The 43,977-nt window shown below is 68.2% G+C and carries 29 protein-coding genes and 2 pseudogenes; 17 read left to right on the forward strand and 14 right to left on the reverse strand.

From position 1 onward, the window contains the following. Positions 1 to 100 precede the first annotated feature (100 nt). Complete coding sequence (locus ACIBVN_RS54895; RefSeq protein WP_397149916.1) at positions 101 to 916, reverse strand: IS5 family transposase; 816 nt, start codon at positions 914 to 916, stop codon at positions 101 to 103. A gap of 147 nt (positions 917 to 1,063) precedes the next feature. Between ACIBVN_RS54895 and ACIBVN_RS54900 the strand changes: the two genes are divergently transcribed. Then, positions 1,064 to 1,849 carry a hypothetical protein gene (locus ACIBVN_RS54900; RefSeq protein WP_397149918.1) on the forward strand — a complete coding sequence of 262 codons (786 nt, stop codon included), beginning with the start codon at positions 1,064 to 1,066 and terminating at the stop codon, positions 1,847 to 1,849. 263 nt (positions 1,850 to 2,112) lie between these two features. Here ACIBVN_RS54900 and ACIBVN_RS54905 read toward each other — a convergent pair whose 3' ends face one another. Beyond that, positions 2,113 to 2,703 (reverse strand): RICIN domain-containing protein, encoded by a 591-nt coding sequence (locus ACIBVN_RS54905; protein ID WP_397149920.1) that lies wholly within the window; start codon positions 2,701 to 2,703, stop codon positions 2,113 to 2,115. Between the two features lie 101 nt (positions 2,704 to 2,804). On the opposite strand from ACIBVN_RS54905, the gene ACIBVN_RS54910 reads away from it, so the two are divergent. The 3 genes from ACIBVN_RS54910 to ACIBVN_RS54920 all read left to right on the forward strand — a co-directional run bounded on the left by ACIBVN_RS54910 (position 2,805) and on the right by ACIBVN_RS54920 (position 4,676). Continuing rightward, positions 2,805 to 3,077 carry a hypothetical protein gene (locus ACIBVN_RS54910; RefSeq protein ID WP_397149922.1) on the forward strand — a complete coding sequence of 91 codons (273 nt, stop codon included), beginning with the start codon at positions 2,805 to 2,807 and terminating at the stop codon, positions 3,075 to 3,077. Between the two features lie 222 nt (positions 3,078 to 3,299). Further along, positions 3,300 to 3,518 carry a hypothetical protein gene (locus ACIBVN_RS54915; RefSeq protein ID WP_397149924.1) on the forward strand — a complete coding sequence of 73 codons (219 nt, stop codon included), beginning with the start codon at positions 3,300 to 3,302 and terminating at the stop codon, positions 3,516 to 3,518. A 366-nt stretch (positions 3,519 to 3,884) separates the two neighbouring features. Beyond that, entirely contained in the window at positions 3,885 to 4,676 is a 792-nt protein-coding gene (locus ACIBVN_RS54920) for an NYN domain-containing protein (protein WP_397149926.1), read from the forward strand. Positions 4,677 to 5,178: 502 nt separating this feature from the next. On the opposite strand, the gene ACIBVN_RS54925 is transcribed toward ACIBVN_RS54920, so the two are convergent. The 3 genes from ACIBVN_RS54925 to ACIBVN_RS54935 form a co-directional block, all read right to left on the reverse strand. Beyond that, a complete protein-coding gene (locus ACIBVN_RS54925; protein ID WP_397149928.1) occupies positions 5,179 to 6,000 on the reverse strand; it encodes a phosphotransferase family protein in 822 nt (273 codons plus the stop codon). A 220-nt stretch (positions 6,001 to 6,220) separates the two neighbouring features. After that, positions 6,221 to 6,346: a hypothetical protein gene (locus ACIBVN_RS54930; RefSeq protein WP_397149929.1), complete on the reverse strand. Its 126-nt coding sequence runs from the start codon at positions 6,344 to 6,346 to the stop codon at positions 6,221 to 6,223. Between the two features lie 344 nt (positions 6,347 to 6,690). After that, the gene (locus ACIBVN_RS54935) at positions 6,691 to 7,722 is read right to left on the reverse strand and encodes a helix-turn-helix domain-containing protein (RefSeq protein ID WP_397149931.1); all 1,032 of its coding nucleotides are present in this window, start codon (positions 7,720 to 7,722) and stop codon (positions 6,691 to 6,693) included. A gap of 144 nt (positions 7,723 to 7,866) precedes the next feature. Here ACIBVN_RS54935 and ACIBVN_RS54940 point away from each other — a divergent pair, with 144 nt between their 5' ends. Next, a complete protein-coding gene (locus ACIBVN_RS54940) occupies positions 7,867 to 8,448 on the forward strand; it encodes a hypothetical protein (protein WP_397149970.1) in 582 nt (193 codons plus the stop codon). A gap of 191 nt (positions 8,449 to 8,639) precedes the next feature. On the opposite strand, the pseudogene ACIBVN_RS54945 reads toward ACIBVN_RS54940, so the two are convergent. After that, positions 8,640 to 8,846 (reverse strand): annotated as a pseudogene (locus tag ACIBVN_RS54945) (DNA-directed RNA polymerase subunit alpha C-terminal domain-containing protein); the annotation flags it as partial. A gap of 340 nt (positions 8,847 to 9,186) precedes the next feature. On the opposite strand from ACIBVN_RS54945, the gene ACIBVN_RS54950 reads away from it, so the two are divergent. The 5 genes and pseudogenes from ACIBVN_RS54950 (at position 9,187) to ACIBVN_RS54970 (ending at position 15,114) form a co-directional block, all read left to right on the forward strand. Next, a complete protein-coding gene (locus tag ACIBVN_RS54950; RefSeq protein WP_397149933.1) occupies positions 9,187 to 9,636 on the forward strand; it encodes a hypothetical protein in 450 nt (149 codons plus the stop codon). Between the two features lie 284 nt (positions 9,637 to 9,920). Then, a complete protein-coding gene (locus ACIBVN_RS54955; protein WP_397149935.1) occupies positions 9,921 to 10,331 on the forward strand; it encodes a hypothetical protein in 411 nt (136 codons plus the stop codon). A 592-nt stretch (positions 10,332 to 10,923) separates the two neighbouring features. Continuing rightward, complete coding sequence (locus ACIBVN_RS54960; RefSeq protein ID WP_397149937.1) at positions 10,924 to 13,515, forward strand: DEAD/DEAH box helicase; 2,592 nt, start codon at positions 10,924 to 10,926, stop codon at positions 13,513 to 13,515. Positions 13,516 to 13,786: 271 nt separating this feature from the next. After that, positions 13,787 to 14,467, forward strand: a pseudogene (locus ACIBVN_RS54965) (DUF4158 domain-containing protein). An 11-nt stretch (positions 14,468 to 14,478) separates the two neighbouring features. Then, on the forward strand, positions 14,479 to 15,114 hold the full coding sequence (locus tag ACIBVN_RS54970; RefSeq protein ID WP_397149939.1) for a hypothetical protein: 636 nt from the start codon (positions 14,479 to 14,481) through the stop codon (positions 15,112 to 15,114). 155 nt (positions 15,115 to 15,269) lie between these two features. On the opposite strand, the gene ACIBVN_RS54975 is transcribed toward ACIBVN_RS54970, so the two are convergent. From ACIBVN_RS54975 to ACIBVN_RS54985, 3 genes are read right to left on the reverse strand one after another with little or no spacing between them, the layout of a single operon-like run. Then, entirely contained in the window at positions 15,270 to 19,280 is a 4,011-nt protein-coding gene (locus ACIBVN_RS54975) for an amino acid adenylation domain-containing protein (protein WP_397149941.1), read from the reverse strand. Further along, positions 19,277 to 20,491 (reverse strand): cytochrome P450, encoded by a 1,215-nt coding sequence (locus ACIBVN_RS54980; protein WP_397149943.1) that lies wholly within the window; start codon positions 20,489 to 20,491, stop codon positions 19,277 to 19,279. The genes ACIBVN_RS54975 and ACIBVN_RS54980 overlap by 4 nt, the downstream gene beginning before the upstream one ends. Continuing rightward, on the reverse strand, positions 20,488 to 22,278 hold the full coding sequence (locus tag ACIBVN_RS54985) for a non-ribosomal peptide synthetase (protein WP_397149945.1): 1,791 nt from the start codon (positions 22,276 to 22,278) through the stop codon (positions 20,488 to 20,490). The genes ACIBVN_RS54980 and ACIBVN_RS54985 overlap by 4 nt, the downstream gene beginning before the upstream one ends. 258 nt (positions 22,279 to 22,536) lie before the next feature. On the opposite strand from ACIBVN_RS54985, the gene ACIBVN_RS54990 reads away from it, so the two are divergent. The 5 genes from ACIBVN_RS54990 (at position 22,537) to ACIBVN_RS55010 (ending at position 36,459) form a co-directional block, all read left to right on the forward strand. Continuing rightward, a complete protein-coding gene (locus tag ACIBVN_RS54990) occupies positions 22,537 to 23,772 on the forward strand; it encodes an MFS transporter (RefSeq protein WP_397149947.1) in 1,236 nt (411 codons plus the stop codon). Continuing rightward, positions 23,769 to 30,191, forward strand: coding sequence for an amino acid adenylation domain-containing protein (locus tag ACIBVN_RS54995; protein ID WP_397149949.1), 6,423 nt, complete (start codon positions 23,769 to 23,771; stop codon positions 30,189 to 30,191). The genes ACIBVN_RS54990 and ACIBVN_RS54995 overlap by 4 nt, the downstream gene beginning before the upstream one ends. Beyond that, complete coding sequence (locus tag ACIBVN_RS55000; protein WP_397149951.1) at positions 30,184 to 34,518, forward strand: type I polyketide synthase; 4,335 nt, start codon at positions 30,184 to 30,186, stop codon at positions 34,516 to 34,518. Before ACIBVN_RS54995 ends, ACIBVN_RS55000 begins: the two co-directional genes overlap by 8 nt. Before the next feature lie 81 nt (positions 34,519 to 34,599). Next, complete coding sequence (locus tag ACIBVN_RS55005; RefSeq protein WP_397149953.1) at positions 34,600 to 35,727, forward strand: acetyl-CoA carboxylase biotin carboxylase subunit family protein; 1,128 nt, start codon at positions 34,600 to 34,602, stop codon at positions 35,725 to 35,727. Positions 35,728 to 35,925: 198 nt separating this feature from the next. After that, positions 35,926 to 36,459 carry a recombinase family protein gene (locus tag ACIBVN_RS55010; protein ID WP_397149955.1) on the forward strand — a complete coding sequence of 178 codons (534 nt, stop codon included), beginning with the start codon at positions 35,926 to 35,928 and terminating at the stop codon, positions 36,457 to 36,459. Positions 36,460 to 36,770: 311 nt separating this feature from the next. On the opposite strand, the gene ACIBVN_RS55015 is transcribed toward ACIBVN_RS55010, so the two are convergent. From ACIBVN_RS55015 to ACIBVN_RS55025, 3 genes are all read right to left on the reverse strand, one after another. Further along, a protein-coding gene (locus ACIBVN_RS55015; protein ID WP_397149957.1) for an IS5 family transposase occupies positions 36,771 to 37,584 on the reverse strand; the annotation gives its coding sequence in 2 pieces (ribosomal slippage) (positions 36,771 to 37,149 and positions 37,148 to 37,584; 816 coding nt in all). A gap of 132 nt (positions 37,585 to 37,716) precedes the next feature. After that, positions 37,717 to 38,361, reverse strand: a complete 645-nt coding sequence (locus tag ACIBVN_RS55020) for a DEAD/DEAH box helicase (RefSeq protein WP_397149959.1) — start codon at positions 38,359 to 38,361, stop codon at positions 37,717 to 37,719. 75 nt (positions 38,362 to 38,436) lie between these two features. Next, entirely contained in the window at positions 38,437 to 40,227 is a 1,791-nt protein-coding gene (locus ACIBVN_RS55025; RefSeq protein WP_397149961.1) for an IS481 family transposase, read from the reverse strand. A 321-nt stretch (positions 40,228 to 40,548) separates the two neighbouring features. Between ACIBVN_RS55025 and ACIBVN_RS55030 the strand changes: the two genes are divergently transcribed. Continuing rightward, complete coding sequence (locus ACIBVN_RS55030) at positions 40,549 to 40,902, forward strand: hypothetical protein (protein WP_397149963.1); 354 nt, start codon at positions 40,549 to 40,551, stop codon at positions 40,900 to 40,902. 1,269 nt (positions 40,903 to 42,171) lie between these two features. Here the strand turns inward: ACIBVN_RS55030 and ACIBVN_RS55035 are convergent. Continuing rightward, entirely contained in the window at positions 42,172 to 42,417 is a 246-nt protein-coding gene (locus tag ACIBVN_RS55035) for a hypothetical protein (RefSeq protein ID WP_397149965.1), read from the reverse strand. A gap of 345 nt (positions 42,418 to 42,762) precedes the next feature. Here ACIBVN_RS55035 and ACIBVN_RS55040 point away from each other — a divergent pair, with 345 nt between their 5' ends. After that, complete coding sequence (locus tag ACIBVN_RS55040) at positions 42,763 to 43,062, forward strand: DUF4193 domain-containing protein (protein ID WP_397149968.1); 300 nt, start codon at positions 42,763 to 42,765, stop codon at positions 43,060 to 43,062. A gap of 203 nt (positions 43,063 to 43,265) precedes the next feature. Here ACIBVN_RS55040 and ACIBVN_RS55045 read toward each other — a convergent pair whose 3' ends face one another. Then, positions 43,266 to 43,922 carry a CAP domain-containing protein gene (locus tag ACIBVN_RS55045; RefSeq protein WP_397149966.1) on the reverse strand — a complete coding sequence of 219 codons (657 nt, stop codon included), beginning with the start codon at positions 43,920 to 43,922 and terminating at the stop codon, positions 43,266 to 43,268. Positions 43,923 to 43,977: the final 55 nt, after the last annotated feature.

Genomic DNA, 43,977 nt, shown 5'->3' on the forward strand with positions numbered 1-43,977 from the left:
CCGCCAGCATCGTCACCGTCTCTGCCGCCACGCCCATACCACAGCAACGATCGACATCTCCGGAAGCTACGGGTTATTCCTCTGCAGGCCCTTAGAGGTCCTAACGCAATGAGATGAGTCGGCGCCAGCAGATGAGCGCGCAGGCCAGACTGAGGAACGCCTCGTGGATGTCGGCGCGGACTTCCCAGCGGATGCGCAGGCGTCGGAAGGCGTGCAGCAGGGCGAAGGTCTGCTCCACGACGTAGCGGTGTTTGCCCAGGCCAGAACCATGTACGGTGCCACGACGGGCGATCAGTGGCCGGATCTGCAGCTCGCGGACCGAGCGCCGGTACTTGTCGTGATCGTATCCCCGGTCAGCCAGCACGACGTCGGGACGCTGGCGGGGACGGCCGCGCTTGCCGCGAACCTTCGGGATGGTCTGCAGGAGCGGGATGAGCTGGGTGACGTCGTTGCGGTTGGCGCCGGTGAGGATGACGGCGAGGGGGATGCCGGTGGCGTCGGTGATCAGGTGGTGTTTACTGCCGGCCCGTCCGCGATCGACCGGGGAGGGGCCGGTCTGCGCCCCCCTTTTTAACGCTCTGATCTGCGATGAGTCCACCGCAGCCCGGGAGAAGTCCAGCGTGTCGGCAGCTCGTAGACGATCGAGTAGCACCTCGTGCAGGCGTTGCCATACCCCGGCCTTGTTCCACTCGGCCAGGCGCCGCCAGCAGGTCATGCCCGAGCCGTAGCCCAGCTCTTGCGGCAGGTGCTCCCAGGCGATGCCGGTATGCAGCACGAACAGGATGCCCTGCAAGGCCAGCCGGTCATCGAGCCGCTTGCGTCCTGGATGCCGGAAGCGCCGCTGGCGCTGGGGCAACAGCGGTTCGATCACCGCCCACAGCTCGTCGCTGACCTCCCACGGCTTGCCTCGTGCCACCCTGCACCCCTCTCGCCATCGCTACAGCGAGAGATCAAAGCACAACAAAGATCATTCTGTTAGGAGCTCTTAACGGCGACCGCCCAGCCCGCGGCCGCTGAAGCACCGGCCACAATTGCTTACGCGCAGCGGACGCAGACCTGGGAAGTGGTGCTGACCAGGGGGAAGGTGGTGGAGGTGCCGGAGGCGCTCGCCGTGGCGCCCAAGGACGCGGTCAACGATGGGGAGCGCGCGCCGTTCCTGATCAGCGGGGACGGGCGGCACATCTTCTACTACCGGAAGAAGGACGGCCTGTTCGTGGAGCGGACCGTGCACGGCAAGGAGCGGGTGGTCGCCAAGATCACGGCGTACGCCATCGGTGAGGAGTGGCCGATCGTGTCCTATGACGGCAGCTATGTGGTCACCGGCACCTCGGGACCGGGCCTGGGCGTCCTCGTGGACCTGCGCAAGCGCAAGGCGATGGGGCCGCCGGAGAAGACAGACGCATGGGGCCTGGCCAGGTTCAGCCCGGACAGCAAGCGGCTGCTGCTGGGCGGGGAGCAGAAGGTCGTGTTCGACCGGGCGCTGCGGTCTCGCCTGCGGCTGAAGACGCGGCTGGCGCCGAGCGCGCTGGCGGGGGACTACACCACCTCGGCCGTCCTGGTCGGTAAGGGTGGCAAGTACCGCAAGGTGCTCCTGCTGAACCTGCGCACTGGCCGCGCGGGTGCCGTGGTGAGTGTGAAACTGCCGCGCGGGCAGTACATCGACGACATCGACTTCGACCGGTCCGGACGGCTGGTCGTGCGATCGAAGACCGCGACGGGGGTGGCGGTCTACCAGGTCTTGCGGAAGACGGGCGCGGTGAAGCTGCTGAAGAAGATCGAGCGGCCGGACGCGGCGGTTTGGGTGCTCCCAGACGACTCCGCCTACGAGTCGTGGACGGAGAAGATGTGAGCGACCCGGGCCCTTGAGCTCGTGGGAACTGGGCGTGCCCGCCATCGCGAGGCCGGCGTCCCACAGGGCGCCGGCCGCCTCGGCTTGCAGGACCCGGGAGATCACCGTGCCGAAGCGGCGGAACCAGCACAAGGACACGCTCGACCCGTGCCGGCTCGGGCTGGTGTCGTTCGAGTACATCCCGCCCGCACCACGGCTACGGAGACTGGCTCAATAAATTCCCCTCTCCCCTCCCACCTGTGGAAGGTGAGTCGGGGCCAGGCTTACGAGGGCGCGATCCTGCGCACCCACTGCTGGTAACTCACGTCCGCACAGAGGTTCTGGACGGCCACTGGGCGTTCTTCGGCCGGGTCGTAGCGGGGGGTCAGGCACTTGCCGGTGTGACGGGGCATGATCTCGTAGTAGCCGCTGAAGAGGGGGCTGAACCGCCACTGCTGGTTCGTGCCAGTGCCGCAGGTCCGCTGCGTTACGCGTACATTGTTGGCGGTGGACGACGACGGCACGGTGAGGCACTTGCCGCTGTGCCGGGCGATGATCCGGTAGTAGCCGTTACCCAGGTCGCGCATTTGCCAGTGCTGGTGGTGGTCCGCGGAGGTGCCGCAGCTCTCGAGCACCGTCCCCACCCCGTCGGCGGTGGACGCCGAGGGCACGGCCAGACACCGGCGCTCCCGGTCCAGTAGCTGCTCGTAGGCTTGCCTGGAGCTGGCGCTGCGCACCGCGCCGGTCGCGGCGTCGATGGCTTGCACTTCGTTGGTGGTGGCGACGACGGCGGGGGTGTTCAGCGCCGAGCTCAGTACGGCCGTGCCGAACAATATGGCCGCAGTCCGGAACGCGTGGGCGGTGTTGAGAGGCATGGGTTCCCCGCAAACGGTCGAACACTTTCAGTAGTGAGAGTGCTTCGCTAAGTAATCGCCGGTGAGTGTGGCGCCATTACTACCGGCGGGGTGACACCCCCGTGCCTCCCCACTCCGAGGGGGATGACGGCTCGGGCTTCTTCTTCTACCGCGGGCCATCGAGGGCGGCGCGGTACTTCGCCCGTCTTGGAAAGTGGCAGCTCGCAGCCGTGCTCATATCCCTCACGTTTCTGGTCGGGGAGTTTTCAGCGCTCCTGGCGCTGGCACACCGCTGGTTCTACCCGAGCACCTTCTACCTCACCGCCGGCAGCATTGCGATGATGGGTATCTACGCCGTGATCGCGCCGATCATCCGCTGGTACGGCACTCCCTGACATCAGAACTTCGATGACTACTCTCCTGCGCCCCCCGCGGATTCCGGGGGCCGCTCGCACTCAACCAATTACAGGAGCCGATCACGTCTAGGGCCGCAGCGGCAGGGGTCGAGACGCTCTGACGGCCAGCCAGACCTAAAGGGAGAGGCCTGGCGCTTCCTCCAAGAAAAGCCAGGTCCCTCTTCCCACCCCTGAATGCTAACGGCCGTCGATCATCGCCGCGTGAGGGACTCGGCGGCGGTGTACTGGTGGCTCCGGGCGGTGCCAGCGAGCGTGGTGGCCACCGAGGTGGCGCAGCGGCGAGCGCGGGCTCCCTCCGGTCGATCGCACCTCCGGGTCGCCGGTGGCGAGCTCGGCCTGCCCCTGGTCCAGCTCGGCGATCAGCGCCAGGAGTTGCTCGACGCCCCGCCTAAGCGACGGCGCAGCCAGTCCACGTCTTGACGCGTCTGCTGCATGCGGCCGCGGGCATGGTGTCCAGCCTGGCGGCGCGGATCTGGTCCCGCTCTTGCCCATGCAGGTGTGCGGCCGTCCTCGGTGCTCGCGATCGGGGGCCCAGGCCGCCCCGCACTGGCGTCGGGGCGGCCGGACCAACACGAAAGAAAGCCCAGCCGCACGCTGGACCGTCGCACGATCGGGCCCTACCCCCGCGACGGACGCAAACACCCCGCCAGACATCAACGACACTCCATTGCCGGCGAGGCCGCCTCTCTGCGACGTGCCGCCGATTATCGTCCGGTCAGCGGCAGGGCTCGGCCTCGATGCGGGGCGGCATCATCATCCTAAAGCGAGGGGGTGACAATCGGTGTGATGTGGGACGGCGGCTGGTGGGCGCATGTCAGCGGGTACTTGCTGCATGATCACCCCTGGCGGGCACGGATCTCCTTTGAGGGTCTGCACGACGTTCTGCGGCAGGCCCTCGGCGATCCACAGGCACGCGTGGACGCCCATTGCGTACGAGCCCGCCCGTCCACGCCAGCGGCCAGTTTCGAGCACGTCCTGCAGCAGGCCGGGATCACACGACATGATGTGCCACTGACCGGCCCCTCAGAGAAGGGCGCTGATGTGCTCTACACCATTGTCGCCTTGGAAAATGCCCTGACCAGGCCATGGAAGACAGTGGTGCTGCTGACCGGAGACAAAGATTTCGTCCCGCTCGTCGCCCGCCTGGTCGAGCTGGACAGGCACGTCATCGTTCCGCGGATGCAGCCGCCGGTGGCCACCGCTGCCGCGCTCGTCGCAGCGGCCTCGAGCGCGCCGTCGCTGGAGGAACTCCTCGCCGTCGGGTTGCGCGACGACTACCAGGGCGCGCGGCCGTTCGTCGGCCCCATCGCGGGCGTGCCCACCCCCGGTGGTGGCGAGCTGCGCGGCACAATCACCCGCTGGGATCCCGGCGCAACGTCAGGGTCCATCACCGACACTGTGGGACAGTCCTGGTTCGTTTTCACGCGACAGCCTGCCCGGGGGACGAACGTCGCTGCCGAAAGGCACACTCGTGCGGTTCAGCGGCCGCCCAAAGCCCAAGCCGGGAAAACGGTACCCAGAGGCGTTCTCCGTGATGATCGTGGAGTAGCCGCTAGCCTTGCCACCGTGCACGGCTGAAACCAGTCGCTTTTCCCCTGGCCCCTCTTCGTCGGCGTCGTCGGGGGCGCCGCCCGGATACCGCGGCGCTGCAGCGCTAACTCCTGCCGCTGGTCAGGGGTGCGTGCCAGGTCCCCGAAAAGGTCACCGGTGGTGGGAGGGCGACGACGTATGGCACGGGCGAGTCGACCGGGAGATTAGTTACCACCCTTCCGTCGACGCCCCGGCACACTATGATCAAGGAATTAGGTTCGGCTGGCTGTCGTTGTATGCGATGAGGCCAATAGTCGGCTAGAGGCAGCGATAGCGTTGGACTCGCTGCTCCGCGCGGCTCGAGATCGCCCGCCAGTTGTCCCTGACTGCCGCCGCCCGGCGCGGTCCCGCTTGGCGGCTCGTAGGGGTTGATCTCGGCGTAGTCGTCGCTGTCCTGGTCAGGTCGAAGCCCTCCATCCAGTCATGGCTGTTGGGCCAGTTGACGAGTGGACCGGCGCGTAGACAAGCAGTACGGTCAGCCTGCCGGGTGTCAGTTGAGTAGGTGCAGAACCCGTTCGGCCTGGCGTTCCAAGGTGCCTACCGGGTTGTGAGGGGTCGCTGGCCCGTTGGGGCCGAGTTGGAGAAACCAACCCAGCGCGACCAAGCGGCGAAAGCCCAGCACCCGCTCGGCCTCCCCCGGGTCTAGGTCGATGCGGTCCAGGAGTTGCTGGGCGTCCAGGCCGCCGTCGACGCGGGAGATGTGCTCGATAACTTCGCCAAGTTCAAAGGCGCGATCATTGCGGCCGGAGTCTTCCCAGTCGATAAGCCATATGCGCCGCTCGTGCTCGTCCCACAGATAATTCGCGTGGTTCCCGTCCGCCAGCCCGAGAACGGGCGGATGAGGGTTCGTGGTGAGCTTGTCGGGGTCGGTGGAGGCCAGCCAGGCGGCTCCCTCTTGGTAAGCCTGCCGCACAAGCGGGTCGTCGCCGAGGTCGGGTTGCCTGTCGGCCCAGGCGCGGTATTTGTCCACGGCTGTGACGGGTCCCCAGGGGGCGGGGTCGATCTGTTCCACTACCCGAGTCGGAACCTGGTACAGCCGGTTCAGGGCATTGGCCATCGCGTTGACCTGGTCATCGGTGGCGTGCTGGCCGCGCAGGACGCGGCCGGGCAGCCTGTTCATCGTGATCACGGGTGGGTGAGCGTCGAACGCGGCTTCCACTGGCGTGGGCGCGACACCAGGTGCATGTTCAGCCAGGAGCGTGAGCGCCGCCCATTCCCGGCGAGGCTCGCCCCTGTCCCACGACCTGTAGCGCTTGATCACAATATCGTGGCCGAGTTCGAGATTGTGCGTGCTGAATCGGTCAGCCGTCATGCGCTCACGTCGCCCTTCCTGTCCCAGACTTTCCCGCATGGGGATCTTGTCTGTTACCTCTGTCTATTTTGACAGGGAGGGATCCGAGGGGCCCATGAGACTACCGCAGTCGAACTGGGCGGATCTGGCCCGTCAGCGACGGAGATCCAATCCGCGCTGTTCTTGCGCAGCCGGACCGGCTTGACACGCAGGCCGTCGGGCCCCTCTAGGTACCGGCCCATCAATCCGCCGCGCTGGCCTCGATCATCTGCGTCAGCCGGTCGACGGACTCCTCCACCGCCCGCGTGACCTCGGCCAACGCCTCGATGGGCTCTTCCGGCGTGTCGAACCCGTCCTTCAGCGCCAATGCCGCCCCGAGAACCGGCAGGTATTGGCCATCGATTCTGGCACGCCGCTCGTCGATGCCCTGACATTACGTCGTGTCCCAAACGGCGCAAGGGGGCCAGCCTCGCCACAAGGTGCCCTCTGAGCCGACGGAGTGTCCCGGGCCGACAGGCAGTCGCGTGGGCAGCGCTGCTGGGTGCCACTCTCACGATGGCGCTGCGGCCGGTTCTCTCGTTAGTGGCGGCGTGGCGGTCAGATCTATGCGTTCGGGTGGGCCCACAGCCCAGGAGGCGGCCACACGCGCGCAGCGGCGGCCGGGGAAGCCTTCCGCTGCGACGTCGGCCGAAGTCCGCCGGACACCGTTCATCACAGTTGGGGTAGGCAACGGGTCTGGCCTGTAGCGACGACGTTCTGGCCGACCATGTCGAGACGCGCGCGGGCTTGCACACAGCCCACGCCGGTGAGAAGCAAATTGCCATAGGTCTGGTCGATGTAGCCCATCTTCCAGGAGTTCGCGGTGTTGTTGGCGGGTCGTAGACCTTCGACGGTGAGGACACCGACCGTGGTGTCGTCGGGATTGGGGTTGAGACCTGGTGTGGGATCGAACCGCGGCCAGGCCCCGGCGCACCGAGGTGAGTAGGCGAGGCTGATCACGCCGACCTTGGTTCCAGCGGGCAAACGCTTGCCGCGCAACCGTGCATCTTTCTGCAGGAGAACCGGCGCGGAATCCAAGGTGATCTTGTCGGTTCCGCAGCCTGCGATTTTCGGGTCAGTGCCATCCAGAACTCGCACCAGTGACGGTGTGGGGGAGGGAGTAACCGCCCCAGTGGCCTGCCCTCCCGCCGATCGGGACAATCCCTGAGCAAGGACGAACCCCCCGGCGCCGGCTAACACGACGACTAACAGCCACAGCCAGCGCTCCCGCCAGTGACGGCGGTAAGTGACATCAGCAGTCAGCGGCGGCATCAACGCGAAGCCACCGGCAAGGCGCCAGCCCTCCGCGCCTCCCGAGGCGACGACCTCGCTGTCGGCGCCGGCCGGCACCTGCCCCGCCAGGACGGGCAGCACGATTTTCACCGGGACCAAGGCCCCTCCGGCCCCCCTGTGGTTGTCCGACTGTGAGGTGTGCGATGCGACCTCTGCGAGCGCTTGAAGCCAACGCTCGCGCCAATACGGCCAGTCCCCACCGCAGGCCTTCACGAAGTTGCGCAGCACATGTTCGGAGGGCAGTTGGTGACCGGCTACCGCGGCGGCCAACGCGCTCTTGGAGACCTCGCATCGTCGCGCCATTTTCCAGAAAGGCAGCTCCCCGGCCTGGGCCCGTAGGGCGCGCAGGTCACAGGCGAACCGCTCGACAGGGGTGCCGGTGGGATTGAGTGCCCGCATCCGCCGTCCCACGCTACGGCCTCCTCCTCTGGTTGACGATCCTTGTCGACTTGCCTGGACAACACGCTGCCAGAAATTGTCCAGATCGCTCTCGCGTGGACAAATGCACCCTTATGAAGATCTCGCACGTTCTCCGCGAACGAAAGGGATCACAAGGTGAAAAACCTGATCATGGCCAGGCGCCGCCCCATGCTGTTACGCAGCCGAGCTCTCCGGCTGATGCTCGGCATCACGCTCGGGTTCGTCAGCATGCCGGTACTCGCCTCCGCCGCCAGCGCTTCGTCGGCCTTTGCCGACGGCTGCCGCACACTCGAGATCACGCTCAACGGGTCCAAGCACACCAGTCGCTGCCTCGACAGCAACGACAGCGTCGCTCCCTTGACGTGGTCCACCCGATGCACCGGCAACGAGTCCGACATCCCCTACCTCGCGCTGTTCTGGAATGGACCGCTCGACGTGGACAAAAAGATCTTCCCCGGCGGTCCTACCGTGTGCATCCGCGGCAGGGGCTGGATTGATCTCAACGCCACGATGGGCGACGGTCTCAACTGGAACGACAAAGCCAGCGCATGGTGGGCAGGCTGCTCGTCGGGTCACTTCGATGAGCACGCGGGCTTGTTCCCGGGCCGGCAGCAGTACTTCAACGCCGGTAATAAACACTGGGGCAACTTCGACGGGAAATCTGGGCGCTTGCCCAACGACTCCCTCTCAGTCGTCACTCTCGACTCGGACTGCTGAGGGACCGCAGTAGGAAGAGGCCCAACAACGGCCCGACTGGGGCGGGACGATGTGTGACCAGTTGGTCCGGGTCGACATCGCCCCGCCCCGGCGATTTGTCCGCTCTGCTTCAAGTTCGGTGGGGACTCGGTATCAGCATGGCCACCCTCGCCCAACCGGCGTCGCCGGCCTTGCGGCTCGATCGCCGCCACCGACGCCTTAGCCAGCCCCGGCGCCTTCACCAGGTCCTCGGGCTGGCGCCGCAGGAGCTCGGCCACCGTGCCAACACCGGTCTCCTTCAGCGCGCCGACCACCCGGGTGGCCAAGCCGAGCGCGGCCGGGCTGTCCTCGGGTACGCCAGCGTCGTGACCGCGCAGCTTGGCGACGAACGGCAGCGGCTCGAACCAGGGCACCCTCATCGACGACGCTCAGGGGCAGGTCGTTCTGCTGGCGCCAGCCGCGGACCTTCCACTCCACTTGGTTCTCCGACAATCCCAGCAGTGCGGCCAGGCCGGAGATGGTGCGCCAGCCGTGCCAGTGCTCCTCCGTGGACTCCCACTCCAGGCCGCGCAGCCGCGCATAGAACTCATCGAACGGCACGCCGCGGCTCTCGGCGAACTCGGCCAGCGTCATCCAGTACCCTCAGCTTCCATCGGACCGTGTGGGTTGTGGTGAGGACATCCGCGTCGGTGGGATGTTCGGTGGCGGGGTTCGGCTGGGGTTAGTCGTACGGGCGAAGCCCGTTCCTATTTTCTAGAGGTGTTGGCGGGGAGCGGACGGCATTGCCGTCCGCTCCCCGCCCGGGCGCTTGGACGTCGCCCCCTGGATGTCCACCATGCCCTGCGGCGCAGCCTGCTCGAATCGCTGCTGCTGCGCCTTGCCAACGCCCCCGGCATCACCTCCACGGGTGCGGCGACGGCCGGCACGGGCCGTGGTGATACCTACGGTCGGTTCGTGGACACCCTGGAGCTGCACTTCCGCGAACTGCACCGGGCGGCGGACTACGCCGAGCTGCTGGGCTGCTCGGTCCGCACCCTCAGCCGCGCCGCTCGGGACGCCACGGGCAAAGGGGTGCGTGACCTGATCGACGAGCGGCGCCTCCTTGAAGCCCGGCGCCTGCTGGGAAGCGCCCGGTGGGACGCCCGGAGTGTGGCCGCCCACCAAAATCTACTTAGTAAAGGCGCTCCGTTTAGGTTGTTCGCTCATTGATCGTCAGGTGACTCCCTCACATGGTTTGAAAGGCACGGGCTTCGCCCGTACGTCTTCAAAAATCAGGGCTGGCCTCGGCTCTGGTCCAGCGAATGGCGGCGGGATTAGCTCACCCTGTTCCACTCTCCGCGCACTTGGAGAATGGGCGCAGGGCCGGCGGAAAGGGGTAGTGAAGAGCTGGTTCTCCAGTTGGAGGAGGGATCATGGCCGTTACCCAGGCACGTGGGCGCGCCTCCGCTATATCGAGGGGGAACGGGACCAAGTGGCTCACGTTGGATCTGCCGATGCTCAGCATCGAGGTCCGCCCGCCCGAGATGCGGATGCCGCACCTGGAAGTCGTTCCGAAGCCGCGCGTCCCGATGCCGCACATCGGCAGGCAGGTGCTCGGCCGCTACGCCGACGTGGCCCGGAGGTTTGTGCCGCCGCCCGAGCGCATCGCCTACTACGGGGCGCTGGGCGCGCTGGCGGTCTTCGGGGTCCTTGAGTTGCCTGTCGCGGCCGCCATTGGCGCCGGCGCGATGGTCGCGCAGCGGCAGCGCCGTGGGGAGGAGCCCGAGCCGAGCGGGCCGGGCCAGACGCAGGTCCGTGAGCGACCGGCTGCGCGGCCCGCGCCGGCCAAACCGGCCACGACCACCGCTCGGGGCAGGGCGGCGGCCGGTGGGCGCAGGACCACGACGAAGCGCACGAGCAAGTAATCCTCGACGCCGGGGCTCGAAGGTCATGGTGGTGCCTGCCTGCGGAGGGGGTTCCTTGGCTACAGCTGGCCGTAGGCGCAGCCCAGGCGCCGCTGGGCCGACATCGTGGTGTCGTGGCGGGCGTGTGAGAGCTGGGAGCGCGGACGTCCGGCCTTCCTGGTCATCGTGCACAGACGCCCGCGCCATTACGGGCTCGGCCCTCCCCCTAGAAACGATGATTATCTTGGGTTATTAGCCTATGCCGCAGGTCAGAGCGCTATGATCTTGTCAGGCACGTAAGGCACGTTGGCTGGCGTTCCAAGTCCCGCCACCAGCCCCTGGCCAGCCTCGGCCGCTACGTGCGCCTCGGCGAGGAGACCTCAGCCCGCATCACCGCCGAGCACGACCCCACCGCACGCCGCTGACGGACACCTGTCCGGTTCTAAGATCCTTTGCTGGCCGATGCCGACGGCATCGAGGCGATTCGGCTGCCCGGGATAGCCACTTCGCCACCTTGGACAGACGCCCAAATGGCCAACAACTGAGCTGCTCGACCGGCCGTGCGAACGCTAGGATCTGTGGGGTTCGCGGTGCACTCCTGAGGGCGGTTGTGGTGGCGTTCAAGCGAGTCGGGGTGGAGAAGGCGTCTTATGAGACACCAGAGGCGCTCTACCGTGATCTTCCGCGGACCCCGGAAGCCGTCCCGGGCCTCCTGACTCACCAGGGCGACCTGCTGCGCTGGTATGCCGAGCCCAAGCATCTCGGGGCGCAGGACATCGCCTTGGAGCTACCGACCGGAACGGGCAAGACCATCCCAGCACTGGTGATCAGTGAGTGGTGGCGGCAGACGAAGGGCGTACGTGTCGCCTACGCCTGCCCGACCGACCAGCTAGCCCGCCAAGTCGCCGCGACCGCAGCCCGGGAAGGAGTCCCGGCGGTGGTCCTCACTGGCGACCACAGGAAGTGGCTGCTGGCCGATCAGATCCGCTATGACGCGGGCGAGGCGGTCGCCATCACCACCTACAGCACCATCTTCAACAGCTCGCCCAAGCTTGACCCGCACCCGGACCTACTGGTCTTCGACGACGCCCACAACGGCGAGCAGTACGTGGCCGAGCAGTACTGTGTGAAGGTCAGCCGGACCGGTGACGAATTCTCTGACACCGAGCTGTTCGACGAACTCCTCGACATCCTGGCGCCCGGACTGAACGAGCTGTCGCTGCGGCGGCTGCGGAAGGCCGATGCCGAGGCTGGCGCCCGCGAGAGCGTCGAGCTGGTGATCCTGGCCCAGCACGATGGGATGGCCGAGCGGCTCGCCGCCGTTCTGTCCGGCTTGAGGCGGCCCTGGATGTTCCGCTACGCGATGATCAGCAAGGTGCTGGCGTCCTGCCTCGTCTACCTCACTCACTCCAGCATCCAGATCCGGCCGCTTGTCCCTCCCACTCAGGAAAACCGGGCCTTCACCGACGCCCGCCAGCGCATCTACCTGTCGGCGACGCTCGGCGACGCCGGTGACCTGGAGCGGTCCTTCGGCCGTTCCGGAATCGTGCGCATCGCGCTGCCCGAGCCCCGCTCTGGCCAGCGGTTCCTGGTGTTTCCCGATCTCGTCTCTCAAGACGATGCCGACGCCCTGACCGAGGAGATCACCCGGCGGGCGGGCAAGGCCCTGGTCCTGGCTCCAGACGCGGCGACTGCGCTGGCCACAGCAGATGCCATTGCCCAGCCCGGCTGGCCCGTGCTCACCAAGGATGATGTGAAGAACGGCATGGAGGCGTTCTCCGCGCTGACCCGTGGGGTGTGCGCGCTGGCCAGCCGCTACGACGGCCTCGATCTGCCGCACGAGGCGTGCAGGCTCGTCGTCATCGAGAGTGTCCCCGACCGCGACAACCTCCAAGAGCGGTTCCTGTCCGTTCAGGTCCGCGCCGGCGCCGCCCTCAACGAGCGTGTCCGTACCCGCGTGGTTCAGGGGCTGGGCCGCTGCACCCGCGCCGCGAACGACTGGGCGCTCGTCATCGTCCGCGGCCAGGAGCTGACCCGCTACCTACTCCGCCCGGAGATCCAGTCGGCCCTGTCACCCGACCTGCAGGCCGAGATCCGGTTCGGGATGGAAAACAGCAGGCAGACCACTACCGGCGACGTCCTGGAGAACGTCCAGGCGTTCCTCGACCAGGAGACCTCCCCGGTCTGGCGCGAGCAGGCCGTGCCGACCCTCAATACGCTCCGCGCCTCCTTCCAGCGCACACCCCCGGCCGGGAGCGAGGCCCTGGCCGCCTCCGCGGCCGCCGAGATCGAGGCGTGCGCCCTGGCTGGGCACAGCAAATGGTCCGAGGCCAGCTCGCAGGCCAACCGGGTCGCGAACCTGCTGTCCCAGGGCGGCGACGCCACCGTAGGCTACCGGGCGTTCTGGATCCTGCTCGCCGGGATGTGGGCCTACCGGGCTGCGGCCGAAGGTAACCAGTCCCTGCTGGCCACCGCCCACCAGTTGGTGTTCAACGCTGACCGCACCGCACCGGGCGCCTGGGTTCGGGCCCTGCCGTCTCTGCCCGACGCACCCCCGACCGACATGCCGCCCCAGGACGACGTCGCCGTCGCCGCCGCAGCCAGCCAGATCCTCAACCAACCACCCGGCAAGCTCGGCAAGCGGCTCAACACCATGGTCGCCGGCCTCGCCGAGGTCTCCCACGAGCGGTACGAGCCCGCGCTGACCGAACTCGGGTTCTTCCTCGGCGCCGAGGCCAGTAAGCCCCAGGGCAGCGGCCGCTCGGACTCCAATTGGTGCTGGGGCAACCACATGTGGTTCGCGCTCGAGGCCAAGAGCGAGCACAAAAAGCCCGAAGGCATGGTGCCGCACAACGACATCCGCCAGGTCAACGACCAGCTTAAACTTCTGGCTGCCGACCGCGACCACAACGGCATCCCGGCCGGCAGCATCACCGCGATCATCTCACCGAGACTGGCTGTCGACCCGACCGGCGCAATCGGCGCTGCCGAGCACTCTCACCTCGTCCACCCCGATACCATCCTCGCCCTCGCCCGCGAGGTTGACCACGCCTGGACCGACCTCATCGGCAAGCGAACCGGCCAGGACGCGACCCGATTCCCGCAACTCGTCGCCACCGTCTTCGCCCAGCACGGCATCCTCCCCAGCCAAGTCCGTGACCGCCTGACCGAACACCCCGTCACCAATTTGGGGACACCCGCCTGATGCGCCGCGCCCACGTCCCCTCCAAGGGCGGGCGCCACCGAGTACGGGCCCTGGGCGACGGCGGCATCACATGGCGCTGGCCGCCCGCTCGTCCTGTGCTCTTTCGCGAAATGGCGCGCGTAGTCGACTAGGTATGCCTGTCAGACGGCGAGGCGTTCGCCGACGGTCCCGGCAGCCGGCACAATTTGGGTAAGCAACAGTTCTTGAGTTGAGGGCGTTGATCTTGTCGTGACTCTCCTGGTCAATGCTGGGCGGTCATGAAACACCCCCGATGCACATCGACGAGCTGGTCGAGCACTGGACGATCCTGGACGAAGAGCGCGATCTCATTGCCGGGAAACGGGATGCCACGCGACTCGGCTTCGCGCTCTTGCTGAAGTTCTACACGCAGCACGGCCGGTTCCCGCGCGGCCGCTCGGAACTACCGGATGACGTGGTCGAGCATGTGGCCAAGTAGGTACAGGTGCCTGCCTCAGAGCTCGGCTTCTACGAGTGGTCCGGCTCCACGATCGAGTATCACCGCAGCCAGATCCGTACGCACCTGGGCTTTCGCACCTGCACGACCGCGGACGCCACGAAGCTGGCGGGGTGGCTGGCCGAGAACATCGCGCACGCCGAGCGGCGGCCTGAGCGGGTGCGGGAGGAGCTGCTCAAGCATCTGCGTGAGGAGCGGATCGAGCCGCCGACGCCTGGGCGGATCTCCCGGATCGTGGCCTCGGCCCTGCACAACGCGGAGGTCACCTGGTCGGTGCGGATCTGCTCCCGGTTGGGTTCCGAGACCACGCAGCGCATCTGCGCGCTGGTCGGTCTCGATGAGGACGGCCGCACGGCGGCCGAGACGGCCGGCGATGGTCAGAAGCCCACGGGCGAGGCGGCTGCCGAGGGAGAGGGCAAGGACGACGACGAGGACTTCGACGTGCTGGCGTTCATCAAGTCCGCGCCCGGCACGTGAGCCTGGAGTCGATGATGACCGAGATCCGCAAGCTCGCGGCGGTGCGGGCGATCGAGCTGCCGCCCGGGTTGTTCGCCGAGGTGGCGCCCAAGGTGCTGGGGTCCTGGCGGGCCCGGGCGGCGGTGGAGGCGCCCTCGCACATGCGCACGCACCCGCGCGAGCTGAAGGTCCTGCTGCTGGCGGCGCTGGTCCACGAGCGGGAGCGGGAGATCACCGACACGCTGGTGGAGCTGCTGATCGCCACGGTGCACCGGATCAAGGCGCGGGCTTACAGCAAGGTGACCAAGGAGCTGATCAACGCGTTCAAGCGGGTGACCGGGAAGGAGAACATCCTGTTCAAGGTCGCCGACGCCGCCCTGGGCCATCCCGACGACCCGGTCCGCCAGGTCATCTTTCCCGCCGTCAGCGGCGGCGAGCAGACGCTCAAGGATTTGGTGCACGAGTTCAAGACCAAGGGCCCGGCCTACCGCACCACGGTGCAGACCACGCTGCGCGCCTCCTACACCAACCATTACCGGCGCGGCCTGATCGCGCTGCTGGACACGCTGGAGTTCAGGAGCAACAACACCGCCTTCCAGCCAGTGATCGAGGCGCTGGAGCTGCGCGGACCGGTCTTCGTCACTCGCCGCTGGCCTGGTCAGATCTAGTTCCCCCGATACTGGACTGGCCCGCCTGTTCTACGGGGCAGGGCCCGCGCGCTCCTCGACCAGCACATCGCACCGCACGGGCTAGGCATCGGCTGGGATGTGCACGAATTCCGCCGCCCAGCCGCTGACCGGAAGCGGGCGTTGGGCTGCCCCGGTCAACCGAGCCTTTCGGGACCGACGACGAGGTCGGCCAGATCGCGCGCCAGCCCGGTGACGATGGGCTGGCGGATGATCTCGTGGTGCCCGCCTTCGACGCGGTCCTCGCGCACCGTGGCGCGGGTGTGCCTGTTCCAGTCGGTTTTCGTGACAAGTTGCTGGTCCAACGAATCTCCCGCCCACACCACCCACAGGGGCGCTTCGACGATGCCTGGGCGCCACCCAGCGAACAGCCAGTTGTGGAGGCTGGCTACCGCGGCGCGGTCGGCCAAGGCCTCACGTTCTATGTCGGGGCGCACTCCCCACAAAGCCGCAGCTGTGTCGAGCGCCCAGGCGCCGGCGTCGCGGCCCGTGTAGGCATCACCATGGATACGGTACTCGGCGCGCAGCCGATCGCGTTCCTGCTTCGACAGTGCGGCTCTGGGCGGTGCCAGTGAGCTCAGGACGGACAGTGCACCAGTGGAGAAGTCAGGTGCCGCCGGACGGCGAGCCTCGGCGGCCACCCCGGTGTCCCAGATGGACACCGAACGGACCGGCACGCCCATCTCTTCCAGTTCCCGGGCCACGGCGTGGGCCAGGAGTCCGCCGAGTGACCAGCCGATCAGATGACAGCCTCGGCCGCCGACGAGTGGGCGGATCTCCTCTGCATAGGTCCGCACCATCGCCTCCGGTGTCGACCAGGTCGTCCGCGTGCGCGCGTTGGTGAGCCCGTCGAACACGCCGTAGACCGTTTTGGCCGTGGGCAGCGCATCCACCAGTTCCCGATAGGCGTGTACATCGCCTCCAAGCGGATGCAGACAAAACAGCGGCGTCTTATCGTCGGCCGCGGTGGCCAGTTCGATGACATGTCCGCCCACCGTCGGGGTTCGGGGTGCCATCGGGGTGTCGCGTAGTTCGGCGGCGAGCTGGCGTGGTGTCGGGCAGCGGTCGAGCGACGCGAATGTCGCGGCCGCGCCGAGCTCTCGCCGGAGCCGGGCGATCAGACGGGCCGCGAGCAGCGAGTGGCCGCCAAGTTCGAAGAAGTGGGATCGCGCATGCGCTTGGGGCACGCCGAGGATGTCTCGCCAGAGTTCGACCAGCCGTCGTTCCAAGTCGTCTGCGGGCGGCTCGGGTGCGACGAGGGCGGCGGGCGGCAGGGACAGCCGCTCCCGGGCGCACAGGTCCAGTAGCGCCCGATGATCCACCTTGCCGATGACTGTCACGGGGATGGCGGACAGGTGGGAAATCCAGGTGGGAATCATGTGCTCGGGCAGGAATCGGCGCAGATGCCCAATCAGTTCCGTGGCGTCAACCTCTCGGCAGGGCACCACGAACGCGTGCAGTGACGGCCCTTGTGGGTTCTTGGTGTCGAGAATCGTGACGGCCTTGGTCACCGCTGGATGGGCTTCGAGTCGCGCGGTGATCTCGCCCAGCTCGACGCGGTTCCCACGGATTTTCACCTGCTCGTCGAGACGGCCCAGGTACTCGATGACGCCGCCCTCGGCGATCCGTACCTTGTCGCCTGACCGATACACGCGGACGATTTCGCCGGACGGGCCCCACGGCACATTCAGGAATCGTTCCGCGGTCAGGTCTGGGCGCCCCAGATAGCCCAGAGCGACTCCCTCGCCGCCGATGTACAGCTCACCGATTGCGCCGCGCGGCACCAGCCGTCGTTTGTCGTCGGCGACGTACAGGGAGACGCCCGGCAGCGGTCTGCCGATGGATGGGCGCCGCGCGGTTGTGTCCACGGGCTGGCAGGTCGCGTTGACTGTGCATTCGGTCGGGCCGTAGGCGTTGAACACGCGCAGGTGCCGGGCTTCGACCAGGGTCTGCCAGAGCGCGGGTGGCAAGGCTTCCCCGCCGGGGACGAGCCAGCGCAGCCTTAGGTCACGGCGGGTGAGCAGTCCCGCGTCCACGAGCACCTGCAGGTGCGAGGGGATGCATTCCAGGAATGTGGTTCCTGTTTCGGCGAGATAGTCGATCATCTTGTGCGGATCCAGCCGCGCCGAGGCGGGCACGATGGCGAGCGTGGCGCCGTTGAGCAGCGCCAGCACTTGCTGGACGGTGACGTCGAAGATGAGCGGGGCGTTGAGCGAGACCACCTCGTCGCTCCAGTCCCGCACCCCGTAGGTCTCACGTAGTCCGGCCATGAAGTCAAGCACGTTTGCCTGCGTGATCAGCGTCCCCTTGGGCGCGCCCGTTGTGCCGGAGGTGTAGATCACATAGGCAACGTCTTGCGGCTGGGTTCGCCGGGGCTCGCCACTGGGGCCGTCCGTCTTCGTGAAGTCGATCACGTGCGCGCCGAAGGCGTCGAAGTCCGCTGGGCCGAGGACGACATCGACGCCCGCGTCGGCAAGCACATGGCGGTTGCGCTCCTTGGGCAGGACGGGGTCGATCGGCACGTACGCGCACCGGGCGAGCCAGATGCCGAGCAGCGCCGCAATGGAGTGGGCGGACCGGTCCGCCACCAGGCCGATGAAGGAGCCGGCAGGCAGGCCGCGCTCGATGAGCGCGCCTGCGCACGCCTCGGCCAGGCGGCTTAGCTCGGTAAAGGTGATCGCGTCATCGGCTGTGCGCACCGCGATGCGTTCGCCGTGCCCGGCTAGTGCCCTGATCAGGTCGCTCGTGGGTGGCATCGCGTCACGGGGCGGGGGCCCCGTCATGGTCGCGGTGCGCCGCTCACCAAGCAGGTCGAGGTCGGCGACGGGTGTGTCCGGCGCCTGTTCCCCGGCGCTGATCAGGGTGAACAGGGCGTCCGCCGTCGCCTCGACCCAGTCCTGATCGAACAGTGCCGTGTCGTACTCGACCATTAGCCGCAGTTGGTCTCCGGTGCGCAGGAAGAACCACGTCAGACCGAACTTCGCCTGCTTGTCCGCTAGACTCTCGGCCTCGACCGTCACGCCACCCCACCGGCGGCGGGAGAACGGCGCCGATTGCAGCTCCACGGCGACGTGGAACAGGGCACCACGGCGGCCCGGACGGTGCTGGGCCACCACGCGGTCGAACGGCACGTCGTCGTGCGACAACGCGCCGTTCACGGTCTCACGAGCCCGCGCCAAGGCCACGCCGAACGACGGGTTGTCGGCCAAATTCGTGTGCAGGGCGACGGTGTTGACGAAGAACCCGACGGCGGATTCGAACTCCGGCCGCTTGCGGTTGAGCGTCGTGGTTCCCAGTACGACATCGGCGTCACCCGAGTAGCGCCACACGAGAATCTGCACCGCCGCCTGTAGGACGGCGAACGCGGAGACGTCGAACCGGCCGCACAGCGCGTCGATGGCGGCTGCGCATGAGGGAGGCGGCTCGAAGCTGGCCGTCGCCGCCGGGCCTGCGCCCGCCCCGACCATGGAGGGCGTGGCCAGTGACGATCCCTCCGCAGGGTCGGCGGGCAGCGCCGTCCGCCAGTAGCCGAGCTGGGCTTCGACCAGTTCCGGGGTCAGCGTCTGACGCTGCCAGCGGGTGAAGTCGCCGCACTGGGCGGCCGGGGCGGGGGCCGTCCAGCCGCCTGTACGGGAGATCGACTCGTACGCTTGCGCCAGTTCGCGTTCCACGATGTCCAGGGACCAGCCGTCGACGGCGATGTGGTGGAAAGCGAGGAGCAGGACGTGTTCGTCGTCGGAGACGCGCAGCAGGCGTGCCCGCATCGGCCGCTCGCGCCGCAAGTCGAAGGGCTCGAGCATGAACTCCCGTGCCAGGGCCGCGACGTTCCCGCTCACGTGCTCGACGCCGGATAGGACCGGATCGGGATCCAGGACGAGCTGGTACACGGTGTCGGCGTGTTCGAGGAAGACGGTGCGCAGCGCCTCGTGCCGCCGTACGAGCGTGTTAACCGCTTCGATCAGCGCGGCGGCGTCCAGCCGTCCCCGCAGGCGCAGGCTGCGCGACACGTTGTAGGCGTTGGAGTCCGGGTCGAGTTCGTGGTCGATCCATAACCGAAGCTGGTTGGGGGCGATTGGCTCCAGATGCCGTACGAGCAGGTCGAGCTGGCTGTCGCTGAGGCTGGCCAGCGCGTTGTCGATGTCGGTCATCCAATCTCCACGGGCAGATGGGTGATCCCTAGGATGAAGTTGGAGCGCAGGCGGCGTGCTGTGCCCGCCGGCCTGAGCGGGGTGCCTGTCGCGAGCAGTCGCTCGAAGAGCAGCGACAGCTCTGCCTGGGCGATTGGTGCCCCGACGCATCGGTGTAGGCCGGCTCCGTAGGTGAGATGCCGGTTGGGGGTTCGCATCACATCGAAGCGGGCCGCGTCAGGGAACTGCTTCTCGTCGCGGTTGGCGGAGAAGTTCCATAGGGTCACCGACTCGCCGGCGCGGATGAGCGTGCCGCGCACCTGCACGTCCCGGCGGGCGACCCTCTGCACATAGGCGTTGGTCGAGCTGTAGCGCAGCACTTCGTTCAGCGCGGTGTCCAGCGCCGCCGGCGTGCGTAGCAGCAGGTCGTATTGCGCTGGGTTTTCCATGAGGGCCAGCAGGCCGGTGCACGCGGTGTAGGAGGAGGTCTCGTTGCCACCGACGGCGACGTTCATGCAGTTGTAGAGGATTTCCTCTTCGCGCATGCGGCGGCCGTTGACCTCGGCGGTGAGTAGCATGCTGGCCAGGTCGTCGCGGGGGCTGCGTCTGCGCTCAGCCAGAACGTCGGCGAGGAATTCGAAGATCTGCGCCTGTAGCCAGGCCAGCCGCAGCCGGACGTCACCGCCGGTGTCGACGAAGACCTCGTCGCGGAAGCCCACCATCTTGCGGGTGAGGCCGATGAGCTCGTGTGCCTCGCCGTGGCCGATCCCCATGATCACCATCAGTGCGCCTGCGGGCAGTTCGGTGGCGATCTCGGTGGCGAAGTCGCAGCCGCCGGCGGTCATGGCGCGTTCGATGGCGCGGTCGAGCAGGCGCCGGACCTGCTCGCGCACGCGGGCGGCCACCACGGCGGACATCGCCGGCTGGATGGCCTGCTTGAGCATGCGGTGCCGGGGTAGATCGGTGGCCACCATCATCTGGCCCGCCGCTGAGTCCTCCGTGCTGCCGAAGGATCCGCCGAGGATCGCTCCCCGGCTCGAGCCGAAGATTTCGTGGTTGCGGTAGGCCCAGAGGACGTCATCGTAGGTGGTCAGAGCGTAGAAGCGGCTACCGTCGGCGCCGACGTTCTCATAGACCGGGTGCAGGGCGCGCAGTTGGGCGAACATCTCGGGGTGTTCACCACGGACGAAGACGTCGACGTCGGTCAGATCGATGGTGGTGGCGCGGCTCACCGCGCATCACCGGCGAGGGCGTCGTCGATCAGCTCGTCCATGACGCTGACGAGGTCCGCCAGCACCGTGTTGCGCAATAGCACCTTGAGCTCCAGCTCGATGCCGAGGTCGCGGTTGATGCGGCGCTGGGCGCGGAATGCCTGCAGCGAGTGCCCTCCCAGGGCGAAGAAGTCGTCGTCGAGGCCGACGCGTTCGATGCCGAGCAGTTCCTGCCACAGTTGCGCCAGGTACTGGGCGGTGTCGCTCTGCGGCTGCCGGAAGCTGTCGTCGCGTGCGCGCTGCTTGGCCAGCAGGGTCCGCAGTGCGTCGAGGTCTCGCTTGCCGTGGTCGGTGGCCGGGATGCTGGGCAGGGCGACCATGTCGCTGGGCACGAGGTAGTCCGGTAGTTCGGCCTCGGCGTGGACACGCAGCTCGCGTAGCGGCAGCGTGCCGTCGAGCACGACGAAAGCGACCAGGCGGCGGTCTTCGCCCTCGCCGTCGGGCAGGACGACGGCGTCGCTGACCTCGGGATGACGGCGCAGGGCGCGTTCGGCCTCGCCGGGTTCGACCCGGTAGCCGCGCACCTTCACCTGGTTGTCGGCTCTGCCCATGAACAGCAGGACGCCGTCGTCGCGCTGTCGGACGAGGTCTCCGGTCCGGTAGAGGCGGCCGGCGCCGGGCATCGTGATGAAGCGTTCGCCGGTCTCGCGGGGCGCGCCGAGATAGCCGCGGGCCACACCGGAGCCGCCGACCAGGAGTTCGCCGACCTCGCCTGGGGCGACTGGCGACAGATCGGGGCGGACGATGCGTAAGGTCACGCCGTCCAGCGGGCGGCCGATGGGGATGCTGTCGCCGGTGGCGTCCTGCGCCGTCACGAGATGCGCAGTGCACGCCGTGGTGATCTCCGCCGGGCCGTAGAGGTTGTACAGCTCACCCGTGAAAGCCCCCGCGAGCAGGTCGCGGCAGGTCGATGGCAGCAGGACGTCGCCGCCGGCCTGCAGGACGCGCAGCGGGGCGAAGGCATCACGGTCTTCCCTCACCACATGGTTGACGACCATCGTCGGCACTAGCATCGCTGAGATGCGGTGGCGCCGCATCTGACGCTGAAAGTCGGCGGAGAGCAGATCTGGTACGGCTGGTAGGACCACGATCTGCGCGCCTGCGGCGATGGCGGACCACAGCTCGAAGTGGAAGGCGTCGAAGGAGACGCTGGAGATTTGGCCCACGCGGTCCTGGTCGGTCAAGCGTGGCAGCGCCGGGTTGGTCGCGAAGGAGAGGATGTTGCGGTGCTCCAGCACGATGGCCTTTGGCGCGCCGGACGATCCGGACGTGAACAGCACCGATGCGGCGTTGGACGGTGTCATCACTGGAGCGTCCACCACTTCGGCCGGTTCGACCTGCTCCAGCCTCAAGACCTCGGGCACCACGTCACCCAACGACTTGGCGAGGGCGTCCTCCGTGATGACCACGTGCACGCTGCCCGCGTGCAACATCAGGTCGCGCCGGGCGTTGGGGTAGCGGGTGTCTACGGCGACGTAGGCCGCGCCCGCCTTGAGTACGCCGAGAACAGCGGCTATCAGGCCGGCCGATCTACGGAGGTGGACGCCTACGCGGTCCTCCACAACGACCCCACGCCTGCGCAGTGCCGCCGCCACGGCGTCGGAGCGCTCATCGAGTTGCGCGTAGGTTAGCGCCTGCACGTCGTCCCGGACGGCGATACGGTCGGGATGACGACGCGCGATGGCGCCGAAAAGCTCTGTCAAGGTGGACACGGCCACCCGGGACGCATCGTGCTCGGGATTTTCCACAGCTCTTCTCCATTTGCCGCCTTGACCAGGGGATACGCCACGCGGCCGAGCCCGGTTTCGACACGGGATATTCATTTACTGACGGCTGACAGCGGTAGTCTACGTACCTCCGAGATACGCGCAATGTGAGGCATGTCACACTCATTGACGGCGCAGGAATGTTTGGGATTAGGGGGGTTGACGTCCGCGGCATACATATGGCTATCTTGAGGCTTGATCACGGGAGGGCTACGTGAAGAAATCATTGAGGCGGAAGACGTGATCGAACGTTCCCATGTTTTTCTGGCCGCCACTTTCCTGTCCACGTTCGGTGACATTCTCGCTGTCACAGCCATCCCGTTCGGGGTCGGCGTGGAGACCGGTAGAATAGAATTCACTATTATCTTCTGGCTCGTTCCGGCGTTAGCCGTGCTCGCCGCAAGTTTTTTCGGGAAACGGATCGGCAGTCGATCGGGGCGCGCGCGGGCGGATTACGCGCGACTGCTCATGGCCATCGCGGTCATGGAGATTGTGATCTCGCTATCGTCGATGCTGTTCCGCGACCGGTCATCCACCCTGCTGATCTGCATCCTCTTCGTAGCGCTCTATGCCTTCGCCAAGGAAGGAATTCCGCGCATCCTCTACCAGGTCGCGGTGTACCGGTATTTCGTCGAGGCGGAAGAGTACTCGAAATTGGCCGGCCGCAAGGCGGGGCTGGACATCGTGGCGGCCCTGGGAGCGGTCCTGACCGCCTCGGCCGTAGTGGCCGCGGGCACCTGGCGTTACGTTCTGCTGTTCGACGCGCTGACGTTCGTGGTGCTGTCGCTGACGATTCTGCGCCTCGGACGCGATCCGCGTCCCGCCGCGCCCGCAAAAAGCGATTCGCCGGCCGCCTCCTCAGCTGTCAAGGCGCTGCGGCCGGCCCTGGTCGCTGTCCTCGTGGCCGTCCCGCTCTTTCACGGCGTGAATGCCGCCTTCGTCAACTATCTTCCACTGGTCAATGAAAAGCTCGCCGTCATGGCCGCCACCACGAGCCTGACGTTGCTGGCCGTTTTGCGGGCACCGGGGATGTTACTGGGCCTGTTCTTCGATCGGATCAGGAAATGGGTTGCTCCCAGGGTGTGGGCGGTGGCCCTGCCCACGGCATACGTGGTGGCGGCGGGCAGCTACCTCGCCCTGCCCAACGCATGGTCGGTCTACGCGCTGCTGTTGCTCGGCGGGCTCAACGTCGGGGTTTTCAGCCCTGCGGACGCCACCATCCGCAACTCCATCCCCAGTGAGCATCTGGTCGGGTTCAACGTCATAGTCCTGCGTTGGCTCGGAGTGTTCCAGGCCCTGTCCTGTGCTGGCGCGATGCTCGTGTTCTCAGCGGGAGATCTCGACCTGCGCTGGCTCGGCGTTCTCGTCGCGGCATCGGTAGTCGGAGCCCTGCTGTTGCCAGCTGTCCACTCACGGCACCCGCTCCTGCGCAGGCCGCAGGCGGGCGCCCAACCATCCGTGGAGGTCTCGACGTGACCGAAGAGAGCTCCGGGCGGCTGGCGCAATTACGCGAACGTGCCCGCGCCCAAGAGCAGCGCATCCGGCGGGTCCCGCGGACGGAAGGCGCCCGTCATCTGGTGTCGTACGGGCAGGAACGCCTCTGGTTCATCACCCAGGCAGATCCCGCAGACGCCTCCTACAACGTACCGGTGGGCCTGCGCCTACGTGGCCCGCTCTCCGTCCCGGCGCTCCAGCAGGCATTGCGTGTCATCATCGGCCGGCACGAGATCCTACGCACGGTGTACGAGACCACTGCGGACGGCTGCCGTCAGATCGTGGCCTGGCAGGACGCCGGGTTCTTTGAGCTGCCGGTCCGCGACTGCGCAGGGGAGCAGGCCGCGTACGCCGCCGCCGTCGATCTCCTGCGCCGGCCCTTCGACCTGACCTCGCAGCCGCCCGTGCGGGCGGAGCTGCTCCGGCTGGCCGACGACGACCATCTGCTCGTGGCCTGCGTGCACCACATCGCGTTCGACGGCGATTCCGTCGGCGTGCTGCTCGACGAGCTCGGCGCGAACTACCGGGCCGCTCTGGGCCAGGGCGGCGCGCGCGACGCGGAGCCGGTGCAGTACGTGGACTACGCAGCGGCGCAACGGCTGGACGGTGAGCTCGACCGCCAGGTCGACTGGTGGCGTGCACGGCTCGCCGGTGCGCCCGCCCTCGACCTGCCCGTCGACCGGGCGCGTCCCGAGGCGCGCGCGCACCGCGGGGGCATGGTGGGCTTCACCGTGCCCGCCGCTGCGGCCGAGGCCCTCCGCAAGCTCGCGCGCGAGCAGGGCACCAGCGCGTTCGCGGTCCTGCTCACGGTGTTCATGGTGCTGCTGCGGCGTTACAGCGGGCAGAGCGACATCAGCGTGGGCACCCCGGTGACCGTCCGCGACTCCGACGAGCTCGACAGCGCGGTCGGCCTGTACGTGAACACGCTCGTCCTGCGCGCGGACCTGTCCGGTGATCTGTCGTTCAGCGAGCTCGTACGGCGGGTGCGCGACGTCGTGCTCGACGCGCTCGCCCATCGGGAGGCCCCGTTCGAAAAAGTGGTCGAGGCGGTCAACCCCGATCGCGTCCCGGGCCGCCATCCGTTGTTTCAGGTCCTGTTCAGCACTGGTTGCGCGCCCTGTGACGATCTCGGCTGGAGCGTTCCCGGGCTGCGGGCCCAGCCAGAGCGGCTGTCCCACGGGCTGACCAAGGTGGACCTGTCGGTTCACCTGGAGATGCGGGCCGACGGTTCGCTGCGCGGCTCGTGGCAGTTCGACGCCGCGCTCTTCGACGAGCCGACTGCCCGGCGGATGGCCGCGCACTTCGTGCGGCTGGCCGGCGAGCTGGCGCAGGACGGCCCGGTGAACCGCGCCGCGATGCTCGACGAGGCGGAGCTGCGCGAGCTCGCCACGGCTTGGAACGATCCCCCCGCGCCGGCGGCGGACGTCCGCCTCGACGACGTCGGCGTGCACGAGCTGTTCCTGCGCCAGGCGGCGCTGACGCCCGACGCGCCGGCGGTGCGGCAAGGCCCGCGCGTTTTGACCTATGGGGAGGTCGCCCGCTGGTCGCGAGCCATCGCGGCCGAGCTTCCCACCGACGGCACGGACCTCGTCGGGATCTGCGTCCCGCGAGAGGTCGCCGGCGTGGTCGCACTGCTGGGGGTGCTGCTCGCCGGCCGGGCGTACCTGCCCCTGGATCTCGAGCTTCCGCCGGCACGGCTGCGATTCGCCCTTGAGGACGCCGGCGTACGGACCGTACTCGTCCACGGCAGCATGCCGGAGAACTTGCGCGCGGCCTTAAGGGAGCTCCCCGAACCTCCGCGGGTCCTCGACATCGGCACGTGCCGGGCGGAACGCCCCGTCGAGCCCGCGCCCGGCGGCTCACGCCCCTGTTACGTCATCTACACCTCAGGCACGACCGGCCGCCCCAAAGGAGTGGTGCTGGAGCACCGGGCGCTGACGCACTACACCACGTCACTGCTATCCGTGCTGCGCCGCGAACTGGGCGGCCAGCTCGAGGGCTTGAACTACGCCACCGTCTCCACCCTGGGTGCCGACCTGGGCAACACGAGCATCTTCGCCGCGCTGGCCGGAGGCGGGTGCGTCCACGTGGTGGATTACGAGACCGCGACCGATCCGGCCCGTTTCAGCTTCTACCTCGAGGAGCACGGCATCGACGTGCTCAAGATCGTGCCGTCCCATTTCGAGGCGCTGTACCGGGGCACGGCACGGCCCCGCCTGCCCCGGCGGGCGCTGATCCTGGGCGGCGAGGCCCCGACTCGAACGCTCATCACCGATGTCCTCGCCGAGGGCTCGACATGCAGGATCTTCAATCACTACGGCCCCACGGAAACCTGCATCGGCTCGCTCATCCACCCCGTAGGCCCCGATGCTGACGACCCCTCGCGGCCATTGCCGGTCGGCCGCCCTCTCGGCGCCACCACCATCGCGATCCTGGACGAGCAGGGCCTTCCGGTTCCCCAGGGAGTGACGGGCGAGCTGTACATTGCAGGACCCGGCGTGGCGCGGGGCTATCTGCACCGTCCCGAGCTGACCGCCGAACGCTTCGTCGAGGTACGGGGCGCGTCCGGGACGAGCAGGCGCCACTACCGCACCGGTGACCTGGCCCGGACACTCCCCGATGGCAACATCGAGTTCGTCGGCCGCCGTGACACGCAGGTAAAGGTCCGGGGTCACCGTGTCGAGCTGTCAGAGGTGGAGGCGGCGCTCGCGTCGCACCGGTCGGTGTCGCAGGCGGTGGTAACCGCGGCATCCGCCGGTCTGTCCGCTTACGTCGTGGCCACCGCACCCATCGACACCGACGCGCTGGCGGCCGAACTGCGCGAGTCGCTTCCTGGTTACATGGTGCCCTCATCGATCACGCTCGTGACCGAGCTGCCGCGCAACCTCAACGGGAAGATCGACTTCGACCGGCTGCGAGCGTCGGGACCGGTCTCGCCTCGGCGCTCCGCACCCGCCACCCCCATGGAACTGTGGTTGCTGGAGGCGTGGGCACAACTCCTGGAGCGTCCGGTCGAAGCGGTTGATCAGGACTTCTTCGCCGCAGGCGGCCACTCGCTGCTGCTGATCCGACTGGTGGGGCGGATTCGTGCGGAGCTGGGTCTGGAAGCGTCGGTACGCCAGTGTTTCGCACATCCGACCGTGCGCACGCTCGCGGCAGAACTGGAGCGCACCGGCGCGACGGCCGAGGCGGGCATCCTTCGTACGGCCCGGGCGCCGGGCGAGCGGCATCCGGTGTCGTTCGTGCAGGAGCGGTTGTGGTTTCTGCAGCGGCTCACCCCGGACAGCGCCGCCTACAACGTCCCGATCGCCGTTCGGCTGCGTGGCCCGCTCGACTGCGTGGCTCTCGCCTCCGCCGTGCGTGCCGTCGTGACCCGCCATGAGGCGTTGCGCACCCGCTATGAGCCCGCGCCCGACGGCTGCCGCCAGGTGGTCGCGTATCCGGACGGCCGCTTCCTCGCTGTTCCGGTACGTGCGGCGCCCGATGAGGACACCGCGCTCGAGATGGCCTCCCAGCTGGCGGCCTTGCCGTTCGACCTGGCCGCCGGCCCGCCGGTCCGCGCCGAACTGATCCGGCTGGCCGAGGACCACCACTTGCTCGTGCTCAGCGTGCACCACATCGCCATCGACGGCTGGTCGGTGGGTGTGCTGAGCCGCCACCTGCGTGCCGCCTACCTGGGCCTGCCCGTCCCCGCGTCCCCGGTTCAGTACCTCGACTTCGCCCGCTGGCAGCGCGAGCACGTCACCGGCGAGCGGCTGAGCGAGCTCCTGGCCTGGTGGCGCGACCGGCTCGGCGGCGCGCGGCCGCTGGAGCTGCCGCTCGACCGGCTGCGTCCGGCCGTGCAGGCCCACCGAGGCGCATGCGTCCAGTTCGAGCTGGACGCCGCCACCGGCGCTGCCCTACGCCAGGTCGCCGAGCGGCACGGCGCCACTTCCTTCATGATCCTGCTCTCGGTGTTTCTCGTGCTGTTGCGCCGGCACACCGGGCACAGCGACCTGAGCGTGGGCACCGTCGTGGCGGGGCGCGATCGCCCCGAGGTCGATGACGTGGTGGGGCCGCTGGTCAACACCGTGGTACTGCGGGCCGATCTGGGCGGGGACCCGTCGTTCGGGGAGCTGCTCGACCGGGTGCGGCAGGTGGTGCTCGATGCGCTGGCGCACCAGGATGCGCCCTTCGAGAAGGTCGTGGAGGCCGTCAACCCGGTGCGGGACCTCAGCTATTCGCCGCTGTTTCAAGTTGCGTTCGGGGTCGGGGTGCCGGGTTCCCGCGCCGTCGCGTGGTCGGCCGGTGGTCTTGAGGCCGAGCCGCTCGCGCTGCCGTACTCGCTGTCCAAATACGATATGTCGGTCGATTTTGCCGATCAGGCGGACGGGTCGTTCACGGGGTGGTGGCACTATGACGCCGCGCTGTTCGACCGCGAGACGATTGCGGCGATGGCGGAGCGCTTTGTCCGGCTCGCCACCGCGTTCGCCGGGAAGCCGTTCCTAACGGTCGCCATCGCGCCGATGCTCGGCGCGGACGAGCTGGATGCCTTGCTCGCCGCTCCCAACCAGACCGCCGTGCAAAATCCCGACCTCGAACGCGGGGTGCACGAACTGATCCTCGGTTACGCGCGCAAAGCCCCGCACGCCGAGGCCCTGCGGCAGGGCGGACGCGTCGTCACCTACGGCGAGCTGGACACGTGGTCGGCCGCCGTCGCCGCGCAGCTCAGCGGCGGGCTGATAGGCGTGTGTGCGCAGCGGATCCCGGACACGGTCATCGCGATCGTCGGTGTCCTACGGTCCGGCGGCGCCTACGTGCCACTCGACCCGCAATTGCCGAGCGCCCGGCTGCGGCAGATCATCGCCGACGCCGGGCTGCGGGAAATCCTCGTGGCCGGGCCGGACGCGCCGGGCAACCTCGCTGACGCGATCGAGGGCACCTCCGTGCGCCTGGTCGACATCCGTGACCCCGCCCCCAACCGCCCTGCCTCCTTCAGCCGCGTCCCCTCCGTCCCGGCCCCCGGCGGCGATCGGCTCTGCTACGTCCTGTACACCTCGGGCTCCACCGGCCGCCCCAAGGGCGTGCTCGTGCCGCATCGAGGCGTCGTCAACTACGTGACATGGGCGTGCGCTGAGTACGGCATCGCCGAGGGATCGCCCGTGCTGCTGCACTCCCCCATCACCTTCGACCTGACGGTGACGACCATGCTGGCCCCGCTCGTCGCGGGCGCCCGTGTCGAGTTCACCGCCGGAGAAGAGGTGGCCGACCTGCTGGCCGCGTTGGCCGGAGCCGCCCAGCCCTACCAGGTCGTCAAGGTGACGCCCGCGCACCTGCGGCTGCTCAACACCGCGCTCGCCGACGTCTTGCCGCACCGCGCGCCGACCAGATGCCTGGTCGTGGGGGGTGAGGCGCTGACGCTCGACGCGGTACGACCGTGGCTGGACCACAGCCGCGTGATCAACGAGTACGGGCCGACAGAGGCCACGGTCGGCTGCACCATCTTCGACGTGGCCGAGGATCCGACGTGCCGCGATGTCCCCATCGGGCGGCCGATCGCCAACACCACCGCCTACGTGCTCGATGAGCGGCTGCAGCCGGTTCCCACCGGGGTCATGGGCGAACTGTTCATCGGCGGCCTCGGCCTCGCGCACGGCTACTTAAACCGGCCAGAACTCACCGCCGAGCGGTTCGTGCCCCATCCGTACGAACCGGGCGCGCGCCTTTACCGCACCGGCGACCTGGCCGTACGGCGGCATGACGGGGTGCTGGAGTACCGCGGCAGGGACGACGGCCAGGTCAAGATCCGCGGGCATCGCGTGGAGCTGGGCGAGATCGAATCGGTGATCAAGCAGATCCCCGGCATCGGTGACGCCTGCGTGATCCGCGTTGAGCAAGCCGGGTTCGACGGCCTCGTCGCCCACGTGGGGGGTCAGACCGTCACCCCGCACACGGTCCGTGCCGCGCTGCGCAAGACCCTGCCCGCGTACATGATCCCCGACCGGATCAGTGTCCGAGCCGAACTGCCGCTCACTCCCAACGGCAAGCTTGACCGGGCCGCTCTCCTGCGCGATCTGCCCGCTGCCGAAGAAGGCGCCCGCTCCGCTGCGGTGGCAGGCGAAACCGAGCAACGGCTGCACCGGCTGTGGGCAGAGGTCCTCGGCCGTGCCCGCATCGGCCGCACTGAGAACTTCTTCGACGCGGGCGGGCACTCGCTCCTGATGGTGGACCTGCACGCGCGGATCATCGCGGAGTTCGGCGAAGGCATAGAGCTACTGGAGCTGTTCCGCAGCCCGTCAATCGCCGCCCTGGCCGCGGTCCTGGACGGCCGCGTACCCCAGAAGACGGCCGCCCCGGTCATCCGCCCGTCCCGCGCGGGCGCGCTCGCGAACCTACGCAGGAGAAAGCAAGGCAATGAGTGATCTCGACATCGCGATCATCGGCATGGCCGGGCGCTTCCCCGGTGCAGATGACATCACCGCGTTCTGGCGCAACGTCCTGGCAGCGAAGGAGTGCGCGACCAGCTTCAGCCGGGACGAGCTGCTGGCCGCCGGCCTCTCGCCGGACCTGGTCGGCCGCCAGGATTTCGTCGGCGTACGCGGTGTCCTCGCCGACGCGGACCGCTTCGACGCGGCTTTCTTCGGCTACTCGCCCCTGGAGGCGCAGTACATCGATCCACAGCAGCGGATATTCCTCGAGGTGGCTTGGAACGCCGTCGAGAACGCCGGGTACGCGCCCGACCGGTTCACCGAGCCCGTGGGCGTGTTCGCCAGTTGCAGCACCAACACCTACCGGGAGGTCGTTCTGCGTGCCGGGCGCGGCGACGGCGACTGGAAGGAAGGCATGCTCGTCGGCCTTGGCAACCAGATCGACTTCCTGAGCACCCGAATCTCGTACAAGCTGAACCTGACAGGCCCGAGCATGACGGTGCAGACCGCCTGCTCCAGCTCGCTGGTCGCCGTGCACCTGGCCTGTCAGAGTCTACTGGCTGGCGAATGCGACGTAGCGCTGGCCGGCGGCGCGGCCGTGCGGTTCCCGCAGGTGGGCGGGCAGCTCTACACCGAAGGCGGGATCTATTCACCCGACGGCCGGTGCCGCCCCTACACGGCAGACGCGCGCGGCGTCTTCAGCGGCAACGGCACCGCCGCGGTCGTGCTGAAGCGGCTCGACGACGCGGTCGCCGCAGGCGACTGGATCCACGCCGTCATCAAGGCGACCGCGATCAACAACGACGGGCACGACAAGGTCGGTTACACCGCCCCCAGCGAGGCAGGGCAGGCGTCGGCGATGCGTTCGGCCCTGGAACTGGCCGGGGTGAGCCCGGCCGAGGTCGCGTACGTGGAAGGACACGGCACGGGCACCCCGCTCGGGGACAGCATCGAGATCGCCGCCCTGCGCGCCGTCTATGACGGTGCGGACGACGGTGAGCGAAGCTGCGCCCTGGGTTCGGTGAAGAGCAACGTCGGGCACCTCGACGCGGCGGCCGGTGTGACCGGGCTGATCAAGGCGGCGCTGGCCGTGCGACACGGCCTCATCCCGCCGCAGCCGGACGCTGCCACGCCGAACCCGCGCCTGTCCGGCAGCCCCCTGTACCTCACCGACACAGCCCTGCCCTGGCCCTCGCGTCCCGGCCGCCGGGTCGCCGCGGTGACTGCGCTCGGGTTGGGCGGCACCAACGCCCACGCCGTCCTGGAGGCGCCGCCGGTCCCCAGCGTCCCGGCCACGGAACGCCGCCCTGTCGGCGGCCATTTCCTCGCGCCGCTCAGCGCCGCCTCGGCGGAGTCGCTCACGGCCATGCTGGACGCGTTGCCCGACGACCTCGAGGCCCTGCGCGCGGAGCCCCTGACCGCCGCGGACGTGTCGGCCACGCTGCTGGAAGGCCGCTCGCTGCGGCCGCATCGGGCCGTCGTGATCGGTCCCGATCTTGAGGGGATCGCGGCCTCGGCACGTACGAGGTCCGCCCGCCATCTCGTCACCAGAACGAGCGACGAGGTGGATCCGCCCATCACGTTCATGTACACCGGCGGCGGCTCCCAGTATCAGGGCATGGCGCGCCGGTTGCTGGCCACCGACCCTGTCTTCGCCGAGCATGTCTCCGCCTGCCGCAGCTCCTTCATGGAGCTGACGGGCGCCGACCTGATTACCGATGTGCTGGACGGTGGCGCGCGCCTCGACGACACGGTGACCGGCCTGTGCACCATCCACATGGTCCAGGTCGCGCTGGCGCGATCGTTCATCGAGCGAGGCGTGCGCCCCGCCTGGCAGATCGGGCACAGCCTCGGCGAGTACGCCGCGGCGGTCATCGGCGGGTCCTTGTCCCCGACTGACGGGCTGCGACTGGTGACGCGTCGCTCGCAGCTCATGGCCGAGGTATCGGGTGCCATGCTAAGCGTCCAGGCTAGTCCGGACGTGCTGCGCGCCGGCGGGCACCTCGATGAGGTGTCGCTCGCCGCGGTCAACGCCGCCGATCTGTGCACGGTTTCCGGCGGCGAAGCCGCAATCGCTGCGCTCGCCGCCCGCCTGACCGCCGTGGGGATTGAGAACCGGCGGGTAGCGATTGGTGTCCCCGCGCACTCGACGCTGCTGAAGCCCATGGTCGATCGGTTCCGGGCGGAGCTGCGGGGGACTACGTTCGCCGCTCCGGCGATCCCGTGGATCTCTAACGTCACCGGCCTGCCGATCACGGAAGGCGACCTGGCCGATCCGGACTACTGGGTCCGCCATTTGTTGGGCACTGTCCGCTTCGCGGAAGGGGTGCGCACCCTGCTGGACGCGGGCGCGGCGACCTTCGTGGAGGTGGGACCCGGTCATGCGCTGAGCGGCTTCGCCCGCGCTGTCGCGCAGGACGGCGCCGAGGGTGGTCATCGTGCGGTGACCACGATCCGGTCGATGCGGTCCTCTGGGGACGACGCGGACGACGGCGAGGTGCTGGCCCAGGCGTTCGCGCAGCTCTACTGCGCCGGGGTGTCGCTGGATCCGCGCGCCCTGTATGGCGGGGCCGCATTCCGCAGGACACCGCTGTCCGGCTACCGATTCGCCCGCACCCGGCACTGGCCGGTGAGCAGCCGTCCGGCGCGCAGCGGGCTGCTCGCCGATCCGGTCTCCTGGCTGACCACACCGAGCTGGACCCGGCTGCCCCGGCTTCGCCAGGCGCGTGCACTCCCGGGTCTGCGCGTGGTGCAGACCGGAGGCGATCTTCCGGGAATCGCCCAGGTTTCCGGCCCGGAAGAGCTGCGGACCGTACTGGGCGGTGACGACGGCCACGCGCGCCTGGTGATCGGCCCGGACACCGACACCGTGCAAGTCGTCCGCCTGGTCAGCAGCGCGCTTGACGCGCTCGGTCCGGATCGGCTCGATGTGGTCCTGCTGACCACACAGGCCGCGGTCGTGGACGACGGCGACGTGATCTTCCCGGAACGCGCGGGGGCCATCAGCGCCCTGAGGGTGCTGGGGCAGGAGTACCCAGGGCTGCGCTGGCAGGTCGTCGATCTGTCTCCCCGGTTGCCGGCCGAGACCGTCCTGTGCGAGATCGCCGAGGCTCCCGACCAGTCGCTGCGTGCTGTGCGTCCCAGCGGTAGGTGGGGCGCGGCGCTGGTGCCCGCTGGCATCGACGGGCACTGCCGCCCCATTCGGGACTTTAAGGACGGTGGCACCTACGTGTTCACTGGAGGTCTCGGCCGGTTCAGCCTCCACATCGCCCGCCATCTGCGCCGGGCCTACGGAGCCCGTGTCATCCTGACAAGCAGGCGGGAACGAGCGGACGCTACGTTGAGCCTGCCGCCGCTCACCGCCGCCGCGCTGGACCGGTTGCTGGCTGAGCCCGCCGGCCAGGTGGAGATCGTGCACTGCGACGCCGAGGATGAAGAGGCGCTCACCGGCCTGTTCGACGGTCTGGGGACAGTCCATGGCGTGTTCCACGCGGCGGCGGTGACCACGGGACGGTCGATGCGCACGCTGGGCGCCGCTCTGTCCGCCGCCGATTTCGAGACGCAGCTGCGGCCGAAGCTGTATGGCGCGATGGCGCTCGACCGCGCGCTGCGCGGTCGAGGTCACGATTTCTGCCTGTTGTTTTCCTCCAACGCCTCCACGTTCGGCGGTCCCGGGCTGGCGGCGTATGCGGCCGCGAACGCCGCCATGGAGGCGTTCGCGGAGGAACGGTGGTGCCGGGGGGATGACCGCTGGCTGGCGGCGGCTTGGGACGGCTGGCGGCTGGACGGCGAGCCGGAGCGGACCGTGACGAGTCCGCTGGACCGCTTCGCGCTGACTGGCGACGAGGCCGTGCGCATGGTCGAGACCATCGTCCGCCACGCGGACACCGCCGTGACCGTCGTCTCCAAGGCGGACGTGCGGGACCGCTACGAGGACTGGGTCGTGCGCGTCACTGCGGACGAGCGGCCGCAGCCGCAGGAACCGGCCAGGTCACCGCAGGTGTTCTCGGGTGAGCTCGAACCCGAGGTGGCCGAGCTGTGGAAGGACGTCCTCGGCGCCGCTCCGAACCACCCGGACGAGAGCTTCTTCGCACTCGGCGGACATTCGCTCATGGGGCTGCGGCTCATCAGCCGGATCAGAGAGCGGTTCGGCGTGCCGTTCGACTACGCCACGCTTGTCGGCAATGCCAGCGTGGCGACGATGGCGCGATGGATCGCGGCCCGCGTCACCTCACCCTCCGCAGAGCCGAAATTGTCGAGCAAACCGAGCCGTACCCTGTCCGAGCTGCTCAACATGGTGCAAGAGGGCCCGTCCACCTGAAAGGTTGCCATGCAACGGATCGCTGTCCTCTACGACATCGGCGCAGCGTCGCCGGTCGACATCATCACCAGCCTGGAAGGGGTGGCGGAGCCGGTCTTCGTTCTGCCCGAGTCGGAGCACAACACCGGCATCCGGGACCTCATTGAGGACGTGGCCGAGGTGTGCGACCTCGACGCCGCCGCCGACGCCAAGGTCGCCGGTGTCGTGACATTCAGCGATTTCCAGCTGGAGGCCGCCGCCGTGCTGGCCGAACGGCTGGGCTTGGCATTCCATCCAGTCGACGTGGCCCGTACGCTGACGCGCAAGCACCTGCAGCGGGCCGTACTCAATAAGCGAGGCGTCGGGCATACGCCATCGGCACTCGTCACGGACCTGGGCTCCGCCGAGCTTGCCGCCGAACAGGTCGGTTTTCCTGCCGTGCTGAAGCCGAACCGCGGAGTCGGCGGAACGCACACCTACCCCGTGGCCGACCGAGCCGAACTGCTCGACTTGGTCGCCGCCCTCATGTCCAGCTGCGTCCCACCCGACGACGGTTACGTGCTGGAGGCCCGGTTGGCGCCCGCCGACGTCCGGCCGCCATGGGGCGGTTTCGTCTCCGTCGAGTCGCTGATCCGCGAAGGCGAAGTGACGCATGTGGGGATCACCGGCAAGTTCGGCTTCATGCCGCCGTTTCGTGAGCGCGGCGGCTACCTGCCCCCGCTCGGCGGCATCGTGGACGAGCCCGCCATCTTGGACGTGACAACACGTGCGCTGCATGCTCTCGGTGTGGGGGACTCGATCTGCCACACCGAGGTAATGGTCACTGCGGCCGGCCCCCGGATTATTGAGGTCAACGGCCGCATGGGGGGCCACATCCACGACCTGTTCCGGCGCGCGCACGGCCTAGACCTGATCGCGCTCGCCGCGCGGGTCGCGCTGGGTGATCCGGCACCCGTGGCGCTCGTCCCCTGCGGCGAGGTCGTCTACCAGTACTTCGGGCTGGCGCCGATAGACGCCAAAATCCTGCTGGAAGCCCCGCACGTGGCCGAGGTCAGGAAACTGCCAGAGGTGAGCCGGTTCGATCTTCAGGTCCCCCCCGGTTCGGACCTCGACTGGCGTCGCGGCTTCCGGGAGCGGATCTACGTGTGCCGGGGCCAGGTGCCCGATCATGAAAGGCTCGCCGCCTTCATCGAGAGCCTGAATGAACGCCTCGGCATCCGTTACGCCTGAGCGTTGACTGCGGACCTCGCACCCTCGGAAGGGTGCGAGGCCCGTGGCGCACGCCGCCGGAATCCTTCCGCAAGGGATGCCTTCGCCGTTCCGGCCTTTGCCGAGTTCCGGCGACACCCGCGGCGGAAAGACCGCGACGAAGTGCCACACCGCCCGCCTCATCCTCGTTCCTGCGGAAGACCGGTGCCTCGACCGGCCGTGGAAACCGGCCCGCCGATCGGGGTGGCCACGTCGGCGCCGACCACCAAACCGATCCGGCTCGGCTACGCCCGCTGCTCGACCGCCCACCAAGAACTGCAGAGCCAACTGGACGCCCTCGCAGGGGCGCAGTACGAACGGATCTTCTCCGAGAAGATCAGCACCCGGGTCAAGGTCCGACCCGAGCTGGAGAAGGTGCTCAAGCTCGCCTACGACATCAAGGAAGCCGCCTCCGACCAGCAGGTCATCCTCACCCTCCATGAACTCAATCGTCTGGCCCGCAACACCGCCGAGCTGATGACTCTGTCCACCCAGCTCCAAAGTGCCGGCGTCCAGCTCGAACTCCTCGCCGCACCCTCCTCACCGGCACCTACGACTCCAACGGCATCGGCGCGATGTTCTTTGCCGTGCTCGCTGTCGCCGCCCAGCTTGACCACAACTACATTCGCGAGAAGACCCTGGAAGGACATCACGCCGCCGCGGCCAAAGGCAACCACGGCGGCTGACCGAACGTCATCGATGACGACTCGCTGACCTTGGCCCTTGCCCTAAGGACAAGGGCGTCCCCGTCCCGAAGATCGCCAGAAGGCTGACGATCAAGACCGGCAAGAATGCGGGCAAGTCCCCTTCGGTCGCCTCGGTGTCCGGGCGCTCGCTGAGGCGATCGAGCAGGACCAGCAAGACGAGGCGGATACCACCGACCCACGGCGGCCTGTTCGCGGCCGGATCACCAACCGGGCAGCAGCGCCGATCTCAAGCTGATGGAACGGCTCGAACAACGGGTCTTCGGCCCACGAGATTGACATCCCAAGCCGAACGCCACTCAAGGTCATTACTTAGAGCTTCTAACGCAATGAAGTGAGGCGTCGCCAGCAGATCAGTGCGCAGGCCAGCTTGAGGAAAGCCTCGTGAATGTCGGCGCGGACCTCCCAGCGGATGCGCAGGCGTCGGAAAGCGTGCAGCAGGGCGAAGGTCTGCTCCACGACCCAGCGTTGTTTGCCCAGGCCGGAGCCATGCTCGGTGCCGCGGCGGGCGATCAGCGGCCGGATCTGCAGCTCGCGGACCAGGCGGCGGTACTTGTCGTGGTCGTAGCCGCGGTCGGCGAGTACGACGTCGGGGCGCTGACGGGGCCGGCCACGCTTGCCACGCACCTTGGGGATGGCGTCGAGGAGCGGGCGAAGCTGGGTGACGTCGTTGCGGTTGGCGCCGGTCAGGATGACAGCGAGGTATGCCGGTGGCATCGGTGATCAGGTGATGCTTGCTGCCGGCCCTTCCTCGGTCGACCGGGGATGGGCCGGTCTGCGGCCCCCTTTTAACGCCCCTGATCTGCGAGGAGTCCACCGCAGTCCGGGAGAGGTCGAGCGCGTCGGCCGCGCGTAGACGATCGAGCAGGACCTCGTGCAGGCGCTGCCAGACGCCGGAGGCGTTCCATTCGGCCAGGCGCCGCCAGCAGGTCATGCCCGAGCCGTAGCCCAGTTCTTGTGGCAGGTGCTCCCAGGCGATCCCGGTGTGCAGCACGAACAGGATGCCCTGCAACGCCAGCCGGTCATCCAGCCGCTTACGTCCCGGATGCCGGAACCTCCGCTGGCGCTGAGGCAGAAGCGGCTCGATTACCGCCCAAAGCTCGTCGCTGACCTCCCATGGCTTCGGCTTGGCCACCCGTGCTCCTCTCGCTTGGCTACAGCGAGAGATCAAAGCACAACAAAGATCATTCTGTTAGGCGCTCTTAGCTTGGGTTCTCTTCCGTTCTCCCCTCCGGTTGGCGGCCTGAGCGCCATATCTGACCAGCGATTACGCTCGGCCACGGCCCCTTTCTGGCGTATTTGGTTCCCACCCCTCGTAGGCGTCATGCTCGGCTGGGATGGAGAGCCGAAACTGGGCTTCGGTGGTGGCCAGCGCCGCGTGAGCGTCGTCCACGACGACGATGCCGAGCTGTAGCTTGTCCCGGGCATCGCCGACCACACCGAAAACCGATTGACCGTTGACGAGTTTCTGGAACGTCGTCACCAAGATTGCGCGTCCGGCCCGGAACGCCAGGTCGACATCGTCGGTTGCCGCCAACCCCATCGCCTCAGCCTCGGCGCGGACCTGGGCGGCCAGATATCGGTCCGGAGCCAGGTAGACCGCGGTGCTCACTCCCTCATTGAGGGCACTACGTGCGATCAGCAGCCCGACAGCGGTCTTGCCTCCACCGGTGTTCTGCTTGATCACGACATCGCGCTGCTTGCGGCGTTCAAACCACGTCTCCAGGACCTCGCTCTGCTCATGTCGGAGATAGGGCCAAGGGCTGCGCGGCAGGGCCGCGTAAATTTCACGCGGCCGCACCAGAGGCTGTCGTCGCCCCGCTCCTACCCGGCTCAGATCCAGCGGCATTGTCACGTTCCTTCCTGCCGATGCATAGCCTTCGAGCGAGGCGTCACCCATGATGACGCGCATGCTTGCTCTTGTCGCCCTGTTGCGTCTCGATGTGAGGTCCCAGGACATGCTTGACCGTTTGTCATCGGGAGATGCTTAACGTCTGTCGGGCTGGGTGCCCTTGCCTCTGACATAAAGACGGGTAACAGGTGTGGTGTCGCGGCGGGGCCTGATCGCCAGTTCTTCCTCGCCATGCAGGACCCGATAGTGGGTGTCTTCGATGACGACGGTGACGAGCTTGCCTGCGTGCCGGGGGCCGAGCTTGATGAACTGCTTGTTCACCATGAACCGGCCACTGGCATGGACACGCCGTTGCACCCGGATCGATCCCGCCGGCAGCGGCGGCGGCGGTAACGGGGTCGCCGCGGTGCGCGCGCCCGGCAGCCGGGCGGCGCGGTCGGCGGTGATGGGGCAGGGCCAGGTGCCGACCAGGGCGTTGTCGGCGATGGCGTGCATGAGGTGGCCGTCCAGCCGGATGGTGATGGTGCGCCGGGCCAGCGCGAAAGCGATCTGGCACTTGATCCCGGCGATGGTGACGTGGCCGTCGCGTTGGACTATGCGATCGATCTCGACTGCCTGGCCTGCGGCTAGTTCGGTGTTGCCGTTGATGCGGCGCAGCGCCGCCGCTGCCGGTGCTGGTCCAGCGGGGCGGGCTCCGTAGCGCATTATCAGGTAGGCCAGGTCGTGGGGCAGGAGCCGGGAGACGATGGTGCGGACCAGGTGGCCCTCGAGCAGGACGTGCAGGCTGCGCAGATCGGCCCAGACGGTCAACGTCCGTCCGGCCAGTCCCCTGGGGACGGAGAACCGCTGCCGGCCGGCCACGAGCGTGACCTCTCCGCTGGGCGGGACGCGGACCTCGAACTCCACCGCCAACTCATCCGGGCGGTCCGCCGGTGGTTCGATCACATCGATGCGCAACGGTGCTGCTGTTTGGCCGGCCTCATCGGCGAGAGGCTGTCCATCGGAGTAGGTGGGGGCGTGCGGGCGGAAGACGCTGGCCGGGGTTGCCATGTTCAGCGCCTGGTGGGGCCGTTGATAGTTGTAGGCGTGCACCCAGGCGTCGATGGCGTCCTGGGCGGCGGTCAGCGACTCGAACGGCGCCACATGATCCAGCAGTTCGTGGCGGAGCGTTTTGTGGAAGCGCTCGATCTTCCCGGTCGTGGTGGGCGAGCGGGGCTTGGTGAGCCGCTGGTTGATGCCGTTCTCCCGGCAGACCCGCTCGAACAGAACCTCCACCGGGTGCGGCCGATTGTGCCGACCGGTGAACTGCTTGCCGTTATCGCTGAGCACCTCAAACGGCACCCCGTAGCGGCGCATTGCCTGGGTGAACGCCGAGCACACCGCTCGCCCCGATGGCACGGCCACCACCGCTGCGATCACCACGAACCGCGAATGATCGTCGATCCCGGTAACCATCTTGCACTCGCGGCCATCGGCCAGCGGTACGCCGCCGACCAGGTCGAGCTGCCACAGATGCATCGGCGCTTCGCGCTGCCAGCGCCGGTACTTGCGCTGATGCTCCTGCTCCTGGTGCCGCACCAGCCCGTTGCGGACGAGCATCCGATGCACCGTCGCCCGGCCGGGAACCGGATCCACTCCCCGCAGGCGCAGCTCATGCACGATCCGCCGGGCGCCCCATCGTGGGTGCTGCCGCCGTAGCTCACACACCAGCGCCTCGACCTCGGCCGGCAGCCGGTGCGGGCTGGACTTGGGCCGCCGCGACCTGTCGGCCAGTCCCGGCATGCCTTCCTGCTCAAACCGTTTCCGCCAGCTGTGCAGCGACTGCCGCGAGACTCCGTACCGGGCCGCGACCTCCCCGATCGGTGACCCGCCCAGAACCTCCCGTACAGCCCGGTACCGGTACTCCACCAGAGCCTGCTGATCCATGCTCGCCACCCGACACCAGAGTCACTCTGGGCGAGCATCATGCCACGATCTGTCAAGAGTGTCCCGAGAACGAACGGTTAAGCATGTCCTGAGCCCTCACATTGACATTGCGCCCATTTCGGCGTCAGTCGAAGGGCATGCATTCCGCTGGCACCGGCGGGAGCGAGTCTCCGTCATGATCACCAGTGGATGGCGGAAGGGCTAGGGCACGCGCAGTGTGCCCGGGCGCGCATCGATCGCTGTGGCTCGATCCCCCCTTTAGTCTGGTCGCAGACGCTCGCCGGATGGCCGCCACCCGACCGACCCCGGGAAGGGGACACGATGGCCCTGCTCACGCAGACCGACTGGCACGACGACGAGATCTCCTACACCGCGGGGGACATAACCCGCTACGACGAGCGGGTCGCGCGCGTGCGCGCGGAGGTCGTCGAGATCCGCGCCGCCGCGCCCGCCATGCGTGAGCAGGGCGGCGCGTTCCTGGAGGAGACCGCCGCCTTCCTCGATCGCGAGGCTCTGCACCTGGAGCGCGCCAACGAGGCCGATGGCGCGGTCGAGTTGGCCTGGCAGAACGACACCCGGGAGCGAAGTGATTACGTTCCTACCAGCGCACGCAGCGCCCTCCTCATTGCCCGCGCCTTTTCCGGCACTCGTTCCGGGGATGCCGGGCGTGGCTGATCGGGTCTGCCTGTGACACTCCACCGACAAGCGGACCGACGCCCGTCAGCGGCACGCACTCGCCGCCGTCCCCGCCTTGCCGGGGACATGCCAGCAGCGCATTGCTGCGTGTGACTGCTGTGAGGCATGGGGATACCTGTCTCGGCGCCGCCTCCGCTCACGCACAGCCCAGAGGCGGCGCCAATGATGTTGGATGATGGAAAGGATCTCACTTACGCCCGCGCCCAACCGCCGAACAGGTCGCCACGGTGCTCGCGCCGGCCATGATCAAGCCGTCGAGCAGAGGGACAGGGGTGACCTGGTTGCGGTACGCGCTGACATGAGCGTGGCAGCAGCTCCACGACTGGGCGCCGCGGGGACGCTGCTGCCTGTCGGCGGGTCTCTGGGGGACGTCTCGCTGGTGGTGAACGACCAGCTGTGCTCTGGGCATCAGGTTGCTGGCGCGCTGGCGCGCTGGTGTGCCTCTGCCGCCAGCCGACGTCGACCCGGCACCGGCCTGGCCCCGGCTGTCTGGCCGGCACTCCGGCGAGCTGTTCGAGTCCACAACCGGCGAGCTGCCTGGCAGGCAGCGGACGCTGCGCCAGTTACGCAGCGGCACTCGAGCCGAACGCGCCCGCCTACGGCTGATACGAACCACGGTTGGTGCCGAGGCAACCGACGCCGTCCACCCCGTCTGGCAGGTGCGTCACGGCATGTAAGGCTGCGCAGCCTGGAGTGTGAACCTGCGTGACGATCACGCCGTTATCCACCCAAAGCACCACGGCCATGCTTTCGGCGTTCCTGGGCGTCGCCTTGCAGGAGAAACACCAGCGCCTTTCCGTCTGGGGCCGATCAGCAGTCACGGCCACCGCCACAAGGCGCGATCCGGAATATCACGGCCCCACGCTACGATCACCACGCCCATGCTCGGACCCGTTAGTGCTGCGGCCCTGCGATCGCGGCTTTGCGGTGTGTTGGCGCATTGGGAATGGGACGGAAATGGCGCGTCGAGACGCATGGGCGTTTCAGGGTCGGGTAGAGCTCCGCATCGTGCGATGCCCAGCGTGCGGCTGGGCGCTTCCTTCGTGCGGACCGGCCGCCCTGACGACGGCAGGGCGCCCTTCACATCCTCCAGCGGCGATAGCAGCACATGTCAGCGGACCGGTAGGGAGCTGGTCTCAGCGCAGCAGGGGCTCGACTCCCATACGGCACGGGCTTCGCCCGTACATCCTTCCAAAGGGTGGCCGCGACGCACCACCTCGACGAGGGCCGAGACCACCGATAACGCGTCTACTGCCCAATCGCGCGGATCTTGCCATTCCGAACAGTGATCAGGTAACCGGCGCCGTTGACGGTGACGATCACCGCGTCCCGATTCGCATCCGGTACCTCCACGGAGGCGACCTCGACGGTGAGTCCGGCCTGCTCGGCGGCCGTCGTCCACTGTGAGGTGGCGGCCTCTGCCCAGTGCCACCCGCCGTCCTCGCCAGTGCGGTCGCGGTCGACAACCATGGCGGTCGGGTCGATGGTGGTCATGGAGGGCTCCTTGGGGAGATGCGATCGATGGGCGTATGGCTCTCCGAACGTAGCGGAGCTGGCTGACAAGCGACGGGCTCCTGTGCGCGCGGAGGTCAGATCCACACCATCACCGACTCCGAGGCCAGCACAGCAAGGGAAGGCGTCTACACCGACGACACAGCTGACGCGCTGGCCGCCGACTGCGCCCTGGCTCCTACGGATTGCCGGTCTCCCCGACAGGTCCCTAGCGCCCGGAGTCGGAAGGTTCGTTGTGGATTCGTGCGGGCACGAATGGGAATCCCCGGCGGGTCGGGCACAAGACAGACGCCCCGCGAAGACATTGAGATGAGGCGAATGAACACCATGGCGACCGACTACGACAGCCCACGTAAGATCGACGACGACTCCGGCGAGGAGAGCCTCCAAGAACTCCAGACTCGCCGCGCCGACACGTCGTCCGGCAGCATCGACGTCGACGAGACCGACCTGGCCGAGTCGATCGAACTGCCTGGCGCGCATCTGTCGAATGAAGAGCTGTCCGTGCGGGTGATCCCGCCTCAGGCGGACGAGTTCACCTGCTCGCGCTGCTTCCTCGTGCACCACCGTAGCCAGCGCGCCTCTGAGCGGAACGGTCACCAGGTCTGCCTGGAGTGCGCCGCCTGACCGGGACGACGATGAGGCCCCAGCCGCGCCGCCCATGGCCGCTTCCGGATCCACTCCAACGGCGATCCTGTGGACACCGACGCGGCCGTCGGCACATCGCCGGCCCAACGTGCTGCCGCCCGATGAGGTGATCTTCAAGGTGCCTTCTTCATCCCTTGCGCCCTCGGTGACGGATGCTGCGCCGTCGCCACTCCGTTGCCCGCCTATCGCTGGCAACGCCCGAAGTCGACAACGTACGTCCCGCCGCCTGCGGCCCCCGCGCCGGCCGGATCTGCCGACCCGGCCGCGACCCCGATGCCGAGGTCTGTCAGCGTCGGGCTCAGGACGATCTGGCGGTGGCCGTACGTGCTGGCGTACACCCACCAGTTGACGGCGGCCCGCGCGGTGCCGTAGCCGGTGCCCCAGCCGGTGTAGGTGGTCTCGGAGTAGGCCCACGACACCGGATTTGGGCAGTAACCCGCGCCGGTGATACGGCTGTACGGCGTAGAGCCGGTCTGCGGGTTAGTGTGCGAGTCGGCACCGGGACGCCACCACTGCAGGGTCGCGGCGGCGTCGGCGTGCGCGGCCGCCGCGGCGTCGAGTGGGCTGTTGCGTGTGAGCGGGGGTAGCCCGGCTCTGGCGCGCTCGGCGTCGATGAGGCAGTGCACTGCCTGTCGCACCATCGTGAGGTTGCCGCTGGTGGGAGCCTGGTTGTAATACGCTGATGCGGCGGCGCAGTTTGGCGCGGCGGTGGCTGGGGGGCTCGCCATGGCGCTTGGCGCCGTGAGGCCGAGGGCGGCGGCGCCGAGCAGGTGGACGGTGCGCGACAGGACGGCGGGGGGTTGGGGGCGCCGTCGGATGGATGGTGCCAGATCGCTCATGAGAGGCTCCTTTGTTGAGCCTCAAGTGAACGGCGGCTGTCGGGCGGGCGCCTGA

It is taken from the genome of Nonomuraea sp. NPDC049400, from assembly GCF_044466425.1.
Taxonomy (GTDB): Bacteria; Actinomycetota; Actinomycetes; order Streptosporangiales; family Streptosporangiaceae; genus Nonomuraea.

What these genes read in the sequence shown, in the direction of transcription:
- ACIBVN_RS54905 (WP_397149920.1), bottom strand. Translation starts at nt 2,703, where the DNA reads ATGCCTCTCAACACCGCCCACGCGTTCCGGACTGCGGCCATATTGTTC.
- ACIBVN_RS54920 (WP_397149926.1), top strand. Translation starts at nt 3,885, where the DNA reads ATGTGGGACGGCGGCTGGTGGGCGCATGTCAGCGGGTACTTGCTGCAT.
- ACIBVN_RS54925 (WP_397149928.1), bottom strand. Translation starts at nt 6,000, where the DNA reads ATGACGGCTGACCGATTCAGCACGCACAATCTCGAACTCGGCCACGAT.
- ACIBVN_RS54955 (WP_397149935.1), top strand. Translation starts at nt 9,921, where the DNA reads ATGCTCAGCATCGAGGTCCGCCCGCCCGAGATGCGGATGCCGCACCTG.
- ACIBVN_RS54970 (WP_397149939.1), top strand. Translation starts at nt 14,479, where the DNA reads ATGATGACCGAGATCCGCAAGCTCGCGGCGGTGCGGGCGATCGAGCTG.
- ACIBVN_RS54975 (WP_397149941.1), bottom strand. Translation starts at nt 19,280, where the DNA reads ATGACCGACATCGACAACGCGCTGGCCAGCCTCAGCGACAGCCAGCTC.
- ACIBVN_RS55000 (WP_397149951.1), top strand. Translation starts at nt 30,184, where the DNA reads ATGAGTGATCTCGACATCGCGATCATCGGCATGGCCGGGCGCTTCCCC.
- ACIBVN_RS55020 (WP_397149959.1), bottom strand. Translation starts at nt 38,361, where the DNA reads ATGCGCGTCATCATGGGTGACGCCTCGCTCGAAGGCTATGCATCGGCA.
- ACIBVN_RS55025 (WP_397149961.1), bottom strand. Translation starts at nt 40,227, where the DNA reads ATGGATCAGCAGGCTCTGGTGGAGTACCGGTACCGGGCTGTACGGGAG.
- ACIBVN_RS55030 (WP_397149963.1), top strand. Translation starts at nt 40,549, where the DNA reads ATGGCCCTGCTCACGCAGACCGACTGGCACGACGACGAGATCTCCTAC.
- ACIBVN_RS55035 (WP_397149965.1), bottom strand. Translation starts at nt 42,417, where the DNA reads ATGACCACCATCGACCCGACCGCCATGGTTGTCGACCGCGACCGCACT.
- ACIBVN_RS55040 (WP_397149968.1), top strand. Translation starts at nt 42,763, where the DNA reads ATGGCGACCGACTACGACAGCCCACGTAAGATCGACGACGACTCCGGC.
- ACIBVN_RS55045 (WP_397149966.1), bottom strand. Translation starts at nt 43,922, where the DNA reads ATGAGCGATCTGGCACCATCCATCCGACGGCGCCCCCAACCCCCCGCC.